The sequence below is a fragment of the Paracoccus sp. Arc7-R13 genome, from assembly GCF_004010775.1.
In the GTDB taxonomy this organism is placed as follows: Bacteria; Pseudomonadota; Alphaproteobacteria; order Rhodobacterales; family Rhodobacteraceae; genus Paracoccus; species Paracoccus marcusii.
The window spans coordinates 2236444-2293023 of record NZ_CP034810.1 but is presented as its reverse complement, the minus strand read 5'-3'; the positions used below and the strand labels follow the sequence as shown (position 1 = coordinate 2293023).

Below are 56580 nucleotides of genomic sequence, written 5' to 3'. Positions count from 1 at the left end.
TGCCGATTTCGCGGTGCTGGCCTGCGGCATAACGCGCCGCGAAATCGGAAAAGCTGATGCCGTCCATGGCATGGCGCGGATCGTCGTGATCGTCGCGCAGCTTGAAGCGGTACCAGCTGCGCAGCCAGTCCACCGGCTCTCGCATCAGGGCGACCGTGGTGAAATCCGCACCGGTCTGCGCGGAAAGCCAGGGGCCGACGAAACGGCGATAGGTGGCGATATCGGTATGCTTGAGCGCGTCCGGTCGCAGCAGCGACGCCGAGGCCAGCGACTCGAGCGCAACCTCGATCGCCGTCGAGCCGGCCTTGGGCGTGGCGAGAAACACCAGCCTCTGGTCCCAGAATATCAGCATGCCTGTCGTCCGATCATGGTGTTGCAGATGCACGGAGGGGTTGGATAGCGGGCCCGCCAAAGGCTGTAAACGCTTTGTTAACCCTGTCCGCGCGATGCTGGCGCAGACGAATCGACAATCGTCCACAACATCCTTGAAAACCGGTTAAGGATGGCGCATCTAATGGTGAACAAGGCAAGAACATCCGGTCGGTCGAATTGATTGCCCCGCCCGGAGGGCTGTGAAATAACGTAGGGATCACATGGCACAGGCGAGCATCTTCGACATGACGGACAAACGCGCGGCGGACAAGCAGAAGGCGCTGGACAGCGCCCTGGCCCAGATCGAACGGCAGTTCGGCAAGGGCTCGATCATGAAGCTGGGCAAGGACAGTCCGGTGGCCGAGATCGAGGCGACCTCGACGGGGTCGCTGGGTCTGGACATCGCGCTTGGCATCGGCGGCCTGCCCAAGGGCCGGATCATCGAGATCTTCGGGCCGGAAAGCTCGGGCAAGACGACGCTGACGCTGCATGTCGTGGCCGAGGAGCAGAAGAAGGGCGGCGTCTGCGCCTTCGTCGACGCGGAACACGCGCTGGACCCGCAATACGCCAAGAAGCTGGGCGTGAACCTGGACGAACTGCTGATCAGCCAGCCCGACACGGGCGAGCAGGCGCTTGAGATCGTGGACACGCTGGTGCGGTCGGGCGCGGTCAGCCTGGTTGTGGTCGACTCTGTCGCGGCGCTGACGCCCAAGTCCGAGATCGAGGGCGACATGGGCGACATGCAGATGGGCAGCCAGGCCCGCCTGATGAGCCAGGCCATGCGCAAGCTGACCGCCAGCATCGGGCGTTCGAACTGCATGGTGATCTTCATCAACCAGATCCGCATGAAGATCGGCGTCATGTTCGGCAACCCCGAGACCACAACCGGCGGCAACGCGCTGAAGTTCTATGCCTCGGTTCGCTTGGACATCCGTCGCACTGGCGCGGTCAAGGACCGCGACGAGGTCGTGGGCAACGCCACCCGCGTCAAGGTGGTCAAGAACAAGGTCGCGCCCCCCTTCCGGCAGGTCGAGTTCGACATCATGTACGGAGAGGGCATCAGCAAGGTCGGCGAACTGATCGACCTTGGCGTCAAGGCCGGCGTGGTCGAGAAGTCGGGCGCGTGGTATTCCTATGGTGACGAGCGCATCGGCCAAGGCCGCGAGAACGCCAAGCAGTTCCTGCGCGACCGCCCCGAGGTGGCCTTTGCCATCGAGGACAAGATCCGCGCCAGCCATGGCCTGGAATTTGGCGTCGGCGAAGGGTCGGACAGCGGCGACGACGACTCGCTGACAGAATAAGGTCGCTGCCATCACAACGGACGGGCGCGGGGGAGACCCTGCGCCTTTTCGCATGCCGGTTGCTGGACAGGGCAGCGGCCGGGCGATAGACCATCGGCAGCCCGGCTTGGCCGGAGACACTTTTGCGATGAAGGCCCGCCATGCCCAGTCTGAATGACATCCGCTCGACTTTCCTTGGCTATTTCGAAAGGAACGGCCACCGGGTCGTGGACAGCAGCCCGCTGGTCCCGCGCAACGACCCCACGCTGATGTTCGCCAATTCCGGCATGGTGCAGTTCAAGAACCTGTTCACCGGGGTAGAGACGCGCGACTACAACCGCGCGACCACCGCGCAGAAATGCGTTCGTGCCGGTGGCAAGCACAACGACCTGGACAATGTTGGCTATACGGCGCGGCACCACACGTTCTTCGAGATGCTGGGCAATTTCAGCTTTGGCGACTATTTCAAGGACCAGGCGATCGCGCATGCCTGGGAGTTGCTGACCCGCGATTTCGCGATCCCCAAGGATCGCCTGCTGGTCACGGTCTATCACACCGACGATGAGGCCGTGCAGATATGGAAGAAGGTCGCGGGCCTGTCCGACGACCGCATCATCCGTATCCCGACATCGGACAATTTCTGGCAGATGGGCCCGACCGGTCCCTGCGGCCCCTGCACCGAGATCTTCTTCGATCATGGCGACAAGATCCCCGGCGGCCCTCCGGGCAGCCCGGACGAGGATGGCGACCGCTTCATCGAGATCTGGAACCTGGTCTTCATGCAGAACGAGCAGTTCGAGGACGGCTCCATGCGGGCGTTGGACATGCAGTCCATCGACACCGGCATGGGGCTGGAGCGGATCGGCGCGCTGCTGCAGGGAAAGCACGACAACTATGACACCGACCTGATGCGCTCGCTGATCGAGGCCTCGGCCCATGCGACCAGCGCGGATCCCGACGGGCCGGGCAAGGTGCATCACCGGGTGATCGCGGATCACCTGCGGTCGACCAGCTTCCTGATCGCGGACGGGGTGATGCCCTCGAACGAGGGCCGTGGTTACGTGCTGCGCCGGATCATGCGCCGCGCGATGCGCCATGCGCATATGCTGGGCGCGCAGGACCCGGTCATGCACAAGCTGGTGCCCGCATTGGTGCGCCAGATGGGCGCGGCCTATCCGGAGCTGACACGCGCGCAGGCGATGATCGAGGAGACCCTGCGGTCCGAGGAAACGCGGTTCCGCCAGACACTGGACCGGGGTCTGCGCCTGCTGGACGACGAACTGGCGCGCCTGCCCGAAGGGGCCGACCTGCCGGGCGAGGCCGCGTTCAAGCTGTACGACACGTTCGGATTTCCGTTGGACCTGACACAGGACGCGCTGCGCGAAAAGGGCTGCGCGGTGCAGACCGAGGGGTTCGACGCGGCGATGGCCAAGCAGAAGCGCATGGCCCGTGCCGCATGGTCGGGTTCCGGAGAGGCCGCGGATGCGACCATCTGGTTCGAGCTGGCCGAAAAGCACGGCGTCACCGAGTTCCTGGGCTATGACACCGAGGAGGCCGAGGGCCAGATCACCGCGCTGGTGATCGACGGCGCCGACGCGGCCGAGGCGGGCGAGGGGGCCAAGGTCGCCATCGTGGTGAACCAGTCGCCCTTCTATGCCGAAAGCGGCGGGCAGGTCGGCGATCATGGCCTGATCCGCACCGAAACGGGCGCGGCGCGCGTCACCGACACCAAGAAGGTTGCCGGCGTCTTTATCCATCAGGCCGAGGTCACGATGGGCACCATCAGTCGTGGCCAGGGGGCGCAGCTGTCGGTCGATCACGACCGCCGGTCGGCGATCCGCGCGAACCACTCGGCGACGCACCTGCTGCACGAGGCGCTGCGCGGGGCCCTTGGCGATCACGTCGCGCAGCGGGGCAGCCTGAACGCGCCGGACCGGCTGCGGTTCGACTTCAGCCACAACCATGCGGTCACCGCCGAGCAGCTTGCGGCGATCGAGGCCGAGGTGAACGGCTATGTGCGCCAGAACAGCCCGGTCGAAACCCGGATCATGACGCCTGACGATGCACGCGCCTTGGGGGCGCAGGCCCTGTTCGGCGAGAAATACGGCGACGAGGTTCGCGTCGTGTCGATGGGCGCGCAGCCCGGCAGCGGCAAGGGCGCCGATGGGGCGACCTATTCGCTGGAGCTGTGCGGCGGCACGCATGTCGCGCGGACCGGCGATATCGGGGCGTTCGTGCTGTTGGGCGACGCAGCCTCCAGCGCGGGTGTCCGGCGGATCGAGGCGCTGACCGGACAGGCGGCGCTGGCGCATCTGCGCGATGCGGACAGCCGCCTGGCCGAGATCGCGGGCATCCTCAAGGCGCAGTCCGCCGAGGTTGTGACCCGTGTCCGCGCGCTGGCCGACGAACGCAAGGCGCTGGCCAACGAGGTCGCGCAGCTGAAGCGGCAGCTGGCGATGGGCGGCGGTGACGAGGCCGAGGAGATCGCGGGCGTCAAGTTCATCGCCCGCAAGGTCGAGGGCGTGGGCGGCAAGGAACTGGGTGCGCTGGTCGACGAGATGAAGGCATCCCTGGGCAGCGGCGCCGTTCTGGTGCTGGCCGAGGATGGCGGCAAGGCCACCGTGGCCGCGGGCGTCACGCCCGATCTGACCGGTCGCATCAGTGCCGTGGCGCTGGTGCAGGCTGCGACGGCTGCACTGGGCGGCAAGGGCGGTGGCGGCCGCCCCGACCGGGCACAGGGTGGCGCGCCCTCTCTGGCGGCCGCGGAAACGGCGTTCCAGGACGCCCGCAAGATCATCGAGGACAGCAAATGACAGCGCTTTGGATTGCCCATGTGACCGTGACGGACCCGGACGCCTATGGCCTTTATGCCAAGGCGGCGGGCCCTGCGATCGCCGCCCATGGCGGTGTGTTCCTGGCCCGCGCCGGCCGCTATCACGTGCTGGAGGGGGCGGACCGCGCCCGCCACGTGGTCGCGCGGTTCCCGTCACTTGATGCGGCCGTTGCCTGTTATCACAGCAACGAGTACCAGGCGGCGCTTGCGCATGCCAAAGGGGCCAGCGAACGCGATCTTGTCATCGTGGAAGAGGCCGCACCCCCTACGGAATAGGTGAAACCTTCAGACTTTCGTGCTAGTCCTGTCACAAAAGAGACGTGAAGGGGCAGGGCATGTGTCGTTGGGCCGCCTATCTGGGCGCACCGATCTTTCTGGAGGATATCGTCAGCCGGCCGGCGCATTCGCTGATCCGGCAGAGCCAGGGCGCGATGCGATGTCATACGCCGGTGAATGCCGACGGCTTCGGCATCGCGTGGTACGGCGAACGTCCCGAACCGGGGCTGTACCGCGATGTCATGCCGGCCTGGTCCGACCCGAACCTGCGCAGCCTTGTGGCGCAGGTGCGGTCCGGCCTGTTCATGGCGCATGTGCGGGCGTCGACGGGGACGGCGACCAGCCGCAACAACTGCCATCCCTTTGCCGTCGGTCGATGGAGCTTCATGCATAATGGCCAGTTCGGCGGCTATGACGCCTTCCGACGTCATGCCGACGTGCTGATCCCGGACGAATACTATCCCCACCGCAAGGGCGCGACCGACAGCGAGGCGCTGTTCCTAGTCGCCCTGGGATGCGGGCTGGACCAGAACCCCAAGGTTGCGATGGAACGGGCGCTTGGGCTGTTGGGCACATTGGCGCGTCAGCGCGGATGCGCACCGCATGTCCGCGCCGCCTGCGCCCTGTCGGACGGAGAGCGGCTGTACGCTTTGCGCTACAGCAGCGACGATCAGGCGCCGTCGCTGTATCATCGATGGTCGGAAAGCCGTCAGGGCTGGGCTGTCGTGTCCGAACCGCTGGAAAGCGACGAGGCGGACTGGACCGAGGTTCCCCCCGGCAGCTTCTGCACGTTCGAGCGCGACCGGGTCGAGGTCGTGCCGTTCTGCCCCGAACCGCTCAGCGCGGCCGCCTGACCCTTACGGGCGGTCGGTCATCGCATCGGGGGCCGGGGGCCGGGGGCGCGGCCTCGGGTGCCTCGGGCTGGGGCAGGCGGCGCAGTTCAGGATCGACGCTGTGCGGGCGGCGGAACACCAGCACGTTATGATAGACCGTGGTGCGCCCGGTCAGGCCGCTGCGCTCCTCGCTTGGCAGGACATCGGCGCGCACGTATTCCCAGCCCTCGGCCGACATGCGGTTCAACTCTGCCGTCAGCGACAGGGCATACCGATCAGTCGGCGTCTTTGCCTCGCGGGCCTTCTCCGTCTTGGTCGGCGCGGGGATGACGGAATATTCAAAGCGCATGTCGGCGTCCTGTCGCGAGGGGGTAAGGGTCACAGAGCCAGTTTCCGGGCGACCATGTCGTTGACGGCGGCGGGGTTCGCCTTGCCGCCGGTGGCCTTCAGCACCTGGCCCACGAACCAGCCCGCCAGCTTGGGGTTGGCGCGTGCCTTTTCGACCTGGGCGGGGTTGTCGGCGATGATCTGGTCCACAGCGGCCTCAATCGCGCCAAGGTCGGTGACCTGCTTCATGCCGCGTTCCTCGACGATCCGGGCGGGGTCGCCGCCTTCGGTCCACAGGATCTCGAACAGGTCCTTGGCGATCTTTCCGGAAATCGCGTCCGATGCGATCAGGTCGATCACGCCGCCCAACTGCGCGGCGGACACCGGAGAGGTCGCGATGGTCAGACCTTCCTTGTTCAAGCGGCCGAACAGTTCGTTGATGACCCAGTTCGCGGCCATCTTCCCGTCGCGGCCCGATGCCACGGCCTCGAAGTAATCGGCGTTCTCGACTTCTGCGGTCAGCACGCCCGCATCGTATTCCGACAGGCCCATGCCCTGCACGAAGCGGGCCTTCTTCTCATCGGGCAGTTCGGGCATGGATGCCGCGATGTCGTCCACCCAGGCCTGCTCGATCTCCAGCGGCAGCAGGTCGGGGTCGGGGAAGTAGCGGTAATCATGCGCCTCCTCCTTCGACCGCATCGACCGCGTCTCTCCCTTGTCGGGATCATAAAGGCGCGTCTCTTGGACGATCTTTCCGCCATCCTCCAGGATCGCGATCTGGCGCCGGGCCTCATAGTCGATGGCCGCCTGGATGAAGCGCATCGAGTTCATGTTCTTGATCTCGCAGCGCGTGCCCAGATGGCCGAAATCGCCGGTCTCCTGGAACCGTTCGTAATCGCCGGGCTTGCAGACGCTGACGTTGACGTCGGCGCGCAGGTTGCCGTTCTGCATGTTGCCGTCGCAGGTGCCCAGATAGCGCAGGATCTGGCGCAGCTTGACGACATAGGCGGCGGCCTCCTCGGGGCCGCGGATGTCGGGGCGGCTGACGATCTCCATCAGGGCGACGCCGGTGCGGTTCAAATCAACAAAGGACATGGTCGGGTCCATGTCGTGGATCGACTTGCCCGCGTCCTGTTCCAGGTGGATGCGCTCGACGCGGACGCGGCGGGCGACGCCGGGGGCCATGTCGACGATGATCTCTCCCTCGCCCACGATGGGGTGGTACAGCTGACTGATCTGATAGCCCTGCGGCAGGTCGGGATAGAAATAATTCTTGCGGTCGAACGCGCTGCGCAGGTTGATCTGGGCCTTCAGGCCCAGGCCGGTGCGGACCGCCTGCGCCACGCAGAATTCGTTGATGACCGGCAGCATGCCCGGCATGGCCGCATCGACGAAGGCCACGTTGCTGTTGGGCTCGGACCCGAAACGGGTCGACGCGCCGGAAAACAGCTTGGCGTTCGATGCGACCTGGGCGTGAACCTCCAGCCCGATCACCAGCTCCCAATCGCCTTGCGCGCCTTGGATCACTTTCGGCTGCGGGGCGGTGAAGGTCAGGTCAAGCATGGCGGGCCTCTTTGGCGGCAAACGGTCTGGCGGCGGTTTTAGGGCAAGGCCGTCGCATTGTCACGGCCCCGCCCGCCACTGCCGCGCGAATCATCACGGGGGCCGTGCAATGCGTAAAATTCGAATGAACGGTGGCGTTCGGCCATGGCCGTCGGCGGATTTCCGACCATGTGCCTTTCGTGTCGCGGCAGGTTCCCGCCGAGGCAAATCCTTCTTCTTGCAGGATATTCGACACACGCTATGGCAGAGGACGACGAAACCACCCTTAGAGGTAACCATGCGCGCCGCGCTTTCCCTTGCCGCCCTAGCCCTGGTGGCCGCCTGTTCCACGACCCCGTCGGGTCCGACCGACGCCCAGGTCGAGGCGCAGGAGATGGCCCTGGCCCAGGTGCCCCCGATGCGGTGGGGAGAGCGCAACGGCTCTGACGAATGGACCCGCGCCACGATGGAGGCGCTTGACCGTGAAGGCGTGACGATGCTGTCCAGCGTCCCTCATGACATCGCGGAGTTCTGCCCCAACTATCGCCAGCTTGCTCCCACCGGCCGCAAGGCGTTCTGGGCGGGGCTGCTGTCGGCCGTCGCGCGGCATGAAAGCACCTTCAATCCGCAGGCCGCCGGCGGCGGTGGCAAATGGATCGGCCTGATGCAGATCGCGCCGGCGACATGGCGCAACTATGACTGCACCGGCAACATCCGCAACGGCGCCGACAACATGGCCTGCGCGGTCAAGATCGCTGCGCAGCAGGTGGGACGCGACAACGCCGTCGCCCGTGACGACAACGGCTGGCGCGGCGTCGCGCGGGACTGGGCGCCGATGCGCAGCAGCAAGAAGCGCGCGGACATCGCCGCCTGGACCTCCAGCCAAAGCTATTGCAGCGCGCAGGGCTGAGACCGGATCAAGTTGGGGAAAGGGGGCCGGATCGGGCCCCCTTTTTCATGTCAGCGCAGGGCCGACAGGATGCGCGCCCAGGACCGCGCGCCCTTGGCAAAGCTTTCCACGTCGTACTTTTCGTTCGGTGAATGGATGCGGTCGTCGTCGCGGGCAAATCCCACCAGCATCGAATCCATGCCCAGCAGCTCCTTGAAATCGCCCGCGATGGGGATCGACCCGCCGCCGCCGATATAGGCGGCCTCCTGGCCCCATTCCTGCGTCAGCGCATCCTTGGCCTGGCCGAACGCCGGATCGCTGATGTCCATGACGCTGGCGGGCCCGGCGCCGTGGTCGTGGAATTCCACCCGGCAATCGGCGGGAACGAAGCGGCGGACATGATCCTGGAACGCCTGGCGCACCGCCTGCGGGTCCTGGGTGCCCGTCAGGCGGAAGCTGACCTTGGCCCGCGCCGTCGCCGGCAGAACGGTCTTGAACCCCGCGCCGGCATAGCCGCCGGCGATGCCGTTGATCTCGGCCGTGGGCTGGTTCCAGACCATCTCCAACGCGGTGCGGCCCCGTTCGCCGATGGGCTGGGACAGTCCCACGCGCGACAGATAGTCGGCGGCGTCGAAATTCAGCGCCTGCCAGTCGCGCGCCAGCTCCGGCGACAGATCCGCCACGCCGTCATAGAAGCCGGGCAGGGTGACGCGACCCGTGTCGTCCTTCAACGCCGCCAGCGCCTGCGCCAGGATCATGATCGGGTTCGCCGCCAGCCCACCGAAGCTGCCTGAATGCAGGTCGCGATCGGCGGCATGGATCACGACCTCCTGTCCCACCAGCCCGCGCAGTTGCGTGGTGATGGCGGGCCGCCCGTCGGCATAGCGCGCCGTGTCGCAGATCATCGCCAGATCGGCGCGCAGGCTGTCGGCATGTTCGATCAGGAACGGCCGTAGCGACGGAGAGCCGGACTCCTCCTCGCCCTCGAACAGCAGGATCAGGTCGGTGGGCAGGGCGCCATGCACGGCCTTCCAGGCCCGGAACGCCTCGACGAAGGTCATCAGCTGGCCCTTGTCGTCGGACGCGCCGCGGGCGCGGATCACGCGCCCCTGGGGCGTATCCTCGATCGCCGGTTCGAATGGCGGGCGGTCCCACAGGGACAGCGGATCCACCGGCTGCACGTCGTAATGGCCATAGAACAGCAGCGGGCGCGCATCGCCACGGGGGCTGCGGGCGGTGATCATCGGATGGCCGGGCGTGTCGTGGACCTGGGTGTCGAAGCCCAAGTCGCGCAGTTCCTGTGCCAGCCATTCGGCGGCGGTCCGCACATCGCCCGCATGCGCCGGATCGGTCGAGATGGACGGGATCTCCAGAAAGCGCATCAGCCGTGCCAGCGCATCCTCCAACCCCTGGTCCAGATGCGTCAGGATGTCCTGCAGCCTTGCGTGTTCGCCCATGATTCCTACCTCTTGCGGTGTCGATTTCAGGTTTCTGCCTGCGCCTTTCGTCGAATTGCGACGTTTTCGGCCTGTTTTTTTCGCGCCTTGACCTCTATCAAGGCAGAAAGCGCGCGGTCGGAGAATGATCGCACCCAGCCAGCTATGCAAGGGATCGCCCGCCATGAAATATGATGTCGCCTTGGACAAGGCCCTTGCACGTCTGCACGAGGAAGGGCGCTATCGCACCTTCATCGACATCGAACGTGCGCAGGGCCGGTTCCCGCAGGCGGTCTGGAATCGCCCCGACGGCGAACGCCAGGAAATCACCGTGTGGTGCGGAAACGACTATCTGGGCATGGGTCAGCACCCGACCGTCCTGGCCGCGATGCACGAGGCGCTGGACGCCACCGGTGCGGGGTCCGGCGGCACGCGCAATATCAGCGGTACCACGGTCTATCACAAGCGCCTGGAATCCGAACTGGCGGACCTGCACGACAAGCAGGCGGCGCTGGTCTTCTCCAGCGCCTACATCGCGAATGACGCGACGCTGTCGACGCTGCCCAAGCTGTTTCCCGGCCTGATCATCTATTCGGACGAGCTGAACCACGCGTCCATGATCGAGGGGATCAAGCGCAATGGCGGCGCCAAGCGCATCTTCCGGCACAACGATCTGGCGCATCTGCGCGAGCTTCTGGCCGCGGACGACCCGGACGCGCCCAAGCTGATCGCCTTCGAATCCATCTATTCGATGGACGGCGATTTCGGCCCGATCGAGGGGTTCTGCGATCTGGCCGACGAATTCGGCGCGCTGACCTATCTGGACGAAGTCCATGCCGTCGGCATGTACGGCAAACGGGGCGGCGGCGTCGCGGAACGCGACGGGCTGTCGGATCGCATCGACATCATCAACGGCACCCTGGGCAAGGCGTTCGGCGTGTTCGGCGGCTATATCGCGGCCAGCGACAAGATGTGCGACGCGATCCGGTCCTATGCGCCGGGGTTCATCTTCACCACGTCTTTGCCACCGGCGGTTGCAGCGGGGGCCGCGGCGTCCATCGCGCTGCTGAAGACGGCCGAGGGGCAGAAGCTGCGCGATGCGCAGCAGCTGCATGCCCGCATCCTGAAGATGCGCCTGAAATCGCTCGGTATGCCGATCATCGACCACGGCAGCCATATCGTGCCCGTCCATGTCGGTCATCCCGTGCATTGCAAGGCGCTGTCCGACATGCTGCTGCGCGATTACGGCATCTACGTGCAGCCGATCAACTTCCCCACGGTCCCGCGCGGGACCGAGCGGCTGCGTTTTACCCCGTCGCCGGTGCACGATCCGAAGCAGATCGATCACCTGGTCCGGGCGATGGATGCACTGTGGTCGCACTGTGCCCTGAATCGCGCGGAATTGAGCGCGTAATGCAATCCACGGGTGAACTGCTCTCGCCTGCGTGATAACCTTTGGCTAAAGAAGCTTTGGTAGCCTTCGATTCGGAGGCAGCCTATAACAAGCGGATGAGGCATAGGCGATGAGCAGGCTGCGGGCACCTGACCCGGCAGAAGATTTCGTGCAAGTCGGGGATACGGCAGTGTTCCTGGACGATGACACGCGGTTGGGCGATCTGATGCGCGGAGAGCGGGCGACGTTGGGCAAGTCCCTTCTGGACGTCCAGCGCGAATTGCGCATCCGTGCGTCCTATGTCGCCGCGATCGAGAACTGCGACGTCTCAGCCTTTGACGCGCCCAGCTTCATCTCGGGCTATGTGCGCTCCTATGCGCGTTATCTGGGCATGGACCCCGACTGGGTCTTCCGGCGGTTCTGTCAGGAATCTGGCTTTCAGCCGACGCACGGCATGGCTCCTGCCGCTGCCGGGCCCAAGCCGGGCCGCCGTCCGTCCGACCCTGCCGAAGCGCTGGCCAATCCCCGCGCCTTGTTCATCCCTCAGGAACGCGGATTCCTGTCCGAGGTCGAGCCGCGCGCCATCGGCGCGATCTTCGTGCTGATGGCACTGATCGGTGGGCTGGGCTATGGCGGATGGGCCGTCCTGCAGGAGGTCCAGCGCGTCACGCTGACCCCGGGTGACGATCTGCCCACGGTGGTCGCCGAACTGGACCCGACACAGGGCGCGGGGCTGTCGGACCCTGCCATCGACGGCGGACAGGGCAGCGACATCGCGCTGAGCCTGCCCCAGCCCGAGGCGCTGGATCGCCTTTACCGTCCGCAGATCCTCGAGGCACCGGTCCTGACCGCGCGCGACGGGCCGATCGCGGCGATCGATCCCGGTCTGCTGGACAGTTCCGCCACGGTCGAGGATGTGATCGCCTCGGCGGGACAGGTCGCGCAGGTGCCGCTTCCCCAGAACGCACTTGCCCAGCAGGCCGGCGTGGCGCAGGTGCCGACCGGAACGCCCGGCGCCATCGGCGCCTTGCAGACCGCCCAGCCCGCCGCCGTGGAAAGCGTCGTGCGCACGCTGGCCCCGGATGCGCCCCCGTTGGAACTGATGGCGGCGCGTCCGGCTTGGGTGCGCGTGACATCGGCGGACGGCACGGTGCTGCTGGAAAAGATCATGGATGCGGGCGAACGCTTTGCGCTGCCGCCGCTGGAACAGCCGCCCGTTCTGCGGACCGGAAATTCGGGCGCGGTCTATTTCGCGGTCAGCGGCCAGACCTATGGCCCGGCGGCGCCCGGCGCGCAGGTCATCAGCGGGGTGGAACTGTCCCCCGCCAGCCTGACCGAGCGTTACGCACTGGCCGATCCTGCGGCCGACCCCGAACTGGCGCAGATGATCGCGGTGGCGCAGGTCGCGACGCCCGGCCAGACCGAAACCGAGTGAGACACGCAGGGCCGGAACCCTGGCCCGCCTAGCGCCAGGTGCGTTCCAACAGGCCGATCCAGTTGTCGCAGGCGATCTTGCGGATCAGGGCGGGGCCGTAACCGGCATCGTCCATCGCCTTCATCAGCACGGGCAGCGCCGATGCGTCGGGCAGATCCCGCGGCATCAGCGCGCCGTCGAAATCGGACCCCAAGGCCACGCCATCCTCTCCCAGGATATCCAGCAGGTGATCCAGATGCCGGATCATCATGCCTAGATCCTCCAACGGCTGGCGCCGCCCGTCAGGCCGCAGGAAGCTGGAGGCGAAGTTCAGTCCGACCAAGCCCTTGCTGTCCGCGATCTGGCGCAGCTGCCGGTCGGTCAGGTTGCGGCTGCTTTCGCTGAAGGCATGCACGGCGCTGTGGCTGGCGACGAGGGGCGCCTCCGACAGCCGTGCGACATCGTCGAAACCGGCCTGGTTCAGGTGCGACAGGTCCAGCATGATGCCAAGCGCGTTGCAATCCGCGACCAGTGCATGACCTTCTGGAGTCAGCGGGCCGCCCATGTCGGGGCTGGCGGGAAAGGCAAAGGGCACGCCCTCGCCGAACTGGGTGGGTCGCGACCAGACCGGCCCAAGCGAGCGCAGCCCCGCCGCGTGCCACAAATGCAACGCGTCGCGGTCGCGGATCGCCTCGGCTCCCTCCATGTGCATGATCGCGGCGATCCTCCCGGCCGCAATGGTCGCGCGCAACCCTGCGGCGTCGCGCACGATATCCAGGGTGCCGGTCCGCTCCAGCGCCAGCAACGCCGCCGCCTGTGCGAAAGCCTGGGGCAGGGCCACGTCGGACGCGATCTGGGCGGGCAGGGGCAGCTCGAAGGGCGGGTTCTCCATCGCGTCCATCGCATGGTCGTCGCCCAGCCCTGCCGGTGTCGGTATCCAGATCGCGAAGAAACCGCCGACCATGCCGCCGGCCTGCATCCGGGGCAGGTCCAGATGGCCGGTGCCGTCGCCATGCAGCCAAAGCTGGTCGGCATCCGCACCCGCCGCCACGACGCGCTGCAGGAAATCGTTGTGGCCGTCGAATACCGGGGTCATGGCTGGTCCTTGCTGTTTCGTCCCGGCAGGATGCACATCGTGCAGCGCCCTGCAATGGCACTTTGCGCCAAGGGGCTTGGGGGTTACGCTGGTGGCAGGACCATGCCCATGAAAGGCCAGCCCATGCCCCGCATCACGCCCGATTTCGACGGCCAGACCGTCATCACCACCTTCGAGGTGACCCCTGGTACCGCGCATGACGTGTTGGACCTGCTGACCGAGGCTTGGGCGCAGGTCATCAGCAGACAGCCCGGCTGCCTGGGCGGGGCGATCCATCTGAACGACGCGCAGACCCGCATCGCCACCTATTCGCAGTGGCGCGACCGCCGCGATTACCAAGCGATGCTGCGCGACCCCGAGATGCGTCGCCGGAACCGCGAGATCCACGGAATGTGCAAGTCGTTCGAGCCCGTGATGTACGAGGTTCAGTCCGTGCATCCCTGATGCTGCACATGCAGAAACTTGGTGCAATCGGCCGCGTTGGACCCTAGGCTGGGCCAAACGCGGGGGATTGTCGCAATGTCAGGTCGGATCATCACGGTGGCTCAGCAAAAGGGCGGATCGGGCAAGACGACGCTGGCCGTCAATCTGGCGGTCAGCCTGCATGCGCGGGGTCATTCCGTCGCCCTGATCGACACCGATCCGCAGGGCAGCCTGGGCCGCTGGTTCATGGAACGCATGTCCGCCGTGGGAGAGGACGAGGCAATGGATTTCTCGACCTCGTCGGCCTGGGGGGCCAGCTACGAATCGGAGAAGCTGAAGCGTCGGTTCGATTACGTCATCATCGACACGCCGCCCAAGATCGACAGCGACCTGCGCCCGGCGCTGCGTGTGGCGGATCTGGTGGTGGTGCCGGTGGCCACCAGCCATGTCGACCTGTGGGCGACCGAAGGGGTCCTGGACTTGGCGCGGCGCGACAAGGCGGATGTGCTGGTGGTCCTGAACCGCACACGCCCCAACACGCGCCTGTCGGTCGAGGTGGCGCAGAAGGCGGCCGAGCTGGGCGCGCAGGTGGCCGACACGCAGGTCGCGAACCGCGTCGTCTATGCCGAGACCCTGGGACTGGGTTTGGGGGCGATCGAACGCCCCAAAGGTCCCGCAATGGCCGAGATGGCCGCGCTGACGGATGAGATCCTGGCCCGCATCGGCTGACCCAAGCGGGCCAGCCTGTTAGTTCAGATCAGCGGCACAGCCGTTCGGATTGCGCCGCGAAATTGCGGTAGCGGGCCCAGAAGGCGTTGTCCGCGTCACGCTTTGACGTACGGACCTCTTGGGCGCGATGCGGCTCGCGGAAGAACTGCGCCGCTTGGCGCTGGTCCGACCGGGACAGGGTCTGGTTCGCGACCTGCTGGATGCAGCCGCACAGCGGTGCGTTGCCGCGCGCGCGGTCCGACCGCACGCAGGCACTGTCGATGGGTCCGGCCATGGCCAGGGGGGTCGTCATGACGATCGCGGCGGCCGCGATCACGAAACGGTTCAGCATTGGACTGTCTCCTCGAAATGCCTCGGACGGCCGCGCGCCGGTTGGTCCGGTTCTTGCCCGCATAGGCCGATCGGGCGATCCTAGCATCAAGCGGCCCGCCGCTCAATCGCGGCGAACCCGGTGATCGGGGTCATGTGGCAGGCAGCGGGCGGGGGGTGAAGCCCGCGGCGGTCAGGGCGGATTGCGCGGTGGCGGGATCCAGCCCCTCGACGGTGACGCGCTTTTCGGGCAGATCGACGGTTGCGCGGCCGCCAGCCCCGGCGACGGCGGCCTCGATCGCGGCCTTGCAGTGGTCGCAGCTCATGTCGGGGACGGAATAGATCATCGGGCGCTCCTGTGCTGGGTCGTTCGATCCTGAAACAGCGCGGCGCCGCCCGCAAGAGGACGACATGACCCTGTTTGACGCCATCGGGCTGGATGCTGACGACACGCTGTGGGAGAACGAGACGTTCTTTCGCGTCACCGAGGCTGAGTTCTGCGCGCTGCTGTCGGACCACGGCGACGCCGAGACCATCGCGGCGCGGCTGTACGACACGGAAAGCGCGAACCTTGCGCGCTACGGTTACGGCATCAAGGGCTTCATGCTGTCGATGGTCCAGACCGCGATCGAGCTGACCGACGGACGCATCGAGGGCCGCCAGATCGCCCGTATCCTGGACCTGGGCGCCGAGATGCTGGCCCATCCCGTGACCCTGCTGCCGGGGGTGGAACAAGCCCTGGACGCGCTGGAGGGGCGGCGGCTGATCCTGATCACCAAGGGCGACCTGATGGATCAGGAGCGCAAGATCGCAGCCTCTGGACTGGCCGAGCGATTCGCGGCGGTGCAGATCCTGGCCGACAAGACGCCCGAGGCCTATGCCCGTGTCCTGATGGGGCAGGGGGTGGAGCCGTCGCGGTTCCTGATGGCGGGCAATTCGATGCGCAGCGACGTGATCCCGGTGCTGGATCTGGGCGGGACGGGGGTCTTCATCCCGCATGACCTGACCTGGAGCCATGAACATGCCGAGGCGCCCGATCATCCGCGCCTGCATCAGCTGTCCGACATGGGCGGACTGCCCGCGCTGATCGCCAACCTGGAAGGTGCGGCGTGACCGACAACGGGCGTGCCGCGCTGTTTATGTCGGCATCGATGGCGATGTTCGCGGTCGAGGATGCGTTTCTCAAGGTACTGACCCGGTCGATGCCGGTGTGGCAGCTGCTGGCGATGGTGGGCGTGGTCGCGGGTGCGATATTCTGGACGCGTCTGGCGCGGCGGGGCGGGCGTCTTTGGACAGGTGACCTGATCCATCCCATGGCGCTGTTGCGCAATGCCGGAGAGATCGTGGGGGCCGTCTGCCTGGTGACGGCGCTGGCGGTGGGTGATCTGGCGGTGACCTCTGCGATCCTGCAGGTGCTGCCGCTGACGCTGGTGCTGGGCGCTGCGCTGTTTCTGGGTGAAAAGGTCGGGTGGCGCCGCTGGCTGTCGGTGGCGGTCGGATTCGCGGGGGTGCTGCTGATCCTGCGGCCCGGGACGGCGGCGTTCCATCCCGCAATGCTGTGGGCGGTGGCGGGCGTCGCGGGGCTGACGCTGCGCGATCTGGCTACGCGGCGCATTCCGCCGGGGGTGGCGTCGGATCAACTGTCGGCCTCGGCCTATGGCGCGATGATTCCGGCGGGGGTGGTGCTGGGCTTGCTGGCCGGGCCCGCGCCGGTGATGCCTGGCCCGATCGAGGTCGTCTTGCTGGCGGGGACGGTGGTGTTCGGCGTCGTGGGCTATGCGACGCTGGTGGCGGCCTCGCGTCTGGGCGAGGCGTCGGTCGTCGCGCCGTTCCGATACACGCGGCTGGCCTTTGCGCTGGTCGTGGCGGCGGTGATCTTTGGCGAGCGGCCCGATGCGGCCACCTTGGCAGGGGCGGCGTTGATCGCGCTGGCGGGGGGCTATGCGATGTGGCGCGAGGCGGGGCTGCGGCGCAGGCGCCCCGTCGACAGCCTGGTGCGACCCGGTCCCGTTTGAGGTAGTGCCCGCGCGTGAATTGGGCGCACGAGGCCGCCTGCGGGCCCATCGAGGGGCCTTGGCGGCCGCGCGACCCAGATGGTCGCACCGGTGCGACATCGCGATCGGGAACTCGGACGCGTCGGGGAACATTGACATGCCGAACGCCATGGCGCCATCCCGGCATCGTGGCGATTTTTCCATCCCTCAAGGAGGTTTACCATGCCCAAGGCCCTGTTCATCCTGACCTCGCACGACACGCTTGGCGACACCGGCAAACCGACGGGTTTCTATTGGGAGGAGCTGGCCGCCCCCTATTGGATCTTATCGGACGCGGGCTGGCAGATCGAGCTGGCCAGCATCAAGGGCGGCAAGCCCCCGGCGGACCCTTCCTCGGCCGAGGGCGACGCGATGACCGACGAGGCCCGCCGCCTGCTGGCCGACGAGGCGGTCATGAACAAGCTGGAAAACACCACCAAGGTCGAGGACGTCGAGGTGTCCGGTTGCGACATCGTGTTCCTGCCGGGCGGTCACGGCACGATGTGGGACCTGCCCAATTCGAAGGCCTTGGGCGATCTGCTGGGCCGGGCGTTCGACAAGGGTGCGGTCGTCGGCGCGGTCTGCCACGGGCCGGCCGGCCTGCTGTCGGCGCGTCTCGCCTCGGGTGATCCGCTGGTCCACGGCCGTCGCGTGGCGGGGTTCACCAACAGCGAGGAGGACGCGGTCGGCCTGTCCGATATTGTCCCGTTCATGCTGGAGGACCAGCTGAAGGCCCAGGGCGGCCATCATCAGAAGGGCCCGGACTGGCAGCCCTTTGCCGTCGCCGATGGTAACTTGGTCACCGGCCAGAACCCTGCCTCGTCGGCCGAGGTCGCGCGCCTGATGCTGAAGGCCGCGGACCTTCCGACCGCGCCCTGACACCAAATAACGCAGGGCCGCGAAACCCTCTTTTCGCGGCCTTTGCGGGGCTGTATAGCCCGCCCATGACCGACCTTGACCTCATCCGCAATTTTTCGATCGTGGCGCATATCGACCACGGGAAATCCACCTTGGCCGACCGGCTGATCCAGTCCACGGGCACTGTCGCGGATCGCGACATGAAGGCCCAGATGCTGGACAGCATGGATATCGAGCGCGAGCGCGGGATCACCATCAAGGCCAACACGGTGCGGATCAGCTATCCGGCCAAGGACGGCCGGACCTATGTCCTGAACCTGATCGACACGCCGGGCCACGTGGACTTTGCCTATGAGGTCAGCCGGTCGATGCGCGCGGTCGAGGGGTCGCTGCTGGTCGTCGACGCCAGCCAGGGCGTCGAGGCGCAGACGCTGGCCAACGTCTATCAGGCGATCGACGCAGGCCACGAGATCGTGCCGGTCCTGAACAAGATCGACCTGCCCGCGGCCGAGCCCGACCGCGTCAAGGAGAACATCGAGGAAGTCATCGGCATCGACGCGCAGGACGCGATCCCGATCAGCGCCAAGACCGGTCTGGGCATCCCGGACGTCCTGGAGGCCATCGTCACGCGCCTGCCCGCGCCCAAGGGCGACCGCGACGCGCCGCTGAAGGCGATGCTGGTGGACAGCTGGTACGACGCCTATCTGGGCGTTGTCGTGATGATCCGCGTCATGGATGGGGTGATCCGCAAGGGCGACCAGATCAAGATGATGCAGACCGGCGCCAGCCACCGCATCGACAAGCTGGCCGTCCTGACGCCGCAGATGGTCGACATCGCCGAACTGGGCCCGGGAGAGATCGGTGTCTTCACCGGCTCGATCAAGCAGGTGCGCGATACGCGCGTGGGCGACACGATCACCCAGGAACGCAAGCCCTGTGCCACGGCGCTGCCGGGCTTCAAGCCGGCGCAGCCGGTGGTGTTCTGCGGGTTGTTCCCGGTGGACGCCAACGATTTCGAACCCCTGCGCGACGCCATCGAAAAGCTGGCCCTGAACGACGCCAGCTTCAGCTATGAGATGGAGACGTCGGCGGCCCTGGGGTTCGGCTTCCGCTGCGGGTTCCTGGGGCTTCTGCACCTTGAGGTCATCCGTGACCGGCTTGAGCGCGAATACGACCTGGACCTGATCACCACGGCGCCGTCGGTGGTCTTCAAGCTGCACATGCGCGACGGCGAGGTGCGCGACCTGCACAACCCCGCCGACATGCCGGACCTGACCCATGTCGACCATATCGAGGAGCCGCGCATCAAGGCCACGATCATGGTGCCGGACGAGTATCTGGGCGACGTGCTGAAACTGTGCCAGGACCGTCGCGGCATCCAGCTGGACCTGACCTATGCCGGCGCGCGGGCGATGGTGGTCTATGACCTGCCGTTGGCCGAGGTCGTGTTCGACTTCTACGACCGGCTGAAGTCGGTGACCAAGGGCTATGCCAGCTTCGACTATCAGATCAGTGAGTACCGCGAGGATTTCCTGGTCAAGATGTCGATCTTGGTGAATGACGAACCGGTGGACGCGCTGTCGATCATGGTTCATCGCGACCGTGCCGAAAGCCGTGGCCGCGCAATGGTCGAAAAGCTCAAGGACCTGATCCCGCGGCACATGTTCAAGATCCCGATCCAGGCCGCGATCGGTGCCCGCGTGATCGCGCGCGAGACGCTGTCGGCCATGCGCAAGGACGTGACCGCCAAGTGCTATGGCGGCGACGCCACGCGGAAAAAGAAGCTGCTAGAAAAGCAGAAGGCCGGCAAGAAGAAGATGCGTCAGTTCGGCAAGGTCGAGATTCCGCAGACCGCCTTCATCCAGGCGCTGAAGATGGACAACTGATCATCATTCCCGAATGAAGGGAATGATGATGCGGCAATGGCTGGCCACGGCCTGACCGATCGACAGTGCGCCATCGCGCGGCCCTGATCCGAACTGGGACAGGCCTGCGCCCTGCGCCTGGCGTGCCGGGTCCAGCGTGAACAGGATGCCCTGACCTGCCTCGCGCGGCTTGGGACTGGCGCGCCAGATGCGCGTCGCGACCGGCTGGTTCATCACCTGCTGCGCAAGATCACCGGCGGCGCACCAGTAATCCGTGTCGGTCCGGCCCGCCTCGAACGGGACCGCGATATCGGTCGCGTCGACCTGACGGGCCTCCATGCCATTGCGGGCGGTGAAGGCATGGGCGGGCAAAGGCAGCGCGAGCAGCGCCATCAGGATGATCCGCATGATGGCCTCATCGTTTCTTTGAGGGATACGTTCAAACGGACCAGACCGGCATCGGGTTCCTTATCCAATGCCCCATGCGCATGAGAAAGCCCCCCGGCAGCACGCTGCGGGGGGCCGTCATGTCTTGCCGATCGATCAGGATCACATCCCGGCTTGAGCCTCGGCGCTTTCCTGCTGGACGACCGCGCCGGCGGTCGAGATGTCGCGGCCCGCACCTTGCACGGTTTCGCAGGCGGCCAGCGTCATCATGGCCAGAACGGCGGTCAGGCCCAGGATCTTCTTCTGCATCGCTCAGTCTCCTTGTGGATAAGCATCTGGGCTTGCAACGCAATATCGGCGCATCGGTTCCGTCTAAAACGGCACGCCAGCGTAAAGGGCCACATTGGCATAGGGGGTGCATTCCCCGGTCCGCACGATCGCGCGGGCGTGTCGCGACGCCGCCTTGAAGTCGTCATGCGACAGCATGGTGACCGGTCCGATGTCGCGTCGCGCGAATTCGGCCTGCAGGTCGGGGGCGGCTTCGGTCGCCATCGCCGAACGTTCGACGACCAGTTCGGCCAGCACCACGTCCAGCACATCGAAGACGCCCGGAATGCCGCGGGTCAGGGCCAGGTCGATGACCCGGACGCCGGCGGGCACGGGCAGCCCGGCATCGCCGATCACCAGCATGTCGCCATGGCCGAAGGCGGCGATCAGCCCGGACAGTTCGGCATGCAGCAAGGTCGTGCGTTTCATCGGTTCCTCTCAGTTCTCGGGCAGGGTTTCGGCCAGATAGGCCATCATGTTGCCCCCCATGACCTTGGCGATCTGCACCTCTGACAGGCCTTGGTCAAGCAGGGCCTGGGTCAGTGCAGAAAGATGGGCGGCGTCGAACGGCGTGTCGACCGACCCGTCCCAGTCCGAGCCGAGCGAGACGTGGTCGTCTCCGGCGACCTCGATCGCGGCTGCGATGGCCTGGGCCACGTCGGTGGGCGTCGATCCGCAGACCACGTCCGACCAGAACCCGACGCCGATGATCCCGCCCGCCTGCGCGATGTCCGCGACCAGATCGTCGGGCAGGTTGCGGGGGCTGGGGCAATGGCGGGTGATGCCGGTATGGGACAGGACCGGCCGCGCGCCCGGAATGGCCAGCACGTCGCGCACCATCTGCGGGCTGGCATGGGTCACGTCGATGATCATGCCGCGCGCGAGCATCGCGTCCGCCACCTGACGCCCGAAATCGGACAGGCCCGCGCCGGTGCCGCCCTCTCCGTGCAGACTGCCGCCCAGCTCGTTGTCGAAGAAATGCGTCAGCCCCATCAACCGAAAGCCCGCGTCATAGAGCACGTTCAGATTGGCCGGATCGCCCTCCAGAGGGTGACCGCCTTCCGATCCCAGCACCGCGCCCAGCACCTGCGCGCCTGCCTGCCGCCGCGCCAGATGGTCGGCCAGATCGGCGCGGCTGCGGATCACCCGCAGCCGGTCAGGTGCGCGATCCGCGGCGTCCTGCAACGCCTGCGCCTGCACCAGCGCCCGTTCGCGCAACGAGAACCAGCTGCGCGGCGGGCGCAGCTGTCCGATGAACAGGGGCGTGATGTTGTCGCCGGTATCGGTGGCGTTGTAATCATAGTTCTGGCCGCGGGGGCTTTTCGTAACGGTGGTGAAGACCTGCACCGCCATGTTCCCGTCCAGCAGGCGCGGAACGTCGGTATGACCCCGCTCCGCGCGGTCCAGCAGGTCGCGGTCCCACAACAACGCATCGGAATGCCAGTCGCCGATCACCAGCCGGTCATGCAGGGCCTGCGCCTCTGCCGTGACCGGCCAGCCTTCTGCCGGCATGGTGACGGGGTTCATCCCGCGTTCGACATAGGCCGGGGCGAAGGTTAGAAACCCCGCCACGCCCATTGCCAGGACCGCACCCGTCCCCAGCAGCACCCGTTTCCACATGGCTCCTCCGATCCGTCGCGCACAGTCTAGCGCGACGGACCGGGGACGCCAGACGGGATCACGCCTCCAGCGCCTCCAGCTGGTCGATCAGGCTCTCGATCATGGACAGGCCCTTGTCCCAGAAGGCCGGGTCGGACGCATCCAGGCCGAACGGTGCCAGCAATTCGCGGTGATGCTTGGAGCCGCCGGCCTTCAGCAGGTCGAAATACTTGTCCTGAAAGTCCGGCAGGCCGTCCTCGTAGGCGGCATAGAGCGCGTTCACCAGCCCGTCGCCGAAGGCATAGGCATAGACATAGAAGGGCGAATGCACGAAATGCGGGACATAGGTCCAGAACGTCTCGTATCCCGGCATGTATTCGAAGACCGGGCCCAGGCTTTCATGCTGGACGGCCATCCACAGCGCGTTGATGTCGTCGGGGGTCAGCTCTCCCTCGGCGCGGGCGGCGTGCAGGCGGCATTCGAAATCATAGAACGCGATCTGACGGACGACCGTGTTGATCATGTCCTCGACCTTGCCCGCCAGCAGGGCCTTCTTCTGCGCGGGGTCGATGGTCTTGGCCAGCAGCGCGCGGAAGGTAAGCATCTCTCCGAAGACGGACGCGGTTTCCGCCAGGGTCAGCGGCGTCGAGGACAGCAGCTCCCCCTGACGGGCGGCCAGACGTTGGTGGACGCCGTGGCCCAGTTCGTGCGCCAAGGTCATCACGTCGCGCGGTTTGCCCAGATAGTTCAGCAGGATATAGGGATGCGCGGTCGAGACGGTCGGGTGCGCGAACGCGCCCGGCGCCTTGCCCGGCTTGACGCCCGCGTCGATCCAGCCCCTGTCGAAGAACGGCTCGGCCAGTTCGGCCAGTTCCGGCGAAAAGCCGGCATAGGCGTCCAGGACCGTCGACCGCGCCTCGGGCCAGTCGATCACGCGGGGCGCGTCGGTCGGCAGCGGCGCGTTCCGGTCCCAGACCTGCAGCTTGTCCAGCCCCAGCCATTTCGCCTTCAGCGCGTAATAGCGGTGCGACAGGCGGGGATAGGCGGCGGTGACGGCATTGCGCAGCGCCTCGACCACCTCGGGTTCGACATGGTTCGACAGGTGACGGCCGTATTGCGGCGTGGGCATCTTGCGCCACTTGTCCTCGATCGCCATTTCCTTGGCCAGCGTGTTGTGGATGCGCGTGAACAGCCCGACATTCGCGGTGAAGACCTTGGCCAGCGCATGGGCGGCGGCCTCGCGGCGTGCCCGGTCGTGGTCGGTCAGCAGGTTCAGCGTGGCCTCCAGGCCCAGGGTCTCTCCGTCTACGTCGAAGGTCAGGGCGGCGGTCGTCTCGTCGAACAGGCGGTTCCATGCGGCGGCGCCGACGACCGAAGTGTCGTGCAGGAACTGCTCCAGCTCGTCCGACAGTTGGTGGGGCCGCATCGCGCGCATCCGGTCGAAGACCGGCTTGTAGCGGGCAGGGCCGTCGGCGGCGGTGAACATGGATTCGTAGGTCGCATCGGGGATGCGGTTGAACTCCAGCGAGAAGAAGATGATCGGCGTCGTCAGATCGGTGATGCGCGCCTGCAGGTCGCCCATCTGCTTGGCACGGACCGGGTCGGTGGTGTTCTGGTAATAGCGCAGCCCGATATAGGACATGACGCGCCCGGCCAGGATATTGATTTGCTCGAACGCCTCGACCGCCTGCAGCATCTGCGCGGGCGCCAGGTCGGCCAGCTTGCCCTGGTATTCGGCGGCAAAGGCCTGCGCGTGCGTCTCGATGCGCGCGATGTCCGCGGTCAGTTCGGGGCTGTCGGGGGCGGTATAGAGGTCGCTGAGATCCCATTCGGGCAGGGTGCCGAAATCGCCCTTGGCGCGCGCCGGATCGGTTGCATCGAAGACGGTGTTGCCTGCCATGGTGGGTCCTTTCAAAATGCTTCGGCGTCAGATGTGGACCCTGCCGGGCAGCGCCGCAAGGGGCGCGCCGTCACAGGGCCGTAAAGGCCCCGGCATGGACGACGGCGCTGCCCCGGGGCAGACTGCCGTGGATCTGCAGGCCAGGCCCCGCATAGGGGGATGCCAGATCCGCGGGGACGAAACCCGATCCGGCATAGATGACGGGATCGCCCAGGACAACGACCGGCCCCGTCGCGGCGCGCAGTGCGGCATCGATCAGCGCCCGACCGATGCCGCGCCGCTGCATGGCCGGATGGACGGCCAGCGGTGCCAAGGCGAATGCCGGTTCCGCCGCCTGCAGGGATGACAGGGCGACAAGGCCGACCGGCACGCCTTCGACATGGGCCACCAGCGCGTGGGACAGATCGCCATCGGCCCGCAGCGCGCGCAGCAGGCGGGCCTCGGCCGGGCCATCGAATGCGCGTACCAGCAGGGTGTCCAGGGCTGCGTGATCCGACGGGACCTCGGGCCGGATCATGACCTGCGCGGCGTGGCGATGGAAATCGCGGCCCATGTCGCGGCTGCGCAGGCCCCAGGGGCTGGATGCCGTGCGGGCCTGATGCGCCGCGAACGCGTCCTCATCAGCAAAGACCTCTGACAGAGTCCAGACCATCGGGTCGTCGGATTGCGCGATGTCAAAGCGCAGGCATCCCGGCTCGGCGCGGCTGGCATCGGCATGATCCTGCAGCAGGTCCAGCGCGGTCAGCATTTGTGCCGTGTCGTGACAGATCAGGCGTCCGTGCAGGGCGACGGGGGCAGGCGACAGGGGCACCGGCGTGCCCGAAGGGTCCAGGGCGGGGGTATGGGCATGGCCGCAGGCGCAATCCATCGGCAGGTCCTTTCGCTGATCGGCGGGCAGCGTGGCGGCACGGCAGCTCCGCGTCAAGCGGCTCAGACCGGATCGCCCGCATCCAGGCGGTCCAGGAAGGCGGCCGCGTCGCTGCGGATCTGGCGGCGCTTGTCGGCGTCCATCCGGTCCCAGGTCGCATAAGCGCGCCCGATGCGGGGGTTCGACTGGAACCGGTCGCGATGACGCACCATGAAATCCCAATAGAGCACGTTGAACGGGCATGCGCCGTGCCCGGTCTTCTGCGTCACCTTGTAGGCGCATCCGCCGCAATAATCCGACATTTTGGCGATGTAGTTGCCAGAACTGACATAGGGCTTCGACCCGACCACGCCGCCATCCGCGAACTGGCTCATCCCGATAACGTTGGGTGCCTCGACCCATTCATAGGCATCGACATAGACGGCCAGATACCATTCATGGACCTGCGCCGGATCGATCCCCGCCAGCAGGGCGAAGTTGCCCGTCACCATCAGCCGCTGGATATGATGCGCATAGGCGTGATCGCGCGTCTGTCCCACCGCCTGCGCCATGCAGTTCATCCGCGTGGGCGCACCCCAATAGACCGGTGGCAGGTCGCGGTCATGCCCCAGCACGTTGCGCGCGGTATAGTCCGGCCCTTCCAGAAAATAGATGCCGCGCATGTATTCGCGCCAGCCGATGATCTGGCGGATGAAGCCTTCGGCCGAATTCAGGCGGACCTTGCCCGCGGCATGGGCGTCGGCGGCGGCCCGGCTTACCTCCATCGGGGACAGTAGGCCCGCGTTGATATAGGGCGACAGGATCGAATGATGCAGGAACGGATCGTCCTGCAACATCGCGTCCTGATAGGGGCCGAACTCGTCCAGCGAATGCTCGATGAAATGCGCCAGTACCTGCAGCGCGCCGGCCCGGTCGGTGGCATAGCCAAAGGGCCGCAGACGGCCGAAATTGTCGGGAAACCGCGCCTCGACCAGATCTAGAACCTGGACGGTCACCGTGTCCGGTGCGAACCGGGGCGGGAGGATGCGCAGCAGGTCGGCCTGGGCGGGCTTGCGGTTGTCGTGGTCGAAGTTCCACTTGCCGCCCATCGGCTGGTCACCCTCCATCAGCAACCCGGTCTTGCGACGCATCTCGCGATAGAACCACTCCATCCGCAATTCCTTGCGGCCGTCGGCCCAGGCTTCGAATTCGGGCTGGCTGCAGATGAAGCGGTCGTCGGGCAGTTGCGTGACGGGCACGGGCAGGTCGTCCAGCGCGGCGATCAGGCGCCATTCCCCGGACCGCGTGGCGATCACGCGCTCGGCGCCATGTGCCGCGGCATGGCGCAGCAGCTCTCCGGGAATGGACTGGGTGTTGTGGGGATCGTCCAGCGTCGCGTAGGCGACACGGTGGCCTGCCTCGCGCAGACGGTCCGCGAACTTGCGCATCGCGGCGAACAGGAAGGCGATCTTCTGCGGGTGGTGGGGGACATAGCTGGCCTCGGACATCACCTCGGCCATGACGATCAGATCGTCGGGGCGTGCCTCGCGCAGCGCTGACAGGTCAGGCGACAGCTGGTCGCCCAGCACCAGGATCAGACGCATTCCACACCCCCAGAATGACAAGGACGCGCAGGTTGCCCTGCGCGTTCCCGACATGTCATGCGACGCGGTGCCGCGTCATTCCCACTCGATCGTGCCCGGCGGCTTGGACGTGATGTCATAGGTGCAACGGTTGATGCCCTTGACCTCGTTGATGATCCGCGTCGCGGTCTCGCCCAGGAAATCGTGGGTGAAGGGATAATAGTCCGCCGTCATCCCGTCGACCGACGTCACGGCCCGCAGCGCGCAGGCGAAATCATAGGTCCGCCCGTCGCCCATGACGCCCACCGTGCGCACGGGCAGGATCGCCACGAAGGCCTGCCAGATCTCGTCGTACAGACCGTGCTTGCGGATCTGGTCGATGAAGACCGCGTCGGCCTTGCGCAGGATCTCCAGCTTTTCGCGGGTGATCTCTCCGGGGCACCGAATTGCAAGGCCAGGGCCGGGGAAGGGGTGGCGGCCGATGAAGCTCTCGGGCAGGCCCAGTTCGCGGCCCAGCTCGCGGACTTCGTCCTTGAACAGTTCGCGCAGGGGTTCCACCAGCTTCAGGCCCATCTTCTCGGGCAGGCCGCCGACGTTGTGGTGCGACTTGATCGTGACCGACGGGCCGCCGCTGAAGCTGACGCTCTCGATCACGTCCGGGTACAGCGTCCCCTGCGCCAGGAAATCGGCGCCCTCGATCTGGCTGGCGTATTTCTGGAACACGTTGATGAACAGCCGACCGATGGTCTTGCGCTTGACCTCTGGGTCGCTGACGCCTTCCAGCGATCCCAGGAACAGGTCGGCCTCGTTCGCATGGATCAGCGGGATGTTGTAGTTGTCGCGGAACATCTTGACGACGTCCTCGCCCTCGTTCAGCCGCAGCAACCCGTGATCGACGAAGACGCAGGTCAGCTGGTCGCCGATCGCCTCGTGGATCAGGACCGCCGCCACCGACGAATCCACGCCGCCCGACAGGCCGCAGATGACCTTGCGGTCGCCCACGGTCTCGCGGATCTTGCGGATCGCCTCGTCCTTGTAGCTGGCCATGGTCCAGTCGCCGGTAAAGCCCGCCAGCCGGACGAAGTTCTCCAGCATGGTGCGGCCGTTCGGCGTGTGATGCACCTCGGGGTGGAACTGGACGGCATAGAAATGGCGCCCCTCGTCCGCGATCATCGCCATGGGCGCGTTGGGCGAGGTGCCGATGACCTCGAAGCCCGGCGCAAGGCTGGTGACGCGGTCGCCATGGCTCATCCAGACCTCTTCGCGGCCCGTGTCGAACAGGCCGGCAAAGATGCCGTCGGACTTGTGGCCCGGCGCGGGCGCGATGAAGGCGCGGCCGTATTCGGCGTGGTGCCCGGCCTCGACCCGGCCGCCCAGCTGCTCCATCATGACCTGCTGGCCATAGCAGATGCCAAAGACGGGCACGCCCATGTCGAACACGGCCTGGGGCGCGCGCGGGCTGCCGTCGGTCGTGACGCTGGCGGGGCCGCCCGACAGGATGATCGCCTGCGGCGCCATCTGGCGCAGCGTGTCGTCGGTCACCGTGTTGAACGGGTGGATTTCGCAATAGACGTTCAGTTCACGCAGGCGACGCGCGATCAGCTGCGTCACCTGGCTGCCGAAGTCGATGATCAGAAGGCGCTGGTGCTGGGTCATGGGTGCGCTTTAAGCGCGGTTTCAGCACCTTGCAAGCATTTCGGCGCCGCGGCGGGCGGGAACCGACGAAACCCGCGCGCGTTCGGGGTCAATCACCCCGATCCGTGCAAAAGGTATGTCCCGATGAAGCGTTTGTCCCTTGCCGCCACCTGCGTTCTGGCCCTGTCTGCCTGCCAGATGCCGATTCCCGGCCTGACGGCCCCGCATGCCCCCGCCGATCAGGCGCTGGCCACAGAATGCCGCGGAGAGGTCGACGCGGGGCTGCGCCTGTCCGCCGCCGTCAACGCCGCCCGTGCGGCCGAGGGCAAGAACGCGCTGGCCAGCAGTGCGGAACTGGACCGCATCGCACTGGCCCATGCCTGCGACATGGCACGGATGGGCCGCGCGGACGTGGCCGGGTCGAACGGGTCGAACGTCGTCGACCGCGCGCGGTCCGTGGGCTATCCGACCTGCGGCGTGGTCCAGCTGGTCGGCGCCGGCGGCACGCCCGAAGGAACGGTCAACGCGTGGCTTGTCCCCGGCCCGCAGCGGGAACAGGTCCTGGGACAGCTCAGCTATCAAATCGGCAGCGGAGTCGTGCGCGGCGCGGACGGGCGGCTGTGGCACAGCACGGTCCTGGGCAACAACTGCCGCTGAACGGACAAGGGGCGCGGTGTGATCCGCGCCCCTCTCCCATGTTGCCCTATTTTTCGGGCAGCAGGCCCCGTGGCGCAAAGCGCAGCACCAGCAGCAGCACCGCCCCCATCGCGATGAAGCGCATGTGCGGCGCGCTGTCCAGCAGGTGCGCCTTGACCGGCCCGTCGGCCATCGGCCCGGTCAGCATCGCGATCAGGGCAGGGCCCCAGACCTCGGCCTTGATCCACAGGAACCAGATGGTGACGGCCCCCAGCACTGCACCCCAGTTGTTGCCGGACCCGCCAACGATCACCATCACCCAGATCAGGAAGGTATAGCGCAGCGGGTTATAGCTGGTCGGCGCCAAAAGCCCGTCCAGCGTCACCATCATCGCGCCCGCGACCCCAATGACCGCCGACCCCAGGATGAACACCTGCAGGTGGCGGCGGGTCACGTCCTTGCCCATCGCCTCGGCCGCGGTCTCGTTGTCGCGGATGGCGCGCATCATGCGGCCCCAGGGCGATTTCAGCGCCAGTTCGGCCAGCAGGATGATGACCAGCAGCACGACCAGGAACAGCGACATGTAGGACAGCTTGACCCAGATGCCCGACGCCTCGGCCGCGGGGAAGCCCCAGCTGGCGGCAAAGTCGACGAAATCCGGGTTGCGCTGCAGGGCCACCTCCTGCGCGACGGGGCGCGGGATCGAGGTGATGTTCTTGACCCCGCGGGCCAGCCAGTCCTCGTTCTTCATCACGGCCACGATGATCTCGCCGATGCCAAGCGTGGCGATGGCCAGGTAATCGGACCGCAGGCCCAGGGCGACCTTGCCGATGGCCCAGGCCGCAGCGGCCGCGAACAGGCCGCCCACCACCCAAGACAGCAGCACCGGCAGGCCAAGGCCGCCGATATTGCCGTTGCGGGCCGGGTTGTTCGCCTCGATCGCGATGACAGCGGGATCGAACAGCCAGCGATAGGCGACAAAGCCGCCGATCAGCACGACCGCGGTCAGGATGCCGCTGCGGGTGCGCGTCCAGGCCAGCTTGGCCATGGCCAGCGTTCCCACGCCCACGGCCAGCGCCAGCATCAGCCGCGTGCCACCCGCGGCCCATGCTCCTTCGACCGGGGGCAGCGACACCAGGACGGGGGCCAGAGCGCCCATCGCCAGAAAGCCCACCACGCCCACGTTGAAGAGGCCCGCATAGCCCCACTGCATGTTGACGCCCAGGGCGGTGATCGCGGACAGCAGCCCCATGTTCAGAATCGCCAGCGACGTGTTCCAGCTGCCCGAGAACATGCTGTTCCGGACCGTGCCCTCCAGCACGAACAGGATGGCCAGCACCGCGAACAGGATTGGCGCGCGCCAGGGGCTGGCGGATGTCGCGGCTTGACGGTTGGTTGCCATGATCTTTTTCCCTCAGACCGATTTGCCGCGGAACAGGCCGGTGGGCCTGAACAGCAGGACGACGATCAGGATCACGAAGCTGACCGCGAATTTGTATTCCGTGCCCAGAAGCTGCATCAGCCCGCCGGGTTCGTACCAAGGCGCCAGATAGCCCACGACCTTTACCCACGGATAGGTCACCGCCACCTCGGAGAACGCGACCAGGAACCCGCCCGCGATGGCGCCAAGCGGATTGCCCAGGCCCCCGACGATCGCGGCAGCAAAGATCGGCAGCAGGATCTGGAAATAGTTGAAGGCCTTGAATGACTTGTCCAACCCGTAAAGCGTGCCCGCGATGGTCGCCAGCGCGGCCGCGATGATCCAGGTCAGGCGCACGACGCGTTCCGGGTCAATGCCCGACAGCAGGGCCAGATCCTCGTTGTCGGAATAGGCGCGCATGGCCTTGCCCGACTTCGTGCGGTTCAGGAACCAGAACAGCGCGATCATCACGATCAGCGCCACCCCCACGGTCAGTGCCTGGGTCGAGCGCAGCGCCAGGCCTTCCTCCAGCCCGGTCATCTCGCGGAAATCGCGGACCGCGATCAGGAAGCGCGCGCCGTCGTCAAAGCGGATCTCGTCCACGCCGATCAGGATGCGGGTCAGGCCGTTCATCACGAACATCACGCCGACCGATGCCATCACCAGGATGATCGGCGCGGCCTTCTGCCGGCGATAGAATTTATAGACTGCGCGGTCGGTGCCCAGCACCAGCAGCGCCGTCAGCGCGATGCCAAGAGGAAGGGCGATCAGCGCCGTGGGCAGCGGGCCCGCGCTGATGCCCAGGGATTGCAGCCCCCAGGTCAGCAGGATCACGATGCCCGTGCCAAAGGCCATGGTGTCGCCATGCGCGAAGTTCGAAAACCGCAGGATGCCATAGATCAGCGTGACGCCCAGGGCGCCGAGCGCCAGCTGCGCGCCATAGGCGGCGGCCGGGATGAAGACGAAGTTCAGAAAGACCACGAGGGCGTTCAGGATATCCACGGCTCAGCCCCCCAGGAAGGTGCGACGCACCTCGTCGTTCTGCATCAGGTCGGCCCCGGTGCCGGTATGGGCGTTCGCGCCCTGCACCAGCACATAGGCCTTGTCGGCGATCATCATCGCCTGGCGTGCGTTCTGTTCGACCATCAGCACGGGCAGCCCGCCCCGCGCGATGGCGATGATGCGGTCGAACAGCTCGTCCATGACAATGGGGCTGACGCCCGCGGTGGGTTCGTCCAGCATCAGCACCTTGGGTCGGGTCATCAGCGCGCGACCGACGGCGACCTGCTGGCGTTGCCCGCCCGACAGCTCTCCCGCGGCTTGGCGGCGCTTGGCGGCGACGGCGGGGAACAGGTCATAGACCTGCTCCATCGTCGCGCGGATATCGTCGCGGCGGATATAGGCGCCCATCTCCAGGTTCTCCTCGACCGTCATGGACGGGAAGATGTTGTTGACCTGCGGGACGAACCCCATGCCCGCCTTGACCCGGTCCTGGGGGTTCAGCGCGGTGATGTCCTGACCGTTCAACCGCACCGATCCCTGGCGCAGGTTCAACATGCCGAATATGGCCTTCATGGCCGTGGATTTGCCCGCGCCGTTGGGGCCGACGATCACCGCGATCTGGCCCTGTTCGACCGCGATGGTGCAGTCGTGCAGGATGTCGGCGCCTTTGCCGTACCCGCCGGTCATCGCCTCGCCGATCAGGAAGGGATCGCCCGCGCGACCGGCGCCCACCGGTCCGGACCGCCGTGTGCCGTCGATCTGGCCCATCCCCTTGATGTTCACCACCGAGGCGTCGCGGTTGCCGCGATTGCCAAAGCCTGCGTCGCTCATGCGCCCACCATGTCCTTGTTCTTCAGGCCGGTGCCCAGATAGGCCTCGATCACCGCCTCGTTCTTCATGATGTCTTGGGCGCTGCCCTTGGCAAGAACCTTGCCCTCGGCCATCACGATCACCGGGTCGCACAGCTTGCCGATGAAATCCATGTCATGCTCGATCACGCAGAAGGTATAGCCGCGTTCCTTGTTCAGACGGATGATCGCGTCGGCGATGGTCATCAGCAGGGTGCGGTTCACGCCCGCGCCGACCTCGTCCAGGAAGACGATCTTGGCGTCGACCATCATTGTGCGGCCCAGCTCCAGCAGCTTCTTCTGGCCGCCGGACAGGTTGCCGGCCTTCTCATGGGTCAGGTGGCGGATGGTCAGGAAGTCCAGAACCTCATCCGCCTTGCGCTTCAGTTCGGCCTCCTCGCGCTCGATCCGGCCGCGCTGGAACCAGGTCTTCCAGATCGTCTCTCCGGATTGCGCGCCGGGGACCATCATCAGGTTCTCGCGCACGGTCATCGAGCTGAACTCATGCGCCAGCTGGAAGGTGCGCAGCAGGCCCTTGTGAAACAGCTCGTGCGGCGGCAGGCCGCTGATGTCCTCGCCGTCCATGAAGACGCGACCCGAGGTCGGGGGCAGCACACCCGCGATCACGTTGAACAGCGTCGACTTGCCCGCGCCGTTCGGCCCGATCAGCCCGGTGATCGAGCCGGTCTCGATCGTCAGGCTGGCGCCGTCCACGGCGCGAAAGCCGCCGAAATGTCTGTGAAGATCCTCGACACGGATCATGCGTCACCTTCCCTGTCTTCACATTCCTGGTGAAGATGTGCCGTCAAGCGGCTGTTATCTTTGCAAAACGGCCCGGCACCAAGATGGTGCCGGGCCGCCTGTTCCGGTCTGCGATCAGCGATAGCCGACCACTTCCAGCTTGCCGTCGGTGAACTGGATCTCGCGGAAGGTGCCGGCGGATTCGCCCGGACCCACCAGCTCGACCGAGGTGCCGCCGACATAATCGACGTCGCCGCCGCCGTTGATGATCTCCAGCGCCTTGGCCAATTCGCCGGGCAGAATCTCCTCGCCGGGGCCGTTGGCCACGTCCATGATGTGCTCCTTGTAGACCGCCGGGTCCGACGACTTGGCCTTGGCCATCGCCAGCAGCATCAGCGCCGCCGCGTCATAGGCCTCGGCCGAAAAGGCGCCCGAGCCGTCAAAGCCCGCGGTCTCGGCCATCGCCAGATAGGCCTCGCGGCCTTCGCCCTCGGCTGCGGGGTTCTGACCGAAGCTGCCCTCGATCTCCGACCCGAAGTTGTCCTCCAGCGCCTGGCCGACCATGCCGTCCGGGAACACGAATGTCTCGAAGGCGCCGCTGTCCAGCGCACCGCGTACGATGCCCGAGCCGCCCTGGTCGACATAGCCCACCACGACCAGCGCATCGCCGCCCGCGGCCGACAGGGCCGCGATCTCGGCCGAATAGTCGGCCTTGCCGTCGTCATGCGCGCTGTTGACGGTCACGGTGCCGCCATTGGCGGTGAAGGCCGCGGCAAAGCTGTCCGCCAGGCCCTTGCCATAGTCGTTGTTCGTGTAGGTCACGGCGACGGTTTCGATGCCGCGGTCGGCGATGATCTGGGCCATCACCTCGCCCTGGCGGGCATCCGACGGGGCGGTGCGGAAGAACAGGCCGTCATCCTCGATGTCAGTCAGCGCGGGCGAGGTGGCCGACGGAGAGATCATCACGATGCCGTTCGCCTTGGCGACGTTCTCCAGCGAGGCGATGGTCTCGCCCGAGCACATGCCGCCGATCAGACCCTTGATGCCTTCGGATGCGATCAGACGCTCCACCGTCGCGGTCGCCGCGGCGGCGTCGATGCAGGTGCTGTCGCCCGTGACCGCCACAACGGTCGACCCGTCCAGCAGGAGGCCGGAATCGCTGACCTCCTTCATGGCCATCTCGGCGCCCTGCTGCATTGCGGGTGCCATCGATTCCAGCGGACCGGTGAAGCCGAGCGAGATGCCCAGCTTGATTTCTTCGGCGCCCGCGGCACCGGCCATCAGCGCCCCGGCGGCGGTCGCGAGAAGAAGCTTTTTCATGTGGAAGTCTCCCAGTTGGAACATTGTCCTGCGCGTCAGGTTAGAAGCGCAACATTCAAAAAGAAAGTGCGTTGTCGCGCGTATTTGCATGGTCTTTGGACAGGTTGACGTGTGACGCAGGGGCAACTTTGGACCGCCTGATCGCCCCTCGCTTCAACACGGCTTTGGGGCGGTCGGCCGTCGTCGTGGTCATCCCGTTCCGAATGGTGCCAACGGCGTTTCACAGGGTGTAGGGACGTCGGACGTCATCGCCGCTGTCGCAGAGCATCCGCCTAACTTGTGCAGCGGTTACGTCCCTGAAAATGCCATGTTCGAACCTGACATCCGCACTGGTCATCCTTTCAACAATGCCCCCGATGGCGGACCAACGCGGAGCGGCAATGCACGGGTGGTCGGTCGCCACGGCGCTTGCGATGAAGCGCGGCGGCGACCGTCCGTCGCGGCCTACTTGTCCGCGACCGTCACGCCCAACACGGGCTGATAGATCTGCGCAATCCGGGCGATGGCCTCCTGCGGAGAGACTTCCTCGGTCTGGCCGGTGCGGCGGCTGGTCAGCTCGACCTTGTTGCTGGTCAGGCCGCGCGGACCGACCGTGATGCGCCAGGGAAGGCCGATCAGGTCCATCGAGGCGAACTTTGCCCCGGCGCGTTCGTCCCGGTCGTCGTACAGCGGGTCCAGGCCGCGGGCCTGCAGTTCGGCATAGATCGCGTCGCAGGCGGCGTCGGTGGAATTGTCGCCCTGCTTGAGGTTCACGATGCCGACGTGGAAGGGGGTCACGCCCTCGGGCCAGATGATGCCCTTGTCGTCGTGGTTCGCCTCGATGATCGCGCCCAGAAGGCGCGACACGCCGATGCCGTGGCTGCCCATGTGCACGGGAACCTGCGCACCGTCCGAGTTACGGACCATCGCGCCCATCGGTTCGGAATACTTCGTCCCAAAATAGAAGATCTGCCCGACCTCGATGCCGCGCGCGGTGCGGCGGCGTTCCTCGGGGACCTGGGCATAGACGGCCTCGTCATGCGTCTCGTCGGTGCGGGCATAGCGGCTGGTGAACTCCTCCAGCACGGCCTGGCATTCCTCGACGCTGTCATAATCGATGTCCCGGTCGCCAAAGGTCAGGTCGGTGATCTGGCTGTCATAGAACACCTCGGATTCCCCGGTCTCGGCCAGGACCAGGAATTCGTGGGTGTAGTCGCCGCCGATCGGGCCGCCATCGGCGCGCATCGGGATGGCCTGCAGGCCCATCCGCTCATAGCTGCGCAGATAGCTGACCAGGTGGCGGTTGTAGGCGTGCAGCGCGTCTTCCTTGGTCAGGTCGAAATTGTAGCCGTCCTTCATCAGGAACTCGCGGCCACGCATCACGCCGAAGCGCGGACGGATCTCGTCGCGGAACTTCCACTGGATGTGGTACAGCGTCAGCGGCAGATCCTTGTAGCTGCCGACATGGCTGCGGAAGATGTCGGTGATCATCTCCTCGTTCGTGGGGCCGTACAGCAGGTCGCGCTTGTTGCGGTCCTTGATGCGCAGCATCTCCTCGCCATAGTCGTCATAGCGGCCGCTTTCGCGCCACAGGTCGGCGGGCTGCAGCGTGGGCATCAGCATCGGGATGTGACCGGCGCGAGCCTGCTCCTCGTGCACGATCTGCTCGATGCGCCGCAGCACCTTGAAGCCCAACGGCAGCCAGGAATAGATGCCCGCCGTCTGCTGCTTGATCATGCCCGCGCGCAGCATCAGCCGATGGCTGACGATCTGCGCCTCTTTGGGGTCTTCCTTCAGCACGGGCAGGAAATAGCGCGACAGACGCATGGCACGGGTCCTTCAAAGCGGTTCGGTCCGCAGCGTTACCGGATCGGTCCGGCCTTGCCAAGCATCGCGCTTGCAACCAGACGCACGGGGCGGCACATTCGCCGCAGGTTTCTGGACAAGGGTCGAACCATGCGCATCCCCGTACGCAAGCAGGTCATGTGGTGGGGCATCGCGGCGCTGACGTTGCTGGTGACGCTGTGGCTGCTGGGGCAGGCCGTCCTGCCGTTCATCCTGGGGGCGGGCATCGCCTATCTTCTGGACCCGCTTGCCGACCGTCTGGAGCGCGCGGGCCTGTCGCGCACCATGTCCGTGGTGGTGATCACCTTTGCGGTCGTGCTGGCCTTCGTCGCCATCGTTCTGCTGGTCATGCCGATCCTGGTGCGCCAGGCCACCGCCCTGATCGAGACCGCGCCGGAAATGATCAGCCAGGCGCGGGGTTTCCTGGACACGCGCTTTCCCAACCTGATCCCGCAGGGCGACGGGCTGCAGCAGACGCTGACCGACCTGCAGGCGACGATGGGCGATCAGGCCGCACGGCTGGCATCGACCGTCCTGGGATCGGTCACCGGCGTCCTGGGGACCGTGGCGCTGCTGGTCATCGTGCCGGTGGTCGCGTTCTATCTGCTGCTGGACTGGGATCACCTGGTCGCGGCCATCGACGACCTGCTGCCGCGCGAACATGCGGCGACCATCCGCCAGCTTGCCGCCGAGATCGACGACGCGCTGTCCGGGTTCCTGCGCGGGCAGGGGGTCGTGATCGCCATCCTGGGGACGTGGTACGCGCTGGCGCTGATGCTGGTGGGCCTGCCCTTCGGCTTCTTCATCGGGATCATGGCGGCGGTCCTGTCCTTCATCCCGTATGTCGGGGTGCTGATCGGGGGCGCGACGGCCATCGGCGTGGCGTTGTTCAGCTTCTGGGGCGATCCGCTGTGGATCGGTGCGGTCGTCGCGATCTTTGCCCTGGGCCAGATCGTCGAGGGCAACTATCTGCAACCCAAGATCGTCGGCGGCCATGTCGGCCTGCATCCGGTCTGGCTGCTTCTGGCGCTGTCGGTCTTCGGCGCGCTGTTCGGCTCTGTCGGTCTGGTCATGGCGGTGCCGATGGCGGCGGCGCTGGGGGTGCTGGCGCGGTTCCTGATCGCGCGCTATCGCGAAAGCTCGCTGTTCACCGGGCAGGCATTGCCGGCGGAACCATCGCAGCCGATCCTGGTCGAGATGGTGCCCGCAGGCACCGTGGCCGCACGGATGCGCACCGCGCGGATGGATGCCGACCGCGCTCGCAGCCAGCAGCAGATCGAGGCCATGCAGGAAAACCTGGCGCGCCGCGACCTGCAAGGCTGACGGGTTGAGCCTGTTTCCGCCCTCGCGCCAGCTGACGCTGGACCTGACCACGCCACCCGCCCATGCGCGGGCGGATTTCCTGCCCGCGCCTGCCAACCATGCCGCGCTCAAGGCGCTGGACCGCCCCCAGGACTGGCCGGCGGGCCGGATGCTGCTGATCGGGCCCGAGGGGTCGGGCAAGACCCATCTGGCGGCCTTCTGGGCGGCCGAGAACGGCGCGCGCCGCATCAGCGCCTCGGCCCTGCGCCCCGATGCCGCCGATCTGCTGGCCGCCGACGGCGGCGCCGTGGTGGTCGAGGATGCCGACCACGCGGGCTTTGCCGCGGGGGCTGAACAGGCGCTGTTCCATCTGTGGAACCTGTGCGGACCCCGCGACTGCCTGCTGCTGCTGACCGCACGGACGCCGCCGCGGGACTGGGGACTGGTGCTGCCCGATCTGCGGTCGCGCATGGACGCGATGCCGCAGGTGCGGCTTGGGTCGCCGGACGAGGCGCTGATGGCCGCGGTACTGGTCAAGCTGTTCGCGGATCGCCAGCTGGCCGTGCCTGCGGGGCTGATCGACTGGCTGGTGCTGCACATGGATCGCGACCTGGGCCTGGCGCGTCGGCTGGTCGCGGCGATGGACCATGCCGCCATGGCGCAGAAGGGCCCGGTGACCCGCCGGATCGCGGCCGACCTGCTGGACAAGCTGTCCGAGGGTGACGCATGATCGCGTCCACGCCAGCCGCCGGACGATCATGACCCAAGCCGATTTTCTTCGCACGCCGTTCCCCGAACCCAAGACCCTGCAAGAGGGCGTTCCCGAAGGCGCCGCGCGGTTCTTCAATCGCGAGCTGTCCTGGCTGTCGTTCAACTGGCGCGTGCTGGACGAGGCGCGCAATCCGCGCGTGCCGCTGCTGGAGCGCCTGCGCTTCGTGTCGATCAGCGCCACGAACCTGGACGAGTTCTACACCGTCCGCGTGGCCGGCCTGCGCGAACTGGTACGCGAGGGCAGCACCACGCCCTCGGATGACGGCCTGACACCGGCGGAACAGCTGGCCCTGATCAACGCCGACGCGCGCCGCCTGATGGGTGCGCAGCAGGGCGTCTGGAACACGCTGCGCAAGGAGATGGAGCAGGCGGGCATCGTCATCCTGTCCCGCCAGCGCCTGACCCGCGCCGAGGAAGAGTTCCTGAACGGCCATTTCCAGAACCTGGTCTTTCCGGTCCTGTCGCCCTTGGCCATCGACCCCGCCCACCCGTTCCCGTTCATCCCGAACGCGGGCTTTTCGCTGGCGCTGGAGCTGGCGCGAGAGACCGATGGCCGCAAGATGCAGGCCCTGCTGCCGATCCCCGCGCAGCTGCCGCGGTTCGTGCCCCTGCCGGGCGGGCAGCGTTTCCTGCGGCTGGAGGATCTGCTGCTGATGCATCTGTCCAGCCTGTTTCCCGGCTATCGCGATACGGGCCATTGCAGCTTCCGCGTGCTACGCGACAGCGACCTGGAGGTCGAGGAGGAGGCCGAGGACCTGGTCCGCGAGTTCGAAACCGCGCTGAAGCGGCGCCGTCGCGGCAGCGTCATCCGTCTGAAGATCACCGCCGGCGCCCCCGACCGCCTGCGCCGCCTGATCATGGAGGAGCTGGAGGTCAGCCCCGACGAGGTGATCGAGGTCGAGGGCCTGCTGGGCATGGCCGATCTGCGCGAACTGGTGCTGGACAGCCGCCGCGACCTGATGTGGCCCGCCTTCACCCCCCGTGTCCCCGAGCGGATCCAGGACCATGACGGCGACATGTTCGCGGCGATCCGCCAGAAGGACATGCTGCTGCATCATCCCTACGAGACCTTCGACATGGTCGTGCGCTATCTGGCACAGGCGGCGCGCGACCCGGACGTGCTGGCGATCAAGCAGACGCTGTACCGCACCAGCCGCGACAGCCCCATCGTCGATGCGCTGTGCGAGGCGGCCGAGGCCGGCAAGTCGGTGACCGCGCTGGTCGAACTCAAGGCCCGCTTCGATGAGGCCGCCAACATCCGCCAGTCGCGCCGGCTGGAACGGTCGGGCGCGCATGTCGTCTATGGCTTCGTGAACTACAAGACCCACGCCAAGATCAGCACCATCGTACGGCGTGAGGGCGAGGGCCTGGTGACCTATACCCACTACGGGACCGGCAACTATCACCCGATCACGGCGCGCATCTATACCGACCTGTCGCTGTTCACCTGCAACCCGGCCCTGGGCCGGGACGCGACCAAGGTCTTCAACTATCTGTCCGGCTATGTGCAGCCCGCAGGGCTGGAGAACCTGTCGATCTCTCCGATCGACCTGAAATCGCGGCTGATCGACCTGATCGGCCGCGAGGCCGAATATGCACGCCAGGGCCGCCCCGGCGCGATCTGGGCCAAGATGAACTCGCTGATCGAGAAGGACGTGATCGAGGCGCTGTATGCCGCCAGCGCCGCAGGCGTCCGCATCAGCCTGATCGTTCGCGGCATCTGCGGAATCAGGCCCGGGATCAAGGGGTTGTCAGAGAATATTCGTGTGAAGTCGATCGTCGGGCGTTATCTGGAACACAGCCGGATCGTGTGTTTCGGGTCCGGCCATGGCATGCCGTCGCCCAAGGCGCGGGTCTTCATCAGTTCGGCCGACTGGATGGACCGCAACCTGAACCGTCGGGTCGAGACGCTGGTCGAATGCGTGAACGACACGGTAAAGGCTCAGATCGTCAACCAGGTCATGGCAGCCAACATGGCCGACGAGGCGCAAAGCTGGTTGTTGCAGCCGGATGGCCGTTTCCTGCGTTACCTGCCCGAGGGGCGTGACGATCTGTTCAACTGTCATCGCTTCTTCATGGAAAACCCGTCCCTGTCGGGACGGGGAACGGCGGGCGCGCGTGACGTGCCGGCCCTGACCCATTCGGCGGATTGACGGTTTGGCCCCGCCGGGCCACTTAACGGGCGACCAAGGACAAGGGGCTGCAAGATGAACGGCGTACGCACGACAAGCGGCCAGACGATCGAGCCATTCGGCGGCAAGTTCCGCAAGCTGCCCAAGCGGGCCCTCAAGCGGATCGGCGTGGTGGATGTCGGATCGAACTCGATCCGGCTGGTGGTGTTCGACGGGGCGGCTCGTTCGCCCGCCTATTTCTACAACGAAAAGGTCATGGCGGGTCTGGGCCAGGACATGGCCCGCACCGGTCGCCTGAACCCCGAGGGGATCAAGCGCGGCTTTTCCGCATTGGCCCGCTTTGCGGCGCTGGCCCGCAGCATGGACATCGCGCCGCTGACCTGCGTCGCGACCGCCGCCGTGCGCGAGGCCGAGGACGGCCCCGCCTTCCAGCGCCGCGTCGAGAAGGAGACCGGCCTGAAGCTGCACGTGATCGACGGAGAGGAGGAGGCCCGGCTGTCTGCGCAGGGCGTCCTGCTGGGCTGGCCTGACGCCAAGGGGCTGGTTTGCGACATCGGCGGCAACTCTATGGAGCTGGCGGAGGTCGCAGACGGCAAGGTCGGGCGGCGCGTGACGTCGCAGCTTGGCCCGTTCCGCCTGCAGCAGGTCGCCCCCGATCAGCTGCGCGCGCATATCACCACGATCCTGCAGGGGCTGGCCGAGAAGCTGGGCACCGATCACGACCGGATCTATCTTGTCGGCGGGTCGTGGCGCGCCATCGCGCGGCTGGACATGGAGCGCGTGGGCTATCCCATGACCGTCCTGCACGAATACCGCATGACCCCCGACGCGGTCGCCGACACCGTCGCCTGGATCGGCAAGCACGACCTGGGCACGTTGCGCGCCAAGGTCGGCATCTCCGCCTCGCGGATCGAACTGGTGCCGCTGGCCTCGCAGGTCCTGTCGCAGATGATCGAGGTGTTCGGTCCCAAGGAGCTGGCGGTGTCCAGCTATGGCATCCGCGAAGGGCTGCTCTATGAGCACATGTCGACGACGCTTCGCAAGCGCGATCCCCTGATCGAGGCGGCGCGCTTCACCGAAAAGCAGATGGCCCGCCTGCCGGGTTTCGGCAAGAAGCTTTACCAGTTCCTGCTGCCGCTGTTCCCGAACCTGACGCCCGAACGTGACCGCCTGATGCGGGCGGCCTGCCTGCTGCACGACACCGCATGGCGCGCCCACCCCGATTACCGGGCCGAGGCCTGCTTCGACAACGTCACGCGCGCGAACATGGCGGCGCTGAGCCACCCCGAGCGGATCTTCCTGGGGCTGGCGCTGCTGCACCGCTACAAGAACAACCGTGCGGAATCGCAGATGGCACCGCTGTTCGCGCTGCTGGATGACGACGAGATCCGCGCGGCCGAGATCCTGGGCAAGGCGATGCGCTTTGGCGCGATGTTCGCGATCGACGATCCGTCCGATGCGGCCAGCCTGCGCCTGACCCCGGCCGGCACGCTGGAGCTGCGCCTGACATCCACTGGCCGTCACCTGATGGGCGAGGTCGCGCAGTCGCGCTTTCTGTCGCTGTGTAAGTCGATCGGCGTCGTCGGCATCGTCAAGTAGATGGGCCATCGGCCCTGTCGGATGCGAAAAGGGCGCCCCGCGGGGCGCCCTTTCCTGTTCTGCCAAGGGGCAGGGGGATGATTACATCATCCCGCCCATGCCGCCCATGTCAGGCATGCCGCCGCCGGCACCACCCTGGCCCTTGGGCTCGGGCTTCTCGGCGATCATGGCTTCGGTCGTGATCAGCAGGCCGGCCACCGACGAGGCGTCTTCCAGCGCGGTGCGGACGACCTTTGCGGGGTCGATCACGCCGAACTTGAACATGTCGCCATATTCCTCGGTCTGGGCGTTGAAGCCAAACGACTTGTCGGACGACTCGCGGACCTTGCCGGCCACGACGGCGCCGTCGACGCCTGCGTTTTCGGCGATCTGGCGCATCGGGGCCTCCAGCGCGCGGCGGACGATGGCGATGCCTGCGTCCTGGTCGCTGTTTGCGCCGGTCAGGCCTTCCAGAACCTTGCCGCCCTGCACCAGAGCCACGCCGCCGCCGACGACAACGCCTTCCTGGACAGCTGCACGGGTCGCGTTCAGCGCGTCATCGACGCGGTCCTTGCGCTCTTTGACCTCGATTTCGGACATGCCGCCGACGCGGATCACGGCAACACCGCCGGCCAGCTTGGCCACGCGCTCCTGCAGCTTCTCCTTGTCGTAGTCCGAGGTGGTTTCCTCGATCTGCTGACGGATCTGGCTGACGCGTGCCTCGATCTCGGCCTTGTCACCGGCGCCATCGACGATGGTGGTGGTGTCCTTGTTGATCGTGATCTTTTTGGCGCGGCCCAGCATGTCGATGCCGACATTCTCCAGCTTCATGCCCAGGTCTTCGCTGATGACCTGACCGCCGGTCAGGATCGCCAGATCCTGCAGCATCGCCTTGCGACGATCACCAAAGCCCGGTGCCTTGACGGCAGCGATCTTCAGGCCGCCGCGCAGCTTGTTGACGACCAGCGTGGCCAGAGCCTCGCCCTCGACGTCTTCCGAGATGATGACCAGCGGCTTGCCCGACTGGATGACGGCTTCCAGCAGCGGCACCATCGGCTGCAGCGACGACAGCTTCTTCTCGTGCAGCAGGATGTAAGCGTCTTCCAGATCGGCGACCATCTTGTCGGGGTTGGTCACGAAGTAGGGCGACAGGTAGCCGCGGTCGAACTGCATGCCTTCGACGACTTCGACCTCGGTCTCCATCCCCTTGTTCTCTTCGACGGTGATGACACCCTCGTTGCCGACCTTCTGCATCGCGTCGGCGATCTGACGACCGATCGAGGCTTCGCCGTTGGCCGAGATGGTGCCGACCTGGGCGACTTCGTCGCTGTCGTTCACCGGGCGCGAGGCGGCCTTGATGGCCTCGACGACCTTCGAGGTGGCCAGGTCGATGCCGCGCTTCAGGTCCATCGGGTTCATGCCGGCGGCGACCGCCTTCATGCCTTCCTTGACGATGGCCTGAGCCAGGACCGTCGCGGTGGTGGTGCCGTCACCGGCCTCGTCGTTGGTGCGCGAAGCGACTTCGCGGACCATCTGGGCGCCCATGTTCTCGAACTTGTCGGACAGTTCGATCTCCTTGGCGACCGACACGCCGTCCTTGGTGATGCGGGGCGCACCGAAGGACTTGTCGATGACCACGTTGCGGCCTTTCGGGCCCAGGGTCACCTTGACGGCATCGGCCAGGATGTTGACGCCGCGCAGCATGCGGTCGCGCGCGTCGGTACCGAACTTGACTTCTTTAGCAGCCATGGAAAATCTCCTGAATGTTGGGGGAGGGAAGCGTCTTGGGGCCGATCAGCTCAGCACGCCCAGGATGTCGCTTTCCTTCATGATCAGCAGCTCTTCGCCGTCGACCGTGACTTCGGTGCCTGACCATTTGCCGAACAGGACGCGGTCGCCAGCCGAAACCGACGGTGCGATCAGTTCGCCCGAATCCTTGCGCGCGCCTTCGCCCACGGAAATGATCTCGCCCTCGGCGGGCTTTTCCTTGGCGTTGTCGGGGATGATCAGGCCGCCCTTGGTCTTCTCTTCCGATTGGACGCGACGGACCAGCACGCGGTCATGCAGCGGTTTAAATGCCATTGTCGAACACTCCTTGATTCAGGTTGCAGTGTTGCTTTGTTGGCACTCACCGGGTGCGAGTGCCAATGACGGCTAGATAGGCAAATCGCCCAAGCCTGTCAACGGGTCATCGCGGTCTGGTGTCTGGCGGCAGGGGGGCAAACATGACAGTCTGGCGGCCATTGACGGACCAGCAAGGATACCCATGCGACTGACGATTGCCGCCGCCCTGTTCGCCCTGTCGGGACATGGCGCGATGGCCGCCTGCACCGGCCAGAACCTGTTCGACACCATGCCCGCCGAACGCGCCGCGGCGATCGAGGCCGCCAGCCGCGACGTCCCCTTTCGCCAGGGCCTGCTGTACCAGGCCGTGCGCGACGATCAGCGCATCACGCTGGTGGGCACCTATCACTTCGGCGACGCGCGCCATCAACCGATGATCGAGCGTGTCCGCCCGCTGATAGATCAGGCCCATGCGCTCTATGTCGAGGCCGCCCCCGCCGAGGAGGCCCGCCTGACCAAGGCGCTGACCGAGGATCCGACCCTGATGGTCGATCCCGACGGGCCCACCCTGCCGGAACGCCTGTCGCCCGACGAATGGGATGCGCTGTCGCAGGCCATGTCGGATCGCGGCACGCCGGGTGTCATCACCGCCCGGATGCGGCCCTGGTATGTCGCGCTGATGCTGGGCGTCTCTCCCTGCATGGTCCGCACCATGGCCGAGCAGGGAGGAGAGTCCGGCGGCCTGGACCACCTGCTGGTGGCCGAGGCGCAGGACGCGGGCACGCCCGTCCGCTCGCTGGAGCCGTGGGACACCATCTTCGGCCTGTTCGAGGGCCTGACGCCCGAACAGGAGCTGGACATGATCCGCGCAAGCCTGCCGGCGGCCAGCTATGCCGACGATTACGCAGTGACGCTGACGGATGCCTATTTCGACGGGGATGTCTGGAAGATCTGGGAATTCGGGCGTTTCGACGCCTATGCCAATTCCGGATTGTCCAGGGAAGAGGTCGATCGCCAGATGGACCTGGCCCAGACCCGGCTGATGGACGATCGCAACCGCGCCTGGATCGCACCGCTGCTGGAGGGTGCCGCCGAGGCCGGGGATGAGGGAATCGTCGCAGCCTTCGGTGCGCTGCACCTGCCCGGAGAGGCGGGGGTCCTGTCGCTGCTGCAGGACGAGGGCTTCACGATCACCCGTCTGGACGGGTGACCGGATCTATTGGCCGTTCAGGACGCCAAGCGCGTGGGCACGGCCCTGTTTCTGATAGGTGATGCGGCTGTCGCCGATCTCGCTGATGGTGCCGCCGTTGATGCGGTCGCCGATGCGCAGCGTCAGCACGCGACCGTTGGACAGGCGGACCAATGCCCGGCTTGCCCGGCCCGCGCCGATCGTGCCGATGATTTGGGTGCTGCTCAGCTGGATCCCGTCCTTGACAGTGGCGCTGGCGGCGGCATTGCCGATGGCGTTCTGCGGGACGGCGGCCATGACCTCGGGCTCGCTGTCGACCTCGGGCGGGCGGTACTGCTGGTTGCGCGACGCTGCGGCCTGCGCCTCGGCCTGGGCCTGGGCGCGGGCGCGGGCTTCGGCCTGGGCGCGGGCCTGAGCCTCGGCCCGGGCGTCGGCTGCGGCTTGTGACCGGGCGCGCGCCTCGGCCTGGGCCTGCAATTCGGCATCCTGCCGGCGCTGTTCGGCGATCGCGGCCTCGGCCGACTGCGCCTCGGCTGCGGCGCGCAGGTCGGGCGACGACGGCGACAGAGCCGCGGCGACCGGGGCGGCCGTGGCCACCATCGCGTTGACGGCGGCGCCACCGGCACGGCGCGGCGGAATGGCCGACGATGTCAGCGCGGTCAGCGCCACCGCGCCGGGCGCGGCAGGGCTGTTGCCGATGGCCGATGCGATGGCATCCTCCACGGCCTGTTCCGACACCGCGGGGCTGGCCACGGTGCGCGTGCCGGGCCGGCTGTTCGGGCGGGCCGACCGCAGGATGGCGTCCGACGGTGCGGCGGTGGGGCCGGGATCGATGGCCGCGGGACGGGGTGCCGCAAGACTGGCCGCCGCACTGGCCCGCGGGGCGGGGCGGGCGGCATCGACGGCCTGTGCCACGGCGTCCTGCACCGCCTGTTGCGACGGTGCGCGCACAGAGACCGGCCGGCGCGTGGGCCGGGCGTCGGCCAGTTGGAACACCAATCCGCGCTCGGCCTGGCTCAGCGGCGCGTTGCCTGCCTGCGCGGTCCGCAGATCGCGCAGCTGAGCGATGATCAGGTCGCGTTCCGCCTGCGTCAGCGCCGCGGTCTGCTCGGGCGCGCTGCCTTCGTCCAGCAGGGACAGCCGGTCGGGGCGCGAGGGCGGGCGTGCTGACGGTTGTGCCGGGGCAGCCGCAGCCTCGGCCGCGGGCTGGGTCGGGACGGGACGCGCTTGGGCCGGGCTGGGCGGACGTGCCGCCGGGGTGGCGGAGGCCTGCGCCGGGGCGGCCTGCGCGGGAGCCGCCGCCGCTGCGGGGCGATTGGCTGGCGCCGAAGCCGGAGCGGACTGCGCGACGGGTGCCGCGGCGGGGCGCGATGGCGGCCGCGCGGCTGCTACCGGTGCCGCCGGCTGGTTCTGCACGCCATACGGCAGCGGATTGGCGGGAACCGTCGGCTGGCGGTCGGGTGTGGCAGGTACGGAGGCCGCGGCCGGGGTCGCCCGGGGCGGACGGGCCGACCGCGCCAACTGTTCGGCCTGCGCGGCGGCAGTTTGCGCAGCGGACGGGGTCGGTGCGGTTGCAGCGGGTGCCGGCGTCGCGGGTGCCGCGGCGGTCGCCGTGGTCGCTGTGGGTGCGGGTTCGGCGGGCGTCGGCTCCGCGGCGGGCGCAACTTCGGCGGTCGCGGTGGCAGCTGGGGCGGCCGTCAGATCGGCGATCATCGATGCCGCGGGCGGCACGGCGACCGGTGTCGATGCGGGGGCAGGCGTACGGGCCTGGGCCAGCGCCTCGGCCAGGGCCTGATCCAGGGCGTCGGGCTGTTCGGGCGTCGTCTGCGTTGTCTGCGGTTCCTGTGCCACAGGGGCGGGGTCGACCGGCGTCGTGGGCGCGGGCGCGACCGGGATGGCCGCTTGCGGGGCGGGTGCCGTCTGCTGCGGCTGTGCCGCGACGGGGGCCTGCTGGACAGGTGCCTGCGGAACGGGGGCTTGCGGAACGGGGGCTTGGGCCAGCTCCTCCTGCGGCGCGGGGCGGCCAAGGAACAGCAGCGCCACGACCAGCAGCAGGGCCAGCCCGCCCACCAGGACGGGCAGACGCGCCGGGTCCAGGGCGCGCAGGCGGTCGGACAGCGTCGGTGCGACGTCCTCGGCGGGTGCGGCCGCGTCGCGTTCCGCCCGTGCGGCGGCGGCGCGGCTGTGCACGGCCTCGGCGCGCGGCGACAGGCGCTTTGCGGTCAGCGGCCCGCTGCCGTGACGGATCACCGCGGCAGGCGTCTCAACCGTCGGGGGCGCGACGGTGTCGGTGGCGGGCTGGACCGCGACCGCCGCCGGGACCACGACCACATGCGGGATGATGCGCGAGATGACTGGCACCGCCGCGACGACGGGCTGTTCGATCTCGATCTGCGGGGCGGTCACGCGCGCCTGGCTGAGGACCGGCTCGCTGAAGGGCCGTCGGTTGTACTGTTCCTGCACCAGCCGCGAGGGGCCGAAATCGGGATTGCCCTGGAACCGGTCGTCGCCCGGCCGCGCCTGAAATCCGGATGGGCGAAAGCCCTGGGCGCGGGCGAAATCCTCGGCCTCGTGCAGGGTGCGGCGGGCGACGGCGGCCACGCGCAACGTCTCGATGTCGCCGTTCGTGGCGGGACACCAGTCGAAGGCCAGATCCTCGGCGCGATAGGGGGTCGACGCTTCTAGCGCGCGCGCAATGGTTGCAGCGGTGTCCGAGCCGAAGGGGACCGTCAGCACTGTGTACAGGATCTGATCGTCGGGGATAACCAGGACCGTGTCCAGTTCCCCGGCCTGGCCGCCCGCCTGCTCGCGCAACCCGTTCAGCACGGCGGCCATGTCGCCGCCGGCGAAGCGGGCATGGCCCAGGGGCCGCCAATCCGGGCCGTTGCGGCATTCCAGCCGGACCGCCTCCTGGGTAAAGCTCATGGCGAATTCGGGTGGCGCGGCGTGCTGGTTCATGGCTGTCTTCACTGCTCGGGGTGCGTCGCGTGGTCGTGCCCGCGACGTCATTGTTCACCAATCACCACTACCGCAAATTGTGGAACGTTGAAAGAAGAACTGCCATATCTGTGATCGGTTTTGCGCGTGAAAGGGCTAGGAAGCGGGCATCGGGCAGGGCATCAACGCCTGAGCGAACACGCGATCAGAAAGGATCCCCTGATGCGACCGATCTTCCGTGCCCCCCCTGCAAGACGGCTGGCCCTGTCCGTGGCCATGACCGCCCTGATGGCCGCCCCCGCCCTTGCCGCGCCCATGGCCTGCGGTCCGGCCGGTCCGTCGCGCCTGACCGTCACCGGCGAGGGGCAGTCCCGCATCGCCCCCGACATGGCGACCGTCCAGCTGGGCGTGACCACGCAGGCCGACAGCGCCGCCGCCGCGATGGAGCAGAACAACACCCAGCAGAGCGCCGTGATCGAGGCGCTGACCGGTGCCGGGATCGACGAGGCGCAGATCCAGACCTCGGGGCTGAACCTGAACCCGCTGATGCAGTATGGCGAAAACCAGGCCCCGACCGTCACCGGCTATCAGGCGACGAACACCGTTGCGGTGCGCGTGTCCGACCTGGCCCGTCTGGGCGAGGTTCTGGACGCCATCGTCACCGCAGGTGCCAATGAGATCAACGGCATCACCTTCAGCCGCGAGGATGGCGCCGAGGCGCAGGATCAGGCCCGCCGCGATGCCGTGACCGACGCACGCCGCAAGGCCGAGCTGCTGGCAGAGGCGGCGGGCGTCGACCTGGGCCCGGTGCTGACGTTGCGCGACATTCAGACCGGTACGGGCGGCCCGCGCCCGATGATGCGCATGGAGGCCGCGATGGCCGATGCCGTGCCCGTCCAGGCCGGAGAGGTCGAGATGGCCGCCCAGGTCGAGATCGAATACGCGCTGGCCGGAGAGGGTGCCTGTGCGCCGATGCCGCCGCACGGTATGGGCATGCATCACGGCGACCGCGGTCATGGCGGCCCCGAGCATGGTGGGCCTGAGCATGGTGGCCCCAAACATGGCGGCCCCGCCGGTGGTCCGGCGGGCGGGCCTGACGGCAGCCCCGTGCATCCGCCGATGCCCGGCGACGGCGCACCCGCGCCGGACGAACCGATCGTGCCCGGCATCGTCGAGCCGCTGCCCGAGACCCCGGCGAACTGACCGGACGACAATGCAGGGACGGGCCGGGGGTCGCCCCCCGGCCCGTTTCGTCAGGCGATGGCCTTGGTCAGGGCCTGATCCAGGTCGGCGATCAGATCGTCCGCATCCTCGATGCCCACCGACAGGCGGACGACCTCGGGGGCGGCACCGGCGGCGCGCTGCTGATCCTCGGTCAGTTGGCGGTGGGTGGTGGAGGCCGAATGGATCACCAGTGACCGCGCATCGCCCAGGTTCGCCACATGGCTGAACAGCGACAGCGCATCGACCAGCTTGACCGCCGCCGCATAGCCGCCCCTGATCGCGAAGGTGAACAGCGCCCCGGCGCCCTTGGGATACAGCCGGCGCGCCGTCGCGTTCCACGGAGAGCTGTCCAGGCCGGCATAGGTCACCCGCTCCACCCGGTCGTCGGCCTCCAGCCAGGCGGCGACCGTCTGCGCATTGGCGACATGGCGTTCCATCCGCAGGCCAAGCGTCTCGATCCCCATCAGCGTGTAATGCGCGCCCTGCGGGTTCATGGTCATGCCCAGATCGCGCAGCCCGATGGCGATGCCGTGAAAGGTGAAGGCCATGTTGCCGAAGGTCTCGTGGAATTTTAGCCCGTGATAGGCGGGTTCCGGGGCAGACAGGCTGGGGAACTTGTCGCTGGCGGACCAGTCGAAGGTTCCGCTGTCCACGACCACGCCGCCTGTGACCGTGCCGTTGCCGGTCATGTATTTCGTCAGGCTGTGCACGACCAGCGTCGCGCCCATCTCGATCGGGCGGCACAGATAGGGGGTGGCCAGCGTGTTGTCGACGATCAGCGGGATCCCCGCCGCATCCGCGATGGCCGCGACCGCCGGAATGTCGGTGACCGACCCGCCGGGATTGCTGATCGATTCGCAGAAGACCGCGCGCGTGTCGTCGTCGATCGCCGCGCGCAGCGCCTCGGGGTCGTCGAAATCGACGAACTTGGCCGACCATCCGAACCGCCGGATCGTGTGGCTGAACTGGGTCACGGTGCCGCCATAGAGCCGGGTCGAGGCCACGATGTTGCGCCCCGGCGCCATCAGCGGAAACAGCGCCATGATCTGCGCCGCATGGCCCGACGAACAGCAGACCGCGCCCGCACCCCCCTCCAACGCCGCGACGCGCGCTTGCAGGGCCGCGACGGTCGGGTTGGTCAGGCGCGAATAGATGTATCCGACCTCCTGCAGGTTGAACAGGCGCGCGGCGTGGTCGGCGTCGCGGAAGGCATAGGCCGTCGTCTGATAGATCGGCACCTGCCGCGCCCCGGTCGCCGGGTCGGCGGCCGCCCCCGCATGGATCGCCCGCGTGTCGAAACCCTGTTGATCGCTCATGGTGTCCTCCCTCCGATGTGGCGCAAGCCTAGTCGCCGGGCCGGGCGGGCGGCAATCGGGAAAAGGCTTCTCCGGCGGGGGGCCGGGGCAGGGGAAATCCTCTTCTCAGCGGCCTTGGCGGCGCGCCATGAAGGCCAGCTTCTCGAACAGGGCCACGTCCTGTTCGTTCTTCAGCAGCGCGCCGTGCAGCTTGGGCAGCATCGTCGCAGGATCGCGGGCCAGATCCTCGGGAGACAGGTCCTCGGCCAGGATCAGCTTCAGCCAGTCCAGGAATTCGCTCGTCGAGGGCTTCTTTTTCAGCCCCGGCACGTCGCGCAACTCCATGAATTGGGACAGCGCGCTGTCCAGCAGGCGGGGTTTCAGCCCCGGGTGATGCACCTCGACGATGGCGCGCAGGGTCGCGGCATCGGGAAACCGGATATAATGGAAAAAGCACCGCCGCAGGAACGCGTCCGGCAGCTCCTTTTCGTTGTTCGAGGTGATGATGACCACGGGCCGGTGCGCGGCGCGCACCGTCTCTCCGGTTTCGTAGACGTGGAACTCCATCCGGTCCAGTTCCTGCAGCAGGTCGTTCGGAAACTCGATATCGGCCTTGTCGACCTCGTCGATCAGCAGCACGACCCGCGCGGGGGCGGCAAAGGCCTGCCACAGCTTGCCCCGCCGGATATAGTTCGACACGTCGTTCACCCGCGCGTCGCCCAGCTGGCTGTCGCGCAGCCGACTGACCGCATCGTATTCGTACAGCCCCTGCTGCGCCTTGGTCGTGGACTTCACGTGCCATTCGATGATGGGCATGCCCAAGCTGGCGGCAACCTGCCGGGCCAGCTCCGTCTTTCCGGTTCCGGGCTCTCCCTTGACCAGCAACGGGCGTTCCAGCGTGACGGCGGCGTTCACCGCCAGGGCCAGGTCGGGCGGGGCCACATAGCGGTCGGTTCCCGTGAACTGCATGAAAACTCTCCTTTAGCGCAAGGTGCTTGGCCGCAACTGCCCGCAAAGTTGCGGCGAATTGCACGCCGCGCATCATTAGCGCCCTGAACCCTAGTGACAAGCAGCACGTCATACTTTAAGGGACCGCGCAAGGTGCCGGTAATTTTGCTCCGCCCGGCGCCGCCGGAGGACGTAATGAAAGCCCAGACCTTCCTTCCCCAGGATTATCGTCCCGCCGAGGACGAACCCTTCATGAACGAGCGTCAGCTCGAATATTTCCGGCGGAAGCTCGAGGCCTGGAAGCAGGAACTGCTCAGCCAGTCGGCCGAGACCCTGGAAGGACTGCAGGACAGCGCCCGCAGCGTTCCCGATCTGGCCGACCGCGCCAGCGAGGAGACCGATCGCGCGCTGGAACTGCGTACCCGCGACCGTCAGCGCAAGCTGGTCAGCAAGATCGACGCCGCGCTGCGCCGCATCGAGACCGGCGATTTCGGCTATTGCGAGATGACCGGCGAGCCGATCAGCCTGCGTCGTCTGGATGCCCGTCCCATCGCCACCATGACGCTGGAAGCGCAGGAGCGTCACGAGCGCAAGGAACGCGTTCACCGCGACGACTGATCCATCCGTCAGCGCCGCGCCAGGCCCCGCCCGGTGCGGGGCCTTGTCATATCCAGAGGTCCGATCCATGTCCGCGCTTGAGAACCGCCCCGTGACCGTCATCGGCGCCGGAATCGGCGGCCTGACGGCGGCCCTGGCCCTGGCGCGACGCGGGGCGCAGGTCACGGTCGTGGAACGCGCGCCCGAACTGGGCGAGGTCGGTGCGGGGATCCAGATCTCGGCCAATGCGGTGCGGGTGCTGGATGCGCTTGGCTTGGGAACCGCGCTGGATGGCGCCGCGCTGCGCACGGATGCGGTACAACTGAACGACGAACGCGGGCGGCGCGTGCTGCGCATGGACCTTCGGGCGCACCGCCCGGAGGCGCGCTTTCTGCTGATCCACCGCGCCCGGCTGATCGGTTTGCTGGCCGATGCGGCACGGCAGGCGGGCGTGACGATCCAGCTTGGCGTGACGGCGGCTGATGCCGATGGGCTGACCATCGCCGCCGACGGGCTGCGCAGCACGCATCGGGCAGCACTGAACGGCCAGCAGGTGCCATTCTTCACCGGCCAGACCGCATGGCGTGCCCTGATCCCCGATTCCGGAGGCGCGCCCGTCGCGCAGGTCTTCATGGCCGCGCGCAGGCATCTGGTCAGCTATCCGCTGCCCGGCGGCCTGCGCAACATCGTGGCCGTCGAGGAACGCCCGGACTGGCAGGATGAGGGCTGGTCCCATCCCGGCGACCCCGACCGCCTGCGCGCGGCCTTTGCGGGCATGGGCGGGCCGGTGCCGGGCTGGCTGGCCCAGGTGGACCATACGCATCTGTGGGGTCTCTTCCGCCATCCGGTCGCGGCGCGCTGGCACGACGACCGGCTTGCCCTGCTGGGCGATGCGGCCCACCCGACGCTGCCCTTTCTGGCCCAGGGCGCGGGCATGGCCATCGAGGACGCCTGGACGCTTGCCGCCTGCCTGGACGCGATCCCGGATCAGCCGCAGGCCCTGGCCCGCTATCAGGCGCTGCGCCAGCCGCGCGTGACCCGCATCGTCGATGCGGCGAACGCCAATGCCCGCAACTATCATTTCGGGGGTGTCATGCGGATCGGCGCGCATTCGGTGCTGCGCGTGGCGGACCGTCTGGCGCCGTCGCTGATGCCCGGCCGTTTCGACTGGCTCTATGACTTCGATCCCGTGGGACAGATACCCTGACCCGCCATCGGCACCCCTCCGCGACGGGGTCCGGGGGGCGCATAGCCCCCCGGCCGCCGCGGGACGCAAATCAGGCTGCGCGTTCGACCGCCGCGACGATGCCGTCGACGACCTCGCGCAGGACGGCCTCGTCCTCGGCCTCGGCCATCACCCGGATCAGCGGCTCGGTCCCCGATTTCCGGATCAGCACACGGCCAGACCCGGCCAGACGCGCCTCGGCATCCGCGATCATGCGCTTGACCGGCTCGGCCGCCAGCGGATCGGCACCCGCGGCATAGCGGACGTTCTTCAGCATCTGCGGCACGGGTTCGAACTGCGCGACCAGTTCGCTTGCCGCCCGACCCGTCTCGGCCATCGCGCCCAGCACCTGCATCGCGGCCACCAGCCCGTCGCCAGTGGTGGCATAGTCGGTCATCACGATATGACCAGACTGTTCGCCGCCCAGGTTAAAGCCGCCCTCGCGCATGCGCTCGACCACATAGCGGTCACCGACCTGCGTCCGCTCCAGCCGCAGGCCGCGTGCGGTCAGGTAATGCTCCAGCCCCAGGTTTGACATGACCGTGGCGACCAGCGCGCCGCCTGCAAGCCGGCCCTGTTCGGCCCACCGCCCGGCCAACAGCGCCATGATCTGGTCACCATCCGCCACGCGGCCCGTCTGGTCCACGATCACCACCCGGTCGGCATCGCCGTCCAGGCTGATTCCCAGATGCGCGCCATGGGCACGGACCGCATCGGCGCAGGCCTGGGGATGCGTGCTTCCGACGCCGTCGTTGATGTTGAATCCGTCCGGCTCGACGCCCAGGGGGATCACATCCGCGCCCAGCTCCCACAGGACGTCGGGCGCGGCGCGATAGGCGGCGCCGTTCGCGCAGTCCAAGACCACCTTCAGCCCGTCCAGCCGCAGCTTGGCCGGGAAGGTCGTCTTGGCATATTCCATGTAGCGACCCCGACCGTCGTCGATCCGCTTGGCCCGGCCGATGCTGGCCGGGGCGACCGGTTCCATCGCGCCCGCGACCAGCGCCTCGATCTCGGCCTCGGCCTCGTCGGACAGCTTGAAGCCGTCGGGACCGAAGAACTTGATGCCGTTGTCCTCGGCCGGGTTGTGGCTGGCCGAGATCATGATCCCCAGATCGGCCCGCATCGACCGCGTCAGGAACCCGACGGCCGGCGTCGGCACCGGGCCCAGCAGCAACACGTTCATGCCCGTGCTGGTCAACCCCGCCGTCAGCGCGTTTTCCAACATGTAGCCCGACAGGCGAGTGTCCTTGCCGATCACCACGCGGTGCCGGTTGCGCCCGTCGCGGCGAAAGTAACGGCCGGCGGCGGCGCCAAGGCGCAGCGCCATCTCGGCGGTCATCGGATAGGTGTTGGCGCGCCCGCGGACCCCGTCGGTGCCGAAAAGCTTCCTGCTCATGTCCCTGCCTTCCCGTTCTTGTTGAGGGCCGCGATCAGGCGCAGCCCCTGTGCGTGTTCCGCGACATCGTGGACGCGGTGGATCTGGACCCCCTGGGCCACGGCCGCGACCGTCAGGGCCAGCGTGCCGGGCATGCGCTCTGCCGCCAGGTCGGCCCCGCCGATCCGGCCGATGAAACGCTTGCGCGACACGCCCAGCAGGATCGGGCAGCCCAGCCCATGATACAGCGAAATCCGCCGCAGGATCGCCAGATTATGCGCCTCCGTCTTGCCGAAGCCGATGCCCGGATCGATCACGATGCGATCAGCGGGAATGCCCGCCCGGACCGCCCGGTCGATGCGTGCGGCCAAGGCATCATAGACGTCCAGCAGCACGTCGTCGTAACGCGGGTCGTCCTGCATCGTGGCGGGCAGCCCCTGCGCATGCATCAGGCAGACAGGTACCTCGGCACCGGCCACCATGGGCGCCAGTCCCGCGTCAAAATCAAAGCCCGACACGTCGTTGACCATACCCGCCCCGGCGGCAAGCGCCGCCTGCGCGACCGCGGCCTTGCGCGTATCGACCGATATCGGCAACAGGCCGCGGGCGGCGCCGATTGCGGGCAGGATGCGGGCGATCTCGTCCGGGACGGCGATCTCCTCGGCTCCGGGACGTGTCGATTCGCCGCCGATGTCCAAAAGGTCCGCCCCATCCGCCGCCAGGGTCCGCGCCTGCGATGCAGGATCGTACCGGCCGCCGTCCGAGAAGCTGTCGGGGGTCGCATTGACGATGCCCATCAATCGCGGTCGGTCCAGCGTCAGGCCCAGGACGGACGGCCGCGGGGCCGTCAGGGCCACCATCACGCGATCTGGTGCGCTGTCGACGATGCGCGGGGCCGCGCCGCGTTGCAGGCATTCCAGATGCGTGAACCTGGTCCACCCCCCGGCGAGGGGCCAGCGGCCGCTCTGATCCTGCGGTATCGGGCGATAGTAGAGGCCGTCCTGCATCATCGGATGTCAGGCGGTGCGCAGATGCGCGACGTTGACCGCCAACCCGTCCGGCACGACCGGCAGCGGCCTGTCGGCAGGGCCGGCGAAATCGATGTGATGGGCCCCAAGACGCCCCGCCAGCCACAGCGCGAGGCTGTCGGGACCGTCGCCTGCATCCGGGGCATCGGCGGCAAGACGCGTGGGCGCCCAGATCACCGGCTGGCGCAGCTGGATCGCGGCGTCCAGTTCGGTGCGGGTCTCGGCCACCTCGATGCCCAGGTCGCCGCCAAGCCGCCATGCGGCCTGATCCAGCGACAACAGCGCCAGGCGGCGGGCATGCGGCCCGTCATCGGTCATGGGCAGGGCGCCCGGAACGATCACGACCGCCCCCGTGGCCAGCGGTGCGCCGGGGGCGTGCACCAGGATCGCCACCTGTGCGGCCACGCCCGTGGCGGGCACGCGGCCCCGATGGCGGATGATCGACACGCCAAGGGCGCCCGGACCGCGGTCCAGCTTTTCGACGCTGACGGTGATGCGGGCGGCGCGGGGATGGGCCAGCACCTCGGCGGCGATGCGTTCGGCCAGCGTCTCGACCAGGTTGTAGCGCTGATCGGCCAGCGCTGTGTCCACCGCCTGCGTCAGTACGTCATAGGACAGCACGGCGTCGACATGATCGCCGCTGTCCGCGACGGTCTCTCGCAGATCCACGGTCAGGTTGAATCGCAGGCGCTGATCCAGGCCACGTTCCGATTGAAAGGCGCCGATCTCGGCCGAAAGGACGTAGTCGCGCAGAAAGATGCGGTCGGGATGTTCCATATCCGCCATTCACAGCAAATCCGCGGCGCGGGCAACCCCCGCCGCAGACCTCAGTTCGAGGCGACGCGCTGATTGGTACGATAGAAGATGTGGCGGCCGATCTGGACGGTGCGCTGGAAACGGCGTGACCAAGACGGGCTGACCGCCGGGGTGTGGAAATA

52 protein-coding genes (2 of these 52 cut by a window edge) are annotated in these 56580 nt (G+C 67.3%); 22 read left to right on the top strand and 30 right to left on the bottom strand.

Features of this window, described 5'->3' with window-relative positions; genetic code table 11:
* Positions 1-352, bottom strand: partial view of a sulfotransferase family 2 domain-containing protein gene (locus tag EOJ32_RS11435; RefSeq protein ID WP_127898640.1) — the 5' portion only. It extends 236 nt beyond the left edge of the window; 352 of the gene's 588 nt are visible here — the first part of the coding sequence; it begins with the start codon at positions 350-352; its stop codon lies off the left edge, out of view.
* A 241-nt stretch (positions 353-593) separates the two neighbouring features.
* Between EOJ32_RS11435 and recA the strand changes: the two genes are divergently transcribed.
* The 4 genes from recA (at position 594) to EOJ32_RS11415 (ending at position 5615) form a co-directional block, all read left to right on the top strand.
* Positions 594-1673: a recombinase RecA gene (recA, locus tag EOJ32_RS11430; protein WP_045999067.1), complete on the top strand. Its 1080-nt coding sequence runs from the start codon at positions 594-596 to the stop codon at positions 1671-1673.
* 140 nt (positions 1674-1813) lie between these two features.
* The gene (gene alaS, locus EOJ32_RS11425; RefSeq protein WP_127898639.1) at positions 1814-4465 is read left to right on the top strand and encodes an alanine--tRNA ligase; all 2652 of its coding nucleotides are present in this window, start codon (positions 1814-1816) and stop codon (positions 4463-4465) included.
* A complete protein-coding gene (locus EOJ32_RS11420; RefSeq protein WP_127898638.1) occupies positions 4462-4761 on the top strand; it encodes a DUF1330 domain-containing protein in 300 nt (99 codons plus the stop codon). Before alaS ends, EOJ32_RS11420 begins: the two co-directional genes overlap by 4 nt.
* A 59-nt stretch (positions 4762-4820) precedes the next feature.
* A complete protein-coding gene (locus EOJ32_RS11415) occupies positions 4821-5615 on the top strand; it encodes a class II glutamine amidotransferase (protein WP_045999070.1) in 795 nt (264 codons plus the stop codon).
* Here EOJ32_RS11415 and EOJ32_RS11410 read toward each other — a convergent pair.
* Together EOJ32_RS11410 and gatB are read right to left on the bottom strand one after the other, a co-directional pair.
* On the bottom strand, positions 5599-5943 hold the full coding sequence (locus EOJ32_RS11410) for a DUF4177 domain-containing protein (protein WP_127898637.1): 345 nt from the start codon (positions 5941-5943) through the stop codon (positions 5599-5601). The genes EOJ32_RS11415 and EOJ32_RS11410 overlap by 17 nt on opposite strands.
* Positions 5944-5972: 29 nt before the next feature.
* Positions 5973-7484, bottom strand: coding sequence for an Asp-tRNA(Asn)/Glu-tRNA(Gln) amidotransferase subunit GatB (gatB, locus tag EOJ32_RS11405; RefSeq protein ID WP_045999072.1), 1512 nt, complete (start codon positions 7482-7484; stop codon positions 5973-5975).
* 277 nt (positions 7485-7761) lie between these two features.
* On the opposite strand from gatB, the gene EOJ32_RS11400 reads away from it, so the two are divergent.
* Positions 7762-8373 (top strand): transglycosylase SLT domain-containing protein, encoded by a 612-nt coding sequence (locus EOJ32_RS11400; protein WP_045981225.1) that lies wholly within the window; start codon positions 7762-7764, stop codon positions 8371-8373.
* A 50-nt stretch (positions 8374-8423) separates the two neighbouring features.
* Here the strand turns inward: EOJ32_RS11400 and EOJ32_RS11395 are convergent, their stop codons facing one another.
* Positions 8424-9809, bottom strand: a complete 1386-nt coding sequence (locus EOJ32_RS11395; RefSeq protein WP_127898636.1) for a M20/M25/M40 family metallo-hydrolase — start codon at positions 9807-9809, stop codon at positions 8424-8426.
* 163 nt (positions 9810-9972) lie between these two features.
* Between EOJ32_RS11395 and hemA the strand changes: the two genes are divergently transcribed.
* A complete protein-coding gene (gene hemA / locus EOJ32_RS11390; protein ID WP_045999074.1) occupies positions 9973-11202 on the top strand; it encodes a 5-aminolevulinate synthase in 1230 nt (409 codons plus the stop codon).
* A 205-nt stretch (positions 11203-11407) separates the two neighbouring features.
* Positions 11408-12616, top strand: a complete 1209-nt coding sequence (locus tag EOJ32_RS11385; protein ID WP_127899373.1) for a helix-turn-helix domain-containing protein — start codon at positions 11408-11410, stop codon at positions 12614-12616.
* 28 nt (positions 12617-12644) lie between these two features.
* On the opposite strand, the gene EOJ32_RS11380 is transcribed toward EOJ32_RS11385, so the two are convergent.
* Positions 12645-13691 carry a dipeptidase gene (locus EOJ32_RS11380; protein ID WP_127898635.1) on the bottom strand — a complete coding sequence of 349 codons (1047 nt, stop codon included), beginning with the start codon at positions 13689-13691 and terminating at the stop codon, positions 12645-12647.
* Between the two features lie 123 nt (positions 13692-13814).
* On the opposite strand from EOJ32_RS11380, the gene EOJ32_RS11375 reads away from it, so the two are divergent.
* Both EOJ32_RS11375 and parA read left to right on the top strand, forming a co-directional pair.
* The gene (locus EOJ32_RS11375) at positions 13815-14135 is read left to right on the top strand and encodes an antibiotic biosynthesis monooxygenase (protein WP_045981336.1); all 321 of its coding nucleotides are present in this window, start codon (positions 13815-13817) and stop codon (positions 14133-14135) included.
* A gap of 75 nt (positions 14136-14210) precedes the next feature.
* Entirely contained in the window at positions 14211-14843 is a 633-nt protein-coding gene (parA, locus tag EOJ32_RS11370; RefSeq protein ID WP_127898634.1) for a ParA family partition ATPase, read from the top strand.
* A gap of 28 nt (positions 14844-14871) precedes the next feature.
* Here the strand turns inward: parA and EOJ32_RS11365 are convergent, their stop codons facing one another.
* On the bottom strand, positions 14872-15174 hold the full coding sequence (locus tag EOJ32_RS11365) for a hypothetical protein (protein ID WP_052714596.1): 303 nt from the start codon (positions 15172-15174) through the stop codon (positions 14872-14874).
* A gap of 130 nt (positions 15175-15304) precedes the next feature.
* The gene (locus EOJ32_RS11360; protein WP_127898633.1) at positions 15305-15499 is read right to left on the bottom strand and encodes a cation transporter; all 195 of its coding nucleotides are present in this window, start codon (positions 15497-15499) and stop codon (positions 15305-15307) included.
* A 64-nt stretch (positions 15500-15563) separates the two neighbouring features.
* On the opposite strand from EOJ32_RS11360, the gene EOJ32_RS11355 reads away from it, so the two are divergent.
* From EOJ32_RS11355 to lepA, 4 genes are all read left to right on the top strand, one after another.
* On the top strand, positions 15564-16265 hold the full coding sequence (locus tag EOJ32_RS11355; protein WP_127898632.1) for an HAD family hydrolase: 702 nt from the start codon (positions 15564-15566) through the stop codon (positions 16263-16265).
* Positions 16262-17167, top strand: a complete 906-nt coding sequence (locus EOJ32_RS11350) for a DMT family transporter (RefSeq protein WP_240542414.1) — start codon at positions 16262-16264, stop codon at positions 17165-17167. The genes EOJ32_RS11355 and EOJ32_RS11350 overlap by 4 nt, the downstream gene beginning before the upstream one ends.
* Before the next feature lie 201 nt (positions 17168-17368).
* Positions 17369-18064, top strand: a complete 696-nt coding sequence (locus EOJ32_RS11345; RefSeq protein ID WP_127898631.1) for a type 1 glutamine amidotransferase domain-containing protein — start codon at positions 17369-17371, stop codon at positions 18062-18064.
* Positions 18065-18129: 65 nt separating this feature from the next.
* Positions 18130-19929, top strand: a complete 1800-nt coding sequence (lepA, locus tag EOJ32_RS11340; RefSeq protein ID WP_127898630.1) for a translation elongation factor 4 — start codon at positions 18130-18132, stop codon at positions 19927-19929.
* Positions 19930-19932: 3 nt separating this feature from the next.
* Here the strand turns inward: lepA and EOJ32_RS11335 are convergent, their stop codons facing one another.
* The 8 genes from EOJ32_RS11335 to guaA all read right to left on the bottom strand — a co-directional run bounded on the left by EOJ32_RS11335 (position 19933) and on the right by guaA (position 28207).
* The gene (locus tag EOJ32_RS11335) at positions 19933-20316 is read right to left on the bottom strand and encodes a hypothetical protein (protein ID WP_127898629.1); all 384 of its coding nucleotides are present in this window, start codon (positions 20314-20316) and stop codon (positions 19933-19935) included.
* A gap of 141 nt (positions 20317-20457) precedes the next feature.
* Positions 20458-20604: an entericidin A/B family lipoprotein gene (locus tag EOJ32_RS11330; protein WP_064503532.1), complete on the bottom strand. Its 147-nt coding sequence runs from the start codon at positions 20602-20604 to the stop codon at positions 20458-20460.
* A gap of 63 nt (positions 20605-20667) precedes the next feature.
* Positions 20668-21051 carry a D-ribose pyranase gene (gene rbsD / locus EOJ32_RS11325; RefSeq protein WP_127898628.1) on the bottom strand — a complete coding sequence of 128 codons (384 nt, stop codon included), beginning with the start codon at positions 21049-21051 and terminating at the stop codon, positions 20668-20670.
* Positions 21052-21060: 9 nt separating this feature from the next.
* A complete protein-coding gene (locus EOJ32_RS11320) occupies positions 21061-22242 on the bottom strand; it encodes a dipeptidase (RefSeq protein ID WP_127898627.1) in 1182 nt (393 codons plus the stop codon).
* Positions 22243-22300: 58 nt separating this feature from the next.
* Complete coding sequence (locus tag EOJ32_RS11315; RefSeq protein ID WP_127898626.1) at positions 22301-24121, bottom strand: M3 family oligoendopeptidase; 1821 nt, start codon at positions 24119-24121, stop codon at positions 22301-22303.
* A 70-nt stretch (positions 24122-24191) separates the two neighbouring features.
* Positions 24192-24989 carry a GNAT family N-acetyltransferase gene (locus tag EOJ32_RS11310; protein ID WP_127898625.1) on the bottom strand — a complete coding sequence of 266 codons (798 nt, stop codon included), beginning with the start codon at positions 24987-24989 and terminating at the stop codon, positions 24192-24194.
* 62 nt (positions 24990-25051) lie between these two features.
* Positions 25052-26572: a cryptochrome/photolyase family protein gene (locus EOJ32_RS11305; RefSeq protein WP_127898624.1), complete on the bottom strand. Its 1521-nt coding sequence runs from the start codon at positions 26570-26572 to the stop codon at positions 25052-25054.
* 75 nt (positions 26573-26647) lie between these two features.
* A complete protein-coding gene (gene guaA / locus EOJ32_RS11300; protein ID WP_127898623.1) occupies positions 26648-28207 on the bottom strand; it encodes a glutamine-hydrolyzing GMP synthase in 1560 nt (519 codons plus the stop codon).
* A gap of 123 nt (positions 28208-28330) precedes the next feature.
* Here guaA and EOJ32_RS11295 point away from each other — a divergent pair, with 123 nt between their 5' ends.
* Positions 28331-28843 carry a CAP domain-containing protein gene (locus EOJ32_RS11295; protein WP_127898622.1) on the top strand — a complete coding sequence of 171 codons (513 nt, stop codon included), beginning with the start codon at positions 28331-28333 and terminating at the stop codon, positions 28841-28843.
* Positions 28844-28889: 46 nt separating this feature from the next.
* On the opposite strand, the gene EOJ32_RS11290 is transcribed toward EOJ32_RS11295, so the two are convergent.
* The 6 genes from EOJ32_RS11290 to proS form a co-directional block, all read right to left on the bottom strand.
* Positions 28890-30224 (bottom strand): branched-chain amino acid ABC transporter permease, encoded by a 1335-nt coding sequence (locus tag EOJ32_RS11290; protein WP_127898621.1) that lies wholly within the window; start codon positions 30222-30224, stop codon positions 28890-28892.
* A gap of 12 nt (positions 30225-30236) precedes the next feature.
* Entirely contained in the window at positions 30237-31244 is a 1008-nt protein-coding gene (locus EOJ32_RS11285; protein ID WP_045981210.1) for a branched-chain amino acid ABC transporter permease, read from the bottom strand.
* 3 nt (positions 31245-31247) lie between these two features.
* Positions 31248-32075 carry an ABC transporter ATP-binding protein gene (locus EOJ32_RS11280; RefSeq protein WP_084693643.1) on the bottom strand — a complete coding sequence of 276 codons (828 nt, stop codon included), beginning with the start codon at positions 32073-32075 and terminating at the stop codon, positions 31248-31250.
* Positions 32072-32854 (bottom strand): ABC transporter ATP-binding protein, encoded by a 783-nt coding sequence (locus EOJ32_RS11275; RefSeq protein WP_045981209.1) that lies wholly within the window; start codon positions 32852-32854, stop codon positions 32072-32074. Before EOJ32_RS11275 ends, EOJ32_RS11280 begins: the two co-directional genes overlap by 4 nt.
* A gap of 114 nt (positions 32855-32968) precedes the next feature.
* Complete coding sequence (locus EOJ32_RS11270) at positions 32969-34153, bottom strand: ABC transporter substrate-binding protein (protein ID WP_127898620.1); 1185 nt, start codon at positions 34151-34153, stop codon at positions 32969-32971.
* A gap of 444 nt (positions 34154-34597) precedes the next feature.
* Positions 34598-35959, bottom strand: coding sequence for a proline--tRNA ligase (proS, locus tag EOJ32_RS11265; protein ID WP_127898619.1), 1362 nt, complete (start codon positions 35957-35959; stop codon positions 34598-34600).
* Positions 35960-36088: 129 nt separating this feature from the next.
* On the opposite strand from proS, the gene EOJ32_RS11260 reads away from it, so the two are divergent.
* From EOJ32_RS11260 to EOJ32_RS11245, 4 genes are read left to right on the top strand one after another with little or no spacing between them, the layout of a single operon-like run.
* Positions 36089-37300 (top strand): AI-2E family transporter, encoded by a 1212-nt coding sequence (locus EOJ32_RS11260; RefSeq protein ID WP_127898618.1) that lies wholly within the window; start codon positions 36089-36091, stop codon positions 37298-37300.
* A 4-nt stretch (positions 37301-37304) separates the two neighbouring features.
* Positions 37305-38009, top strand: coding sequence for a chromosomal replication initiator DnaA (locus EOJ32_RS11255; protein WP_331497796.1), 705 nt, complete (start codon positions 37305-37307; stop codon positions 38007-38009).
* A 28-nt stretch (positions 38010-38037) separates the two neighbouring features.
* Positions 38038-40203, top strand: coding sequence for an RNA degradosome polyphosphate kinase (locus EOJ32_RS11250; protein WP_127898617.1), 2166 nt, complete (start codon positions 38038-38040; stop codon positions 40201-40203).
* Between the two features lie 54 nt (positions 40204-40257).
* The gene (locus EOJ32_RS11245; RefSeq protein WP_127898616.1) at positions 40258-41781 is read left to right on the top strand and encodes a Ppx/GppA family phosphatase; all 1524 of its coding nucleotides are present in this window, start codon (positions 40258-40260) and stop codon (positions 41779-41781) included.
* A gap of 81 nt (positions 41782-41862) precedes the next feature.
* Here EOJ32_RS11245 and groL read toward each other — a convergent pair whose 3' ends face one another.
* Together groL and EOJ32_RS11235 are read right to left on the bottom strand one after the other, a co-directional pair.
* Positions 41863-43509, bottom strand: coding sequence for a chaperonin GroEL (groL, locus tag EOJ32_RS11240; protein ID WP_045981206.1), 1647 nt, complete (start codon positions 43507-43509; stop codon positions 41863-41865).
* A gap of 45 nt (positions 43510-43554) precedes the next feature.
* Positions 43555-43842, bottom strand: a complete 288-nt coding sequence (locus tag EOJ32_RS11235) for a co-chaperone GroES (protein ID WP_045981205.1) — start codon at positions 43840-43842, stop codon at positions 43555-43557.
* 184 nt (positions 43843-44026) lie between these two features.
* On the opposite strand from EOJ32_RS11235, the gene EOJ32_RS11230 reads away from it, so the two are divergent.
* Positions 44027-45034 carry a TraB/GumN family protein gene (locus EOJ32_RS11230; RefSeq protein WP_045981204.1) on the top strand — a complete coding sequence of 336 codons (1008 nt, stop codon included), beginning with the start codon at positions 44027-44029 and terminating at the stop codon, positions 45032-45034.
* Between the two features lie 6 nt (positions 45035-45040).
* On the opposite strand, the gene EOJ32_RS11225 is transcribed toward EOJ32_RS11230, so the two are convergent.
* A complete protein-coding gene (locus tag EOJ32_RS11225) occupies positions 45041-47971 on the bottom strand; it encodes a hypothetical protein (protein ID WP_127898615.1) in 2931 nt (976 codons plus the stop codon).
* A 201-nt stretch (positions 47972-48172) separates the two neighbouring features.
* Here EOJ32_RS11225 and EOJ32_RS11220 point away from each other — a divergent pair, with 201 nt between their 5' ends.
* The gene (locus EOJ32_RS11220) at positions 48173-49153 is read left to right on the top strand and encodes an SIMPL domain-containing protein (RefSeq protein WP_127898614.1); all 981 of its coding nucleotides are present in this window, start codon (positions 48173-48175) and stop codon (positions 49151-49153) included.
* A 50-nt stretch (positions 49154-49203) separates the two neighbouring features.
* Here EOJ32_RS11220 and EOJ32_RS11215 read toward each other — a convergent pair whose 3' ends face one another.
* Positions 49204-50490 carry an O-acetylhomoserine aminocarboxypropyltransferase/cysteine synthase family protein gene (locus tag EOJ32_RS11215; RefSeq protein WP_127898613.1) on the bottom strand — a complete coding sequence of 429 codons (1287 nt, stop codon included), beginning with the start codon at positions 50488-50490 and terminating at the stop codon, positions 49204-49206.
* Positions 50491-50595: 105 nt separating this feature from the next.
* The gene (locus tag EOJ32_RS11210; protein WP_045999093.1) at positions 50596-51438 is read right to left on the bottom strand and encodes a MoxR family ATPase; all 843 of its coding nucleotides are present in this window, start codon (positions 51436-51438) and stop codon (positions 50596-50598) included.
* A 174-nt stretch (positions 51439-51612) separates the two neighbouring features.
* Here EOJ32_RS11210 and dksA point away from each other — a divergent pair, with 174 nt between their 5' ends.
* Both dksA and EOJ32_RS11200 read left to right on the top strand, forming a co-directional pair.
* A complete protein-coding gene (dksA, locus tag EOJ32_RS11205; protein WP_045984066.1) occupies positions 51613-52035 on the top strand; it encodes an RNA polymerase-binding protein DksA in 423 nt (140 codons plus the stop codon).
* A 67-nt stretch (positions 52036-52102) separates the two neighbouring features.
* Positions 52103-53221 (top strand): FAD-dependent oxidoreductase, encoded by a 1119-nt coding sequence (locus EOJ32_RS11200; protein WP_127898612.1) that lies wholly within the window; start codon positions 52103-52105, stop codon positions 53219-53221.
* Between the two features lie 70 nt (positions 53222-53291).
* Here the strand turns inward: EOJ32_RS11200 and glmM are convergent, their stop codons facing one another.
* The 4 genes in view from glmM to EOJ32_RS11180 are tightly spaced (at most 41 nt apart) and all read right to left on the bottom strand, a layout consistent with a single transcriptional unit that may run on beyond the window.
* Positions 53292-54635, bottom strand: a complete 1344-nt coding sequence (glmM, locus tag EOJ32_RS11195) for a phosphoglucosamine mutase (RefSeq protein WP_045999095.1) — start codon at positions 54633-54635, stop codon at positions 53292-53294.
* Positions 54632-55624 carry a dihydropteroate synthase gene (gene folP / locus EOJ32_RS11190; RefSeq protein ID WP_371705454.1) on the bottom strand — a complete coding sequence of 331 codons (993 nt, stop codon included), beginning with the start codon at positions 55622-55624 and terminating at the stop codon, positions 54632-54634. The genes glmM and folP overlap by 4 nt, the downstream gene beginning before the upstream one ends.
* 6 nt (positions 55625-55630) lie before the next feature.
* Positions 55631-56428 (bottom strand): dihydroneopterin aldolase, encoded by a 798-nt coding sequence (locus tag EOJ32_RS11185; protein WP_240542413.1) that lies wholly within the window; start codon positions 56426-56428, stop codon positions 55631-55633.
* Positions 56429-56469: 41 nt separating this feature from the next.
* Positions 56470-56580: the 3' end of a cell wall hydrolase gene (locus EOJ32_RS11180; RefSeq protein WP_127898611.1), read on the bottom strand. It continues 540 nt past the right edge of the window; 111 of the gene's 651 nt are visible here — the last part of the coding sequence; the start codon falls outside the window, past its right edge; its stop codon occupies positions 56470-56472.

Bases quoted from the DNA above. Each gene is read 5' to 3' on its own strand.
- recA (WP_045999067.1), top strand. From the start codon at position 594: ATGGCACAGGCGAGCATCTTCGACATGACGGACAAACGCGCGGCGGAC.
- alaS (WP_127898639.1), top strand. From the start codon at position 1,814: ATGCCCAGTCTGAATGACATCCGCTCGACTTTCCTTGGCTATTTCGAA.
- EOJ32_RS11420 (WP_127898638.1), top strand. From the start codon at position 4,462: ATGACAGCGCTTTGGATTGCCCATGTGACCGTGACGGACCCGGACGCC.
- EOJ32_RS11415 (WP_045999070.1), top strand. From the start codon at position 4,821: ATGTGTCGTTGGGCCGCCTATCTGGGCGCACCGATCTTTCTGGAGGAT.
- EOJ32_RS11410 (WP_127898637.1), bottom strand. From the start codon at position 5,943: ATGCGCTTTGAATATTCCGTCATCCCCGCGCCGACCAAGACGGAGAAG.
- gatB (WP_045999072.1), bottom strand. From the start codon at position 7,484: ATGCTTGACCTGACCTTCACCGCCCCGCAGCCGAAAGTGATCCAAGGC.
- EOJ32_RS11400 (WP_045981225.1), top strand. From the start codon at position 7,762: ATGCGCGCCGCGCTTTCCCTTGCCGCCCTAGCCCTGGTGGCCGCCTGT.
- EOJ32_RS11395 (WP_127898636.1), bottom strand. From the start codon at position 9,809: ATGGGCGAACACGCAAGGCTGCAGGACATCCTGACGCATCTGGACCAG.
- hemA (WP_045999074.1), top strand. From the start codon at position 9,973: ATGAAATATGATGTCGCCTTGGACAAGGCCCTTGCACGTCTGCACGAG.
- EOJ32_RS11385 (WP_127899373.1), top strand. From the start codon at position 11,408: ATGCGCGGAGAGCGGGCGACGTTGGGCAAGTCCCTTCTGGACGTCCAG.
- EOJ32_RS11380 (WP_127898635.1), bottom strand. From the start codon at position 13,691: ATGACCCCGGTATTCGACGGCCACAACGATTTCCTGCAGCGCGTCGTG.
- EOJ32_RS11375 (WP_045981336.1), top strand. From the start codon at position 13,815: ATGCCCCGCATCACGCCCGATTTCGACGGCCAGACCGTCATCACCACC.
- parA (WP_127898634.1), top strand. From the start codon at position 14,211: ATGTCAGGTCGGATCATCACGGTGGCTCAGCAAAAGGGCGGATCGGGC.
- EOJ32_RS11365 (WP_052714596.1), bottom strand. From the start codon at position 15,174: ATGCTGAACCGTTTCGTGATCGCGGCCGCCGCGATCGTCATGACGACC.
- EOJ32_RS11360 (WP_127898633.1), bottom strand. From the start codon at position 15,499: ATGATCTATTCCGTCCCCGACATGAGCTGCGACCACTGCAAGGCCGCG.
- EOJ32_RS11355 (WP_127898632.1), top strand. From the start codon at position 15,564: ATGACCCTGTTTGACGCCATCGGGCTGGATGCTGACGACACGCTGTGG.
- EOJ32_RS11345 (WP_127898631.1), top strand. From the start codon at position 17,369: ATGCCCAAGGCCCTGTTCATCCTGACCTCGCACGACACGCTTGGCGAC.
- lepA (WP_127898630.1), top strand. From the start codon at position 18,130: ATGACCGACCTTGACCTCATCCGCAATTTTTCGATCGTGGCGCATATC.
- EOJ32_RS11335 (WP_127898629.1), bottom strand. From the start codon at position 20,316: ATGCGGATCATCCTGATGGCGCTGCTCGCGCTGCCTTTGCCCGCCCAT.
- EOJ32_RS11330 (WP_064503532.1), bottom strand. From the start codon at position 20,604: ATGCAGAAGAAGATCCTGGGCCTGACCGCCGTTCTGGCCATGATGACG.
- rbsD (WP_127898628.1), bottom strand. From the start codon at position 21,051: ATGAAACGCACGACCTTGCTGCATGCCGAACTGTCCGGGCTGATCGCC.
- EOJ32_RS11320 (WP_127898627.1), bottom strand. From the start codon at position 22,242: ATGTGGAAACGGGTGCTGCTGGGGACGGGTGCGGTCCTGGCAATGGGC.
- EOJ32_RS11315 (WP_127898626.1), bottom strand. From the start codon at position 24,121: ATGGCAGGCAACACCGTCTTCGATGCAACCGATCCGGCGCGCGCCAAG.
- EOJ32_RS11310 (WP_127898625.1), bottom strand. From the start codon at position 24,989: ATGGATTGCGCCTGCGGCCATGCCCATACCCCCGCCCTGGACCCTTCG.
- EOJ32_RS11305 (WP_127898624.1), bottom strand. From the start codon at position 26,572: ATGCGTCTGATCCTGGTGCTGGGCGACCAGCTGTCGCCTGACCTGTCA.
- guaA (WP_127898623.1), bottom strand. From the start codon at position 28,207: ATGACCCAGCACCAGCGCCTTCTGATCATCGACTTCGGCAGCCAGGTG.
- EOJ32_RS11295 (WP_127898622.1), top strand. From the start codon at position 28,331: ATGAAGCGTTTGTCCCTTGCCGCCACCTGCGTTCTGGCCCTGTCTGCC.
- EOJ32_RS11290 (WP_127898621.1), bottom strand. From the start codon at position 30,224: ATGGCAACCAACCGTCAAGCCGCGACATCCGCCAGCCCCTGGCGCGCG.
- EOJ32_RS11280 (WP_084693643.1), bottom strand. From the start codon at position 32,075: ATGAGCGACGCAGGCTTTGGCAATCGCGGCAACCGCGACGCCTCGGTG.
- EOJ32_RS11275 (WP_045981209.1), bottom strand. From the start codon at position 32,854: ATGATCCGTGTCGAGGATCTTCACAGACATTTCGGCGGCTTTCGCGCC.
- EOJ32_RS11270 (WP_127898620.1), bottom strand. From the start codon at position 34,153: ATGAAAAAGCTTCTTCTCGCGACCGCCGCCGGGGCGCTGATGGCCGGT.
- proS (WP_127898619.1), bottom strand. From the start codon at position 35,959: ATGCGTCTGTCGCGCTATTTCCTGCCCGTGCTGAAGGAAGACCCCAAA.
- EOJ32_RS11260 (WP_127898618.1), top strand. From the start codon at position 36,089: ATGCGCATCCCCGTACGCAAGCAGGTCATGTGGTGGGGCATCGCGGCG.
- EOJ32_RS11250 (WP_127898617.1), top strand. From the start codon at position 38,038: ATGACCCAAGCCGATTTTCTTCGCACGCCGTTCCCCGAACCCAAGACC.
- EOJ32_RS11245 (WP_127898616.1), top strand. From the start codon at position 40,258: ATGAACGGCGTACGCACGACAAGCGGCCAGACGATCGAGCCATTCGGC.
- groL (WP_045981206.1), bottom strand. From the start codon at position 43,509: ATGGCTGCTAAAGAAGTCAAGTTCGGTACCGACGCGCGCGACCGCATG.
- EOJ32_RS11235 (WP_045981205.1), bottom strand. From the start codon at position 43,842: ATGGCATTTAAACCGCTGCATGACCGCGTGCTGGTCCGTCGCGTCCAA.
- EOJ32_RS11230 (WP_045981204.1), top strand. From the start codon at position 44,027: ATGCGACTGACGATTGCCGCCGCCCTGTTCGCCCTGTCGGGACATGGC.
- EOJ32_RS11225 (WP_127898615.1), bottom strand. From the start codon at position 47,971: ATGAACCAGCACGCCGCGCCACCCGAATTCGCCATGAGCTTTACCCAG.
- EOJ32_RS11220 (WP_127898614.1), top strand. From the start codon at position 48,173: ATGCGACCGATCTTCCGTGCCCCCCCTGCAAGACGGCTGGCCCTGTCC.
- EOJ32_RS11215 (WP_127898613.1), bottom strand. From the start codon at position 50,490: ATGAGCGATCAACAGGGTTTCGACACGCGGGCGATCCATGCGGGGGCG.
- EOJ32_RS11210 (WP_045999093.1), bottom strand. From the start codon at position 51,438: ATGCAGTTCACGGGAACCGACCGCTATGTGGCCCCGCCCGACCTGGCC.
- dksA (WP_045984066.1), top strand. From the start codon at position 51,613: ATGAAAGCCCAGACCTTCCTTCCCCAGGATTATCGTCCCGCCGAGGAC.
- EOJ32_RS11200 (WP_127898612.1), top strand. From the start codon at position 52,103: ATGTCCGCGCTTGAGAACCGCCCCGTGACCGTCATCGGCGCCGGAATC.
- glmM (WP_045999095.1), bottom strand. From the start codon at position 54,635: ATGAGCAGGAAGCTTTTCGGCACCGACGGGGTCCGCGGGCGCGCCAAC.
- folP (WP_371705454.1), bottom strand. From the start codon at position 55,624: ATGATGCAGGACGGCCTCTACTATCGCCCGATACCGCAGGATCAGAGC.
- EOJ32_RS11185 (WP_240542413.1), bottom strand. From the start codon at position 56,428: ATGGCGGATATGGAACATCCCGACCGCATCTTTCTGCGCGACTACGTC.